The following is a 57,671-nucleotide window of genomic DNA, read 5'->3' on the forward strand; positions in this document are numbered from 1 at the left end:
CTATCGATAATAATCGCGCAGAGCGCGCAATTAAGCCGCTGGTCATTGGCAGGAAAAACTCTTATGACCTTTTTCAAGTTTTTCGACAAAACCTCTCTCTCCTCTGTGAGACGAGGCATGCTTTCAACATTAGAATTGCCTGAAAGTGAATTAGCAATAACTTGGGTTATACATACTCTTATTCGGGGATCTTTAGCCCCAACATGGTTTTCGTAATGAGTTTACCTCTATCTGGCTGCTAGTATCTAACCAAGTGGTCGACTTAAATTCTTGACGAGGATTACTCACCTGAGCTTCTTCACTTCCAAGCAAATTTTAAACTCTCTGATTTCGAGTGGTGACAGCAATGTCCCACATGAATCCAAGTAACTCTCTCGCAACAGCAGTAATTGCTATTTGTGACTTTTTCCCTTTAGCTACCAAGCTTCGGTAACGGAAGCATAATCGCTGCTGAGCTTTCCAGGAGATATCTTTGGCTTCTTGGCAAACACTATCTGGTCGATTCGCAGTTAACCAGCTACCGACCTTAGCATTGTTTCTATATGCCCATGCTGCCTCATACAAAAGTCGTCTTAACTCAACATTTCCAGCTTTAGTGATCCCTGCTTTACGAGTCACACTACCACTTGAGTGTTCACCAGGTATTAGGCCAAGGAATGCCATTATTTGTTTCGGATTACTAAATCGGGAGAAATCACCCACTTCAGCCACTACGGAGATTGCAATCGTACGTCCGACACCTTTTAGAGCTTGCAGTTGATTAACCAAGTTATAAAGTGACCAGTTAGGAAGTAACCTATCAATTTCTTGGTCTAATTGCTCAATACGGTTTTCTATTTGCTCCAAGCTTTGTCGATAGTGCTCATAAGCTATTTGTTGAGAAGCTAAGGGGAAAGATTGGTTGGCTAGCCATACTCGATGGCGGACAGTCCACATTTTCTTTTCATACTTTTTACCCGTTCTCAGAAGAATACTTTGGATTCGCTGCTTGGCAACTTTAGTATCTTTCTTTGCACAGCTTCTGGCTCTCACAAGATCTCGCATAGCTTCATGTGTCAGGTCGGGTACCCAGATATCAACTAACTCACCCGCTCTTAACAACCTCGCTAAAGCGACGGCATCTCGATGATCATTTTTGATCTTGTTGGTTGATATCTTAGGTATTCTAGAAGGAGCCACAACTGTACACTCTATGTTCATGCTAAGTAACAATCGATATAGACCGTAGCCTGTTGGGCCCGCTTCGTAGCAGACAAGGATCGTACCGTGAAGCTTGATTAGCTTCTTCATTAGACGAATAACGGCATCTTTTGCTGAAGAAATATTCCCATAAAATCGAACTTCTCCCTGCCGCTCTGGACTTGCAATCGCAACAGCAATTGTGTCCTTGTGCACATCAAGTCCAATATAAGCAGAATAGTTGACGGATTCCATATTGATGACCTCCAAAAACGCACCAGTAGGTAAGTCTAAGTATATAAGGTCATACCATCTGGCTCTTCTCGACCAACCCTAATGGCGCCGAAGCGAGCGCAATGCTTTATAGCATTGTCGAGACCGCAAAAGCCAATGGGCTTATCCTCTACGATTACATGGTCAAGTGCATGAAGGAGCTAGCGAAAGCTGAGCCAGATATCGATGCGCTCCTACCTTGGAACTTCAAACATTAGTAATATCGCCCTGTAGGTTCATGGGGCGTTTACCGTCAAAAAGCCTTTTCGGCTTGAGGAAATTTGGCGGATCAGAACCAGATTAGAAATTGAAAATAATTTGATGCAGCTTGCGTTGCTCAACTTAGCTATTGATAGCAAACTTAGAGCAAGTGATTTGCTCGTTCTCAGAGTTTGCGATGTATCTTCGCAAGATAGGATATTTAACCGCGTTAAGCATATCCAGCGCAAAACAGATATTGAAGTTCAATTTGAGATAACGACAAGAACTCAACAGAGTCTAATGAAATGGATTTTGATGGCTTCGCTACATGACAGCAATTTTATTTTCCCAAGCCAAAGGCGAAAGCAACAACCGAATAGCTATTCGTACTATCGATACTTAGTGAGGAGATGGGCTTCTAATCTGGGGTTGGATCCTAACTTGTATGGCACTCACTCGATGAGGCGAACAAAAGCGACGTTAGTCTACGCAAAAACGAAAAATATCCGAGCGGTGCAGCTACTACTTGGTCATACCAAGGTAGATAATACAATCCGCTATCTTGGGGTTGAATTAGAAGATGCATTGTTGCTTTCAGAAGGTACTGAGTGTTAATCGAAAAGGAACCTAAATACTTAGGTGTTTCAATTGCTATTACGCTGAAAGTTGTTACCCATTCACCGCTACACTTGATTATTTTCAATACGTTAAGTGCAAATACTACTAATCTGTCCAAGGTTTAGAGGACCTTGAACAGATTAGGTATACACAAGCTTAAATTAAACGTTGGAACGCGCGTTTTTCTTCTTTGATTTATAGGCTTTCATTGAAATTTTTAAAGCAAGCTGTTTTTGTTTAATTGAAATGAGTTGTCTAGTTACGACCTTATGGTGTAACTCTGTGATAAAGTTTTTTCCCAAGGCGTAAGGCGGTCAAACCTCAATAAAATAGTGTCATTGAGTACATTGAACAACTCGTATTGGCTTTTATCCATTCGACTGCTAAGCATTCAATTAGAGCACTTAGCTAGAGAAATGACGTTAAGGCTTTCTACTTTCTCATTTTTTCCTAAGGTAATGATTCGATAAGAGATCCCACTCTCTAATAGTGGTCTTATTTCGATGTTGTCACAAAAACTAACGGCGACTTTTTCTACTAAGCGGTCCATATTCAAAGTTTTCTTTTTTATGAAAACAAGAGTGACACTATTGCCCTCTGACTGAGCATTTACGAGTGTGATTGAGCCTAACTCTTGTGGAAGTTGGCTTGAAATAACTGTCGCTCTATAATCGGCAAGTCCATTAGATTTTATTGGGCTTATCTGACAACCGTTAAGCATGACACTGACGAAGAGAATTACAGTTGTTCGTAGCATTATGCGCTCCTTCTTCCTTTCTTCTCCCTTTAGGTGCCTTAAAATATTTATGGATATAACGTGAAGACATAGAAGATAAGAGCGCACTGTAATCTAAACTGAATGTGACTTTTTCCCCTACAAGTAGTGGTTTCTGTGAGGATTCAAGGACAAGGTGATCGCTAGTTGAAGACATGATCTTAATCCCATTCGGAGCCTTAAGCCCGCCGACACAAACATCTTGGCGGCCTAATGCCAGAATAGCTTGCGATACCTCCCCTCTATCTTGAAGGTTTTCTTTTTCACCAAAAGCATTTAACCCCCGACTTCCCCAAGGCAAAGCCGGTTTAATTTTGGATTCAATCACTTCAGCGGTCAAAGAAATCGCATCTGTATGTAAGCCTTTGATATTTTCGTGCTCTAAAGGCTCACAGCCTAAAAAAATTGCTTCTCCTATACGAAGGTGATTGACTCGAGTTAAGCCTGTTCTCTGAAGAGCCCAGTTAACTGAAGCAGAATTACCCCCTGAAATAATTTCTAGATTGATCCCAAATGTAGCTTCAATTCCATCGGCAAGATCAGAAAGAATATTCATATTTTTATCATCTGGAGCGACACCATACCGACAAGCTAAATTCGTACCAATTCCTTTTATCGTGATGTTTGGTAAAGAAATAATCTCACGGATAAAATCAATCACGCGATTAGGCATCACACCTTCTCTGAGATCGCCAAGCTCAACCATAATAATAATATCGTGACGGCAATTTTGTTGTTCCGCTGCATGTGAAAGCCTCTGAATCACTTCAACTTCAGAGTTTAAACTCATATCACTGTATTTTATTACGCTCGCCACTTGACTGAGCATGGGTGTACGTATCAGCATTTTGGGGATAGAAATGCCAGATTCAGTCATCTTTTGAAGATTTTCGATTCTTGAATCGGCTAACATTGGTGCGCCAGCATCAATAAGAACTTGTGCGATGATAGGGTGGCCGAGGAAGGCTTTTGTTACAGGCGTAACGGATATATTTTTCAGTGAGAGCTGAGAAATCAGGAACTGAGCGTTATGATGAACTTTCCCACAATCGATGTCTAACCTAGGGTAGTTCACCCTTTTTCGGCCAGTTTACTTGCTATTATAGGAAAGGCTGACGTTACGATGTGCAGTAGATGTTCAACAGGCTGTGACAAGACATCAGTAACCGGTAAACCAAATTCGGTAGTGTAAGTGTCTATCGCACAACGTGTTTCATCCAACGACATATCTTCATGATTCAGTGTTAGTCCAATAACATTGGTATTAGAAAACGTTTCGATAAGATTGATTTCTGAGGCAATCGAAGGCATTGAGCAATCAGGAAAATCACTACGATATAAACGTTTAGGGGCATGTTGCAGTATCACACCCGTTGGACAACTGCCACGTAAGATAAAAGCGCTGGTTGAAAACGCAGGGTGACTCAAGGCTCCTTGCCCTTCAATAATAATCAGATCCGGATTTTCTTTTTCATAGGCCTGTACAATGACAGATTCCAACTCACCGGCACAAAATTGTGAAGGAACAGCATCGAGTGCAACGCAGTATTGTGCGCCCTGCATAATGCCTGTTTGACCAGTGGCAATCAGAACGACGTTAAGGCCTTTTTTAGTCAGTTCATTCGCCAATATTGTTGCTGTTGTTCGTTTTCCTAGCGCGCAATCCGTCCCCATTACAGCAATTCTCGGGCATTTAACGTTGTGTATTTTCCCGCTAAACGTTTTCAGTTCGCCTTTATTTTTGGGTTTGCGAGTATCGAATATTCGAACGTTATTCTTTAAGCTGGCTTCTAAAAATAGAGGATCATCGGTTAGGAATTCATGTAAGCCATTTACGATGTTCATTCCTAGTGACATGGCATTTAAAATGATGCTTTTATCTAAGTCAGATAAAAAGCCACTTGATGGCGCAATGCCAAAAATGAAGTAATCAGGAATGCTTTCTGCGTGAATGATAGCTTCTTCAGCATTAGCAAGGATCGGTATTCCATTGGCTTTGTTATCAAGAACTTCACCAGCATCTAAGCCAGCAGACTCACTATCAATAACCGATAGAATACGATAGCTTAACGAATGTCTCACTAACCCATTAGCGGTTTTACCATCAATTTTACCAAAATTACCTTCGCAATATACAATCGCCGAAGGGATTACAGGTTTTACTTTTTGAGCAAGTGGTAACCAAGGTGCGAAATGGGGTACGTCGTTGTTGATTTCTACATTTTCAATTCTAGTGAGTTTGAAGATGTTTCTTAACTTTTGGGTTGAAATGGACATAATTAAAGCCTGCGGTGAGGCTTAGGAGGGCAACTAAGGAGTGCCGAGATGCGAGTTCGGAAAAGAAAAGAAGTCCCCACTAAGCGGTAGGGATAACAACCAAGGTAACACACTCACCAGACTTTTGTTGGTTATTATTAATACGCTTTCTAAGTCTATCACTTTCAGGCTTCACCCATACTAACGTGACTGATTAGAGATCTAAGACTCATTGTTCAACGTCGCCGTATCAACCTCTCAGCTTTAAGGTTTCAAGATACTTTTTCTAATATCAGTTAAGTGAATTAGAGTTTTGAGTTTAACGCGTTTTTGTCCAGAGGCTTGATAGACCTGAAGTTTTACTCATGGCACTTTTCTAAAAAGTGCCAGCTAGCTCAGATCTGCCCCAAACCTTACGACGGGTTGACCGTATACTTCTGCTTAGCGTCATTTGACTGACTTTTTCTCATGCCAGTAGAATGTCTAGCTTTTTCAGGCCTTGCCTATACCTCAATATTAGACTTAACGAAGGTGAACTATCTGGCTCTAGTTCATCAAGAATTTAAAATGATAGAGAAATTAAAGACCTAGCGGTAACCCCTAGGTCTCAACGGACAATAAACAGTGTTTAGATTGATTTGGAGATCAAGTCAGCTTTCAGTAGCCCACCTTTAGTCAATAATTTAGGTGAAAAATTGGGGTTTCTACGCTGTTTAAATGCGGCTAGAATTTTCTGTAATCCCTCAGCTTCTAGTAAAGAAATGTTTATCTCTGTATCCATATCAGCTGCATCAACAAAGTCATCAGAAAATGCAGGTGCAACAATAAGTACTTGAGCGACCCGATGCCCGTTGGCTTCACAGCGCTTAACATATGCTTTAACTTGTCTAGACGTTGAAGAGTATTTGGAAAATTGTCCATTCTTAAATGACTTTGCTTCACCAACGATAACATCATCATTTTCTAACGAAATGATGATGTCAGCCTTGTCTTTAGCTGTGTTGATATCTTTTCTCAAATCCTCATCAACAGTCATGCCTAGTTGCTCTAGAATCGAACGAGTCGCCTCCTCAAATTTCACACCGATATCTGCTTCTTTGATATCAATACCTGCTGATTGAAGTCCTTGAAGGTCACGACAGGCCAAAAGATGATAGTTTTCGATGAGTCGATCATTGGCACTGGCAAAGCTCTCGATAATTTGGCTTCTAGGGTTGCCACGTCGAGGCAAATTCATATCATTGCGGATAGTCTTAATCTCATCATTACTATAGAGATAAAGGATATCCAATGGTGTGATACTTAGTGCTTTGAGGCGTTCAGGGTCGAGCGTCTCTTTGTTCTCAATTTCGAAGTCTGCTCGAATCCTATCTTCAACATTTAATTCGTTTTGAGACAGTGCTTCGAGTAGTTCTTTATAGCCACTTACACTAAGTACGTTAAACTCTTCTTCTTCTGAGGACCTTAGGTGTTCAATTAAAACATCAATGCGGTCTTGTAGCCTTGTCCCTATTCTTGAAATATCGAGGTCCATATCTTCAATGAGTTGCTTGATTCGTTCTTTTCTCTGATTTTGAGTGGCATCTTCAGCGTGAAGATCTGTCATTAAAATACTTCTGATTGATAAGCCAGAGTGCGAAATTGTGGTTATTTTGTCTTGTCTTTCAATGCCACGAATTTTGTAGCCGTGGTTTTTGAGTATATTGGAAAGATCAGCATCAGAAAGTGACCTTAGAATGCGAAGGACATATTTATCATGCAGCTCTTTGCCAAGAACGTCATGAAGAGATTCGATAACTTCATCGGCAATCATAATTTCAGAGCGACGGCGGTTGATAAGGATGACACCGTTTTCTCGAAGGTACTCTAATGCACTTTCAATACCTAGTTCTGGAATTGGGTCGACAGAGTGTTCAATCGCATGAATTTCCTCTCTTGAAAGCGCTAGACGTTCAGCTAAGACATTTAAGATGCTTCGTTCATCTTCAGATATCTTTGCGGTGCGATTAGACCTTAAATCGTTGTTAAATGCTGTTTTCATGCACTCACGGTATATATCTAGGCGATTCAATCGCTCAAAGTCGCTTGAGTCATTTTCTTCAATCTCTTTGATGAGGCTTTGGCTTAGCTCATCAATTTCGGTATATTCTTTGGCATAAAGATTTTCAATCCAAGGAATGGTAGCAATGCAATTCCCATCTCTGACTAGGATATTGATAAGTAAAGACACTTGAGGTCCGCCGATAGCGATTTGTTCTTTTAGGTGCTTTTGGAAAAGAGTCTGAATTAGACTAAATAATTGCGTGATTTCATTGCCTGATGCTGCTTTAAGTTGGCCATCGATTTTCTCGAGTTGTTTGGTTAAATCAGAATCTCCTTTGCTGTCTTGGCATAGCTTATCGATGCAATTTACAAACTTTGATCGCTCGACTTGATTTGTGTGGTTAAGAACCAAATTTAACTTCATGAGAATGTCCTACTGAAATACGTAAAGTAATCGGTGAATGATAACTCCGCGTTTTTATTAGGTATATTAATCAATATCAATCTGTTAACTATGTCACTGGTTTGATATAAGAAACAGGTAAATCTCCAAAGCAACTTACACAATCAATACTGAACTGTAAGAAAAGCGCTATTAAGCTGTCCAGATATGTGCCAATACGATCAACGTGAACATGACAGCTAGAACGTTTGTGCCCCATTGTGACTTTTGCATCCAAACTTATGTCTCGATGATTTGGTAACTTTGATATACAAATAGTAATGAATGGCAAAAGGCAGACCTGCCCCAGCTAGTTCACTGACAGCGGGCGCGTCGAATGTTTGACGCACTGGCTGAGACATTGTTTGACTAGTGGACTTGCCGAGTAGGCTTGTTTTGGTTTTCGTGTGTACGGTTTTTGAAGATAAAAGCAGAGAGCTTTAACACGCCATAACACAAAAAGGCGGGCACCATGGTCAGCACAGTAAGCTTAGCAAATGAGACGCCGAAAACCGCTAACCCAGATAGGTTTCGTTTTCCTTCTTCGAGTGCAAGCTCGGTTGCTTCACTATTTATTGTTTCTGCCCAAGTTGATAGCTCTAGGGTCCACATTACTGCACAGATGATAAGCGAGATGATTAAGACAATAGCAGAGCGCTGTTTCCAACGATAAACGAGATATTTCATTATACACCTGCCTTAGTGTTGTGTTTCTGTCTCATTTTTCTGCTCACACCTTTTATCCACTGCCAGTGCAGAGCGAGATGGATACCAAGCATTGGCATCACTAGGTTTCCTAGGTCATGATGTAGCTTGGACCAAACAGGCAGTATCTCTACTGGCATACCGAGCCGAGGTAGCAAAGCTTCGGAAACTAAGAAGCCGCTGAGTGTTGCCATCAGCATGACCAAGTAGAACAAAGCATCCCAAACCGCATTGAATCGATCTTTAGCAGATTGCTTGTGGATGAAATTTTTTGGAAGAGATACCATCCAGTCCCAATGCAGTAGTAAGTGGATAATCAAAGGAATAATAAACAAAAGGCTCAGCCATTCGTGAGCCGCTACACCTGTTGCTTTGGGGATACAGACTAAGATAAAGCCGACCAGCAGTAGAATGTCCATGACATACTGAGTCTTTACCAAACTGTCTTTCCATGTACGGGTTTGCATAATCAATTGCCTGATAGGTTGTTAAGCCATAAAAAATTCATGTTTATAAACTATCAAGTTGGCATCTTGATTCAATTGATTTTACAGTCATTTACAGTTAGAAATGCCGCGCGTCTTGATAGCACGGCATTTGTGATCGGCTCCAGATAGATTGAGCATCAAGTTAAGCGACTTTTCATGCCTTAAGAATCGGGCTTTTTACCAGTTTATATCATGGGATTGATGATTTTGAACCCTAATCACTTAAATTACACACTGAGAGGTAGCCTCTCAGTGTTAAGCCAATTCTCAGTAAAATCAAACATGTTCAGAGTTGTTATTTCTCTGTGTGATAGGCTTTTGAGACAGCAAAGCTGTCTTCAAACCAGTTCCAACTCTTTACTTTCCCATCGACGACTTGAACGCGCACAGCCCAACTAAATTTTCCAGTGTCAGCGCCAGTGTTGTTTGCGATAGCACTCATGGTCCCCATAAAGACGGCTTGATCACCGTTGGCAAAACTATAATCTGTAGTCCAGCTCGTTGTTTTTAATCCAGCACCAAAGCGAGGCAAGAAGGTATTTAAAACTGTTTCTTTAGACTCCCAGTTACCAATCCAAGGAATAGAACCATCTCCTTCATTATGCCAAACAAAATCGTCAGCCATTAGAGTACTTAACTGTTCCATATCCCCAGATCCAGCAGCCCACAGAAAAGCTTGGGCAACCTCTAGGGTTTTTGCAGATTGTTCTGCCTTAGATTTATCCATGTCTGTTGCGTAACTTGCTTGAATTACTGCGAATAAGCTGAAATAAATCACCAAAAATGTTTTTAACATCTCGTCTCTCCGTTTAGTTGAATGTAGGGCGAAGCAAACGGCTTCTCTTTTGACACCTCTGTAAAATTAGTATCCAAATAGGGATTACTCAATAGTATTGAGTTTGATGGCACTGTGGTAGCTAAGGGAATTATGGATCTAGGCTTTGCAATAAAGCTGATCAGTCAAATGTTAAGAGCACAACCCATCCTAAATGATTTCTTGTTTAGAAGTGTGCCGACGGGGCATGTGATTTGAACTAGCGGGACTGGACCGCCCAGTAAGCGACTTTAAGATACCTAAAGTTATCCGTATTTTCCTAATTTAAGTGATTACTCTAAGAAGGTTATGTCCAATAACGTGTTACAAGTCAACGTATGCATAAAAATCACCCTAATCTCTTGCGAAGTATAACCTTAGCACTTAGCCTGTATGTATATACAGTTTAAGTGAGCCGTTATGCTTTGCATTAAATCCACATCTGATTTTGAGATAGAAAGCGTCAAATACCCTAACTTCCCTTTGCTAACTTGGGAGACTGATAATTCAGATCTAGGGATTGAATCAGGAATGCTTTGTGTAGAGGCGTTGCAGTTCTTGGTATATGAGTGCTTAAAACGAGGCCGAGTGAATAGTGAGAACACTTGGTGGACGTATGGCAATCACCTAGCTCAATTCCTGACATTCTGTGAGCAGAACAGTTTGGATTGGCGAGACATTTCAGAAAGCAGCGAAGATGAAATGTTAGTTAGTGCTTATCGTGACCTTTGTGTTGGTGAGTTTGGCATGTCGGTAAATTCAACCAATCAGCATTTAAGAACGATAGTGCGTTTCTATTCTTATGGCGTCGGTAAGTGGTTTAAGTCATTACCTTACTCTCTAGAATCCGTTTCAGTGAATAAAGGCCAGCAGTTTTTGGCTCATACAGTAAGAAATGGTGGTAAGAAATACAGCTCTGATTTGATGATGAAAACCTTTGAGAAGAAAGCTCAGTTTTTATCGGTAATTGAAGTGCGAGAGCTTTTATCTGCGATTGAAAATCCAACCTTAAAGCTGATGGTTCGCTTATGTCTACAGACAGGAATTAGACGAAAAGAACTGTTGCTGTTTCCCTTACATGTAATAAGAAAGCCTACTGGAAACAGAGCTTACTATGAGGTCAACATTTCACGAACCAAAGGTGAGAAAGAGCGCAAGATACACATCCCGACACGATTGATGGAGGGCTTGTGGCATTATGTAAATGAGGCTCGTTTTCAGAAGCAGCAAGAGTCAGGAGTGGTATCAGATTGCTTGTTTTTAACGTCTGATGGTCAAGAGTGGACTTCTCAAGGCTCTGCTTTTGGTAAGGCTCTCAAGTCGCTTAATTTACCCTTTCACGTATCACTGTCACATGCTAAGGCATACTTACGCAACGCACATGCTGAAAGGAATGTTAGAGCATAAAAGCAGTAAGTTTGAACCCTTGATTGTAGTGGTCAACTGATATTGGCCACGTTCCTAGAGTTTAACCAGAACAATCGTTCTGATTCATTGGGAGTCAAACCACCGTTGTATTGGTGCGGGCGGAGTTGGCAATAATACCCAATAATGTATCGAGTAATTTCTTGTTGTGCCTCTGCAAAGCTCCGATAACCTACTGTAGGTATCCATTCCGTCTTCAAGCTTCTAAAGAAGCGTTCCATTGGTGCATTATCCCAGCAATTTCCTCGTCGAGATAAGCTTTGCTTGATCTGAAAGCGCCACAGTAATTGCCGATAACTTCGGCTTGTATAATGACTGCCTTGATCGCTGTGAAACATGACGCCCTGTGGTTTACCACGAGACTCATAAGCCATGGCAAGAGCCTTACGAGTTAATCGACTATCGGGCGATAATGACATTGCCCAACCAATCGTTTTTCTAGCGAACAGGTCTAAAACTACGGCTAAGTACATCCAACGATAGCCAGTCCAAACATAAGTAACGTCACCAACCCAAACTCTGTTTGGCTCCGTAACTGCAAACTGGCGGCCTAAGAGGTTTGGGATCTCAATATGTTCTTGTGATGCTTTACGATACCTGTGTTTTGGCACTTGGCAGCTCACTAGACCAAGGGCTTTCATGAACTTCGTTGCTCTGTAGCGACTCAGGTTAGTTCCCTGACTCGTTATTATGTCAGCAATGGTTCTCGCTCCCGCAGAACCGTTGCTTGCGGCATGTGCCTCGCTAACTAAACTACGGAGCTTTGCTGTTTCGGCATCAATTTCTACTGGACGTTTTCGCCAGTAGTTATAACTGCTTCGATGAACATTGAACACTTCACATAATATTTTTACGCTGTGGCTCTGCTTGAGTTTCTTGATTATCAAGAATTGTTCAGTGAGTCCGACATCAACAGAGCCGTGGCTTTTTTTAATATTTCATTATGCTCTTCAAGGCGAGCTAACTTCTTTTTTAATTCACGTATTTCAATTTGCTCAGGCGTCATCGGCGATGCTTTAGGTGCTTTCCCCTGACGTTCCTCTTTTAGTTGGCGAACCCACTTATCCATCGTGGACTTCCCAACATTCATAGCTTGAGCAGCCTCTGTCACAGAGTGGTTCTGATCTAGAACCAGTTGTGCCGCTTCTAATTTGAATTCAGCGCTAAATAGTCTTCTTGTACGTTTTGTCATAGTGTCACCTGTTAACTTATGAGGTGATGATATCACCTCTAACTAAGTGACCAAATTCAGCGTACCACTACAGATGTACCTACAAGCTCGGCTTGGACATTCGAGTATCACAACCACGATGAAATATTTGCACTTGGTTAATGATTTAGTCGATGACCTGTCAATTGAGTATCAGCAACAAATTGATGCGATTGTGTAGGTGAAGCATGGCGAAACACCGAAAAAATCTGACAGTTAACAAAGATAAACTCAAGAAAACATCTGTAGTTGAACAAACAATTGACGCAACTCAGAGCCAAGAGATTATCCGTCCAATCAACCCTGTTGTGAACTATCCCAATATTGGCTCAAAAGGTGGTAATGGTTCTAACGTTAATTTTTCTCGTTTCTATGGCAAAGGTTATGACGACATAACAAATCGAGTGTACTACACCGCAAAAGCTCTGCTGAAAAACACCGATGCCCTTAGCGAGGAAACTCAAAAAAGTTATTTTAAAAATGGTTTTTACCATTTCGCTGAATACCTTAAATTATTTAGGCATTCAGCGGGTGAGGACTTAACACAAGCAGATATTACGCCAGAGTTGTTCGAGCAGTATTTGCTGCACCTTAAAGGTTGTGAGTTAGGGTATAACACCCAAAAAGGTTACTACACTCATCTCAAGTCAATGCTGATACATATGAAAGACAAGGGCTATTGGTCAGTCATTGGTGATATCAACCTAAACAGTGATTTCTTTCCTAAGAACCCATTTCCAAATTCAAGCAAACGAGTGAAGGGTGAGAAACCACTTACTCCCCATGAAAAAAGGCAGGTGGTGGTTGCGCTAAAACAAGCGATTAAGCCGATTTATCAAAAGACCGAACCATTGACAGGTTATGAATTAGTGGTTTGCTTATTAGCTGTGGCAATCCAAACGGGCATCAATACATCTCCACTTCTCAATATGACTACCGACTCATTGAGTGACCACCCACTTAAAGATTGCCGCAAGCTGTTAACCGTATTCAAAAAAAGAGGCAGCTCAACGCAATTGCACAATTTGCGAAAATCAGAGGAACTTGAAGTGGTGCAAGGGATAAAGCTTGATGTGGCTTATCTTATTGAGGCTATCATTGAACGCAATACCCAAGAGAGAAAGTCTATCGACACAGACTTGGTATTTGTCTATGAGCCTATAATAGCTCGCAAAGGTGCAGAGAGAGGTGCGGCCACCTCTCTATCAGAGAGGCTGCTTCAATATAACATCAAAAATTTCATCAAAGAGTACGACCTAAGAGATGAAGATGGTCGCACGATAAAACTTAATGTAAGCCGTTTTCGCAAGACGTTTATTAATGACATCTACGAGCTAAGTGGTGAGAGTTTGCTGATTGCCGCGCAGCAAGCCAAACACAACGGGACGGGAACGCTTGACCATTATTTACAAGCCCCTGAGCAATCAAAGCGTAATTTAGGCTTGATGGGCGAGATACGAGTTAAAGAGCTAACGAGTACAGAGTCAAGCGTCCCTGTAGGGCATTGTAAAGACCCTAAAAATGGTGATAAAGCACCGAAAAATGGCACATTCTGTAATGACTTTTTAGGTTGCTTCCGTTGTAAGAGCTTCGTTATTACAGGTGATGATTTGTATAAACTCTTTAGTTTTTATTGGGCAATTATTCGCAACCGTGATGAGTTTGGTCGCAAAGACTGGAAGCGTCATTTAAAGAATGTTCTAAGAATCGTGGATGAAGAAGTTATCCCTGAATTTGCAAAGCTTGATCAGTTGCAGCGTGTAGAGGCTGAAAAAGAGCGAGCAAGAACCAATCCACATCCGTACTGGCAAAATCTTGATATGTTAAAGGTGACGCAATGAGTTCAATTGAGTTAATACTCTCGCAAGCTGAGTTTGCGATTCAGCAATGCCCAAAGCCAAGCACCAGTGCGCTTGAGCAAGTCATTGGTGGCTCTCTAACGGGTATCGTGACCTACATTAAACTCGCCAATGGTGAATACCAAACGCTATCTCGATTTGAGGAAGATGTATGGGTGTTTCCTGCTAGTAAAGGTACGAAAGCAACTATAGCAAGTGCATTAAACCTTACTTTTTCCACCATTTCGGACACTCAAATGAAACGCATGGCAAAGTGGGTAATCTGGAGTAAAATGAAAAAGGGTTTAGCGCTTGGCTCTTTGGGAAAAATACTGGCCAAGTTGAAAATTTATTTTCAGTGGGTTTTAAGGTCAGATACTACAGCGACACATGGGCTTACGGCTTTTACCTCAAATGCCTACGTTAGGCACGTAAACACTCTGCTCTCAAAACGAAAAGGCGAAACTAAACCACTGACAGCAATCACTAAAGTGGATAGATTTCGCATTCTAGAAGACCTTTATTACCACTGCAAAGAGTTTGATTTTGTCAAAGAGCATCCCTGGTCTGAATCAAGCGCTAATGAGCAAGCTGGGTATGTTGGTGAAGTGTATCGGGAAGCCATTATCAAAGGCAAGACCCCCATTATTCCAGATAAAGTGCTAATTCCGCTGTGTCAGCTTACTAAATCATGCCTAGATAGAGCTGATGAAATTCTGGCATCATCAAAAAAGAAAGAAACATTACTACTGCGAGATAGCTGTATCTTCTGGCTGCTACTCACAACGGGTATGCGTATCCATGAAATATTAGGCATTAAGCGTGATGCGTATCGCTCTGAAACGAAAGATGACACCACTTACTACTACATCGAAACTGTCTCTGAGAAAACACATACTGGGTTAGCTGAGTGGATTGCGCCAAAGATAGCCACTGAAGCGATTGATATTCTTGGTCGTTTTAGTGCTTCACTTCAAGAGCAGCTTGAGTGTGATTTACTAAAAGCGAAAGCAAGCAATGACCATGTGGAAGTACATCGACTTGAGGAAATCTCAGACCACATTTGTCTATCGAAAAACCTCGGAAAAGGAAACGCAATTTACCTATTGTCAGGGGTGGCCATAACTAACACTAGGTTGCCAAACTTATGTAAACAGATAGCGAATGATTGGAACCTATCAGCGCACCAATTCAGACGTACCTTTGCTAATTATGCGGTTCATTCTGAATTAGGCGACTTGAGAGCATTGAAAGACCACTTTAAACATTGGTCTATTACCATGACCGCTTTGTATGCCTTTAATGATGATTTTGATGCGGAATTGTTTGAAGAAATGCTCCGAGAGAAATATCTGGTTGAAGAAGAAATTAAGCAAGATTGGTTTGAACTAGATGTGCCTATCACGGGTGGTGATATAGCTCAAAACATCAAGAAAGTCCGTGAGGATAAAGAGTTAATCAAATTTTTTGGCTCTCTTAGTGCTATGGCAGAGGCATACTCTAGCTCCATACCAATTCGCTCAACAGGTATTGGGTGGTGTACCAATGATGATGAGTGTAAGTGTGGTAAGCCTGATAGCTGTGAAAGTGGCATTGTAGATAAGCGACACCTGCCTTATTGGGAGGGAATGCTAGTGCAGCAAATGAAACTGATGCAATTAGATGATATTGGTGAAGCTGGTAGAGCGGCGGTCAAAAAAGGCATGAAGCGCTGTGAAAAGGTTCTGGCGGCATTGGGGATTGATGTTGAAGCTATGAAGCAAGAGATTAACGAAAGAGAGCATATCGAGGTGATAAATGTCTAACCAGAAAGAAAAAGCGACACACAAAGCGGTTCGACTTGCCATTATTCGTATCGAAAAGGGTCGCCCTAATGTTGTCTCTTATAAACGCAAAATGAGTGTCGCTGCTGTTGCCGAAGAAGCTGGCGTAAGTCGAGCATTGATTCACCGTGATTGCCCTGACCTATTAGAACGCATTAAAGGCGGTGTAAATAAGGGCATTCGACAGCAACGTGATGCAAAACAAACTGAACTTAATGAATACAAAGACCGCAATCGAGAGCTGCGGTCTGAGGTGGCGGAATTAAAAGCTATGCTCGCTAAAGTTCAATCACAAAATGCTACGTTAATACGAAAAAACATGGCGCTGAGTAATGCTCATGCGGATAATAGCAATGTAACGCAATTAATATATAGCTAATTATCTGAATTTAAAGGCAATAAATTAAAATTAAGGTTGTTTTTGAGATGGTTAAAAGCATCCAAAAGTGCAACCTTAAAGAAGGTTATATAAAACAGAAGGTTAGCTACAGTTACATGTAACAAACTATTTATAATTATTGTTCGCTGACACTTTTGTCATGGTAGAAAACCTTTTTCTTATCTCATGTTGATTTCTTTTGTATACATCAATGACCAATTCTATGAAGGAAAATGAAAATAAAAGAGTTGTTCAAGTTAGGAAACTGAAAATGCCAAGGGTAAAGTGTCTTTTTAGAAAAAAAAGGCCCCGCTCCAATGCAGGGCAACTTTTATTATTGTTAAGTCGAAGCCTATCCCCAGGTTATCCGACTTTTCACCACACGTAACTGTCACCACACAGCACGCCAAAGAAGACTGAGGCAATCTGCTTAGGTGTGCTGTGTGACGGTTGCTACACGCGATGAGGGATCAGTGAAAAATACATTTTCAATAAATTCAGTCGAGGACTGGTATGATCAACGGGACATATCACCCGACTAATAAGGGAACTACCGGATAGTGGCAGAGAACTTAGAAGATTTTGAGAACTGAAGTAATTATAATAATGGTGTGTGGTTTTGTATAGTTTATATGCAAACCGGCTGGCTTAACTTTGAACTTGGTGGAGCCGCTGGTGGTTGGCTTGTGGCACAATAACGACAGGCTATAGCAATATAGTGACTAGCTTGTGGCACTATAAGTAAAAAAAACCCCCGAAGAACGGGGGAGTATGTGTGGTGATTTCGTAGTTATGCCTTACTACTTATAGTTAGTCTGCTCCACTCCCTCCTTGGAGTGACTTTGCAGGGCCATACGAGTAAATACCTCCACACCAATATACGATGCTTCCTATTTACTAACTGCCTGCCTATTAGTTTGGTTTACCAGTTGGCTATACTGAAGGTTCACTTCTTCGATCATCTGTTGACGACTGATTAGGCCCCCAAACTTTTTTTCACCAATATAAAAAGTTGGAGTTCCAGTAAGTTTCAGATCTCTAAAAAGTGTATTATTTTTATTTAAAATAGCACTTACTTGTGACGAATTCGCAGTCTTTTTGATAAGCGTACTGTCTAGCCCCATCAGTTCAGCAAGCTCGTATGCCTTCTGTGGGATGGACTGCTGCATTGAAAGAAGCTCTTTGTGGAATGCTGGATACGCATTGGGAGAGATCTGATTTACAGCAATGGCTATCTTTGCTAATTCAGTGGAATTAGCACCTAAAATGGACACATCTTTATACACGAATCGGATGCGTTTGTCTTTACCTAAAAGGGGAGCCAACTCCGTTGCACCCCTTTTACATACTCCACATGCGTAGTCAAAAAACTCCACCACAGTGATCTCTCCAGCTTCATTAAGAACCGGCGTATCTTCATCATAATACAAAGATTTTGAAAACATTTGTTTATGCTTCATTGTTTGGTATGTCCTCACGGATTCCACTCCTGCGATTAAGAGTTCAGGGTTTGATTGGAACGCTTTCATAAGCATCGAGTTGAATTGTTGTTGTGACATTTCAACTTCAGAAGCTGATGCGGTAGCTGCAGAACCAATTGCCAAAATTGTAAATAAAGTCGTCGCTGTCTTCTTGAACAAAGGTGCCATCATTAGATTCCTCGATTTGAGTGGTCGTAACATAGTGCTCGATGAACAACGTTATGTTTTCAATTAAGAGAACTTTTTTTCGAGATAGATTGAAACGGGGGGAGAAAATTGACGCGATGATCGGGGAAAACCATAATGAGTTTACCCACCCCAGTTATGAAAAAATGTATGGAGCGTTACTATGGACCCGATCAGTAGAATGAATTCCCTCATCACAGAAAGCTTTAATTCTGTAAAAGAATCGCAATCAGAAGTGCTTGAAACATTGGCCACTACAACAAGGAAGGTGTTCAAAGAAATTACTCAAACAACACCGAATTGGAGGCAGAAGCTTTCAGAAATTGCCAATGATGCAACTTGCGCCAATTATGTTGGCCACGTTGTCTCTAACAAACACACTCCAGCAGAGCTACTTCAGTCACAGGCAACTGACGACTTTGTTCTTAACGAATTACAAGTGACAGCGTTCGTGGTTTACGAAATGGTGGAACGAGGTTGCCCTGAGCCGACTCAGCTCAAAGATCTGAATACTGCTATCCAGAACGTAACGCTGAAGTCATTAAACAGTTTACGCAAGTTACTACGCCGCCATAACTATGATATCGACTATCTTTCAGATCGTGTACAAGAGGCTGCCTTGGAAACGATTCGTGCTGCACGCTGCTATAAGCATACGGGTATAGCGAGCTTTGATACTTACGCGAGCGCTCGCGTTAAGACCGTTGTATCAAGAAAAGAGCTCCACCATACACTGATGGTGAAAGTATCAGACCGGGACATTTCAGGCGCTTATTCAAAAGCAATTGAAATTAATTCCGAGAAAACCAACAACAAGCTGACCCCAGGTTCCAGTGCATCATCGTACTTACCCAAACCATTGTATGACTTTGATCAAGGTTCGAACGACAATCGATATGGGGTAACTAGTGGATGTAACGACAATGTGGTGTCGGATTTGACGCATCTTAAGTTGAGACAGCACTTGATTGCCCAGTTAAAGACCCTCAATGCGAACGAGAAAATTGTGATCATGAATGAGATGGGATTAGTAGCCGGTACATTGAATCGAAACGACTTGGTTGAATCTCTCGGTTTCTCCTCGTCTCGATATACCCAAGTTAAGACAAGCGCCTTACAAAAGCTAGGCGCACATAAGTCACTTTCTAAGTCATGGGAACGTGCGCTTGCTTAGTTGATGAACTCAATTCCACTCCCATTGGGACTGTTGTTTGGCAGAGTATCGTTAGTTTCGGTATTCTGCTTTTTGTTGTCGGTCCTTTGGTATTGATCAGCAATAGGTGACGCAGCTGGTGGTGCGCTTTGCGTGTAATTGAAGGAATCTTTAATTTGAGCGTATTTTCCAATGAAGGTTGTTTTTGCAGAGCCTATAGCTGATTTACGAGCTTTGCTAATAATCAAATGAGCGACACCAGGTTCATTTTGAGGATCATACATTTCCGGTCGATAAATAAAGCAGATGATATCCGCATCTTGCTCTAGCGAACCTGACTCTCGTAAGTCGGAATTCACTGGGCGTTTATCAGCACGCTTCTCGATATCGCGAGACAATTGGGATAGTGCTATAACAGGTACTTGTAACTCTTTCCCCAACGCTTTGAGCTGTCGTGATATTTCTGAGACTTCTAAGTTTCTATTATCAGTTTTGTATTTTTCACTGGTTAGCAACTGAATGTAGTCCACACCAATACCAGAAATCTTTCCATTATGCTGCCGATAAAAGCGACGTGCGCGACGACACAACTCCTCGACGGTCATTGAACCGTCATCCATCTCAATATTGTAATCACCGGATCTACCTAGCGCAGATGAACAATCAGCCCATTGAGTATCACTCATGCTGGCGTTTCGAATATTACTCAGTGGTACGCTTGCCAAGTTAGATAGCAAATTCTCTCCAATCGATTCAGAGCTCATTTCAAGGGAGAAAAATAAGAATGGTGCATCGTTTTGATAACTTGAGTTTTTGATAACGTTCAGGAGTAAGGTGGTTTTGCCATGAGATGGACGGCCTGCAAGGATGATGAAATCTGCAGGTCGGAATCCACCAAGTGCTTCAAAGCATGCAAAGCCCGACTTAAATGCATTAAATTCCCCTTTGCTTCTGCGCTCCATGTTGTCCAGCGTTGCAGCAAAGGCATCTTTCAATGAAATTGGGCCTTGCTCATTGTCCTTTTCCACTTCGTCATAAGACTCAACAACAGAATGCATCGAACCTATGATTTCATCGGTCGTCTTGTTTGACGAACATTGTGTTAATAGCTTTTGAAGCTCCACCTGAAGTGTTCGTTTGTTGTTAGTGTCGTTGATTTGCGAAACATAGTCAGAAAGAGCATTTATGTTTGCTGGTTGCGCTAGTGACTCCATGGCAACTGTAGTAATCGCGTCGACTCCCTCTTGCCCATACTCAGCGTATACACGCGCTTTAATCGTGTTTAAATCGATTGATTGTTTATCTTCATGCAATTTGAAGCAGGTATCGATGAGAACCCGTGTCGCTGTATCACTGACAACGTTAGTTTCTAGGTCGAGTTCGTCAATAACGCCATCATGGGAGAGGATGAGGTTAATCACAGGGTGGTATAAATTAAACTTTAACATGGTAATGCCCATCGGATACTAGGACATAGTTGATACAACTTTTGAGAGTGAATTTAGAGAATTGAGTGGGGGAGGTGGTAGGGAAACCCAAAAAGTTAACAACGGAGTGGGTTCAATCGCAACAATCAAACGATTGGATTTTTGGGTTTCCCAAATTACTAAAGCGAGGCGTCGATGCCTCCCTCATAATCAAATTCGACGGACTCTGTGGGAGAGCTAATCCATGCGTCGATGATGTTATTGCGTCGTGTCGTGTGGTATTTGCCTGACGGAAGTTTTTGCATAAATCCATCGGTGACCTGGTTGATGTCCAACGAGTAGCCCAGCTTCGAAATCTCGCCATGAAGTTTAAACATCACGTTATCCGAGATGTAGTGATAAGCGGTACTGCGCGAGATGTTGGCGTAGGTTCGATAGAGCTCTTCACATGGTTCCATTTTGAACTCATCTTCCAAAAGACTTGAGCTGCATTGAGAAAATAACAAGTTTACTCGTGCATCTAAGTAATCGGTGCGGCTGGGTGTGAGCATATACACGGCCAAACACGCGAAGGCGACAATTAAGCACGCAGCGGTTCTGACAGGGACACACTTAGTATTCATTTCCATAACGTTTTCCAGTTCCATTCATCTAGACAACCCAATATCAGAAATATGGCATAGACAGTCATGCCGAAATGAAATTAGTGGAACGATTTTTAGTGTTTCCCCCGTTTTGAATAGAAAACAGTGACCTCCTCTCGTTTAAGACGATGCCTAATGATGTGATGGAATCGAGTTCCTTTGTCAAATAAGGGGCTTAAATGGACTCGCTAATTCGTAAACCCAAGTGATTAGACGTGTATAACTGACCGTCAGAGTCTAAATCTTTTTTGACTTGGGGATTTTTTAATGAAAGTCATCGAGAATAACACCCTGCGCGAGTGTGTAGTCTGTAAACAACCCACACTAACAATGGTAGAAAATGGACACCAGGCAAAACGATACTCTTTATGTGAGAAGCACCACTCACAAATTGAGTACGTGAGAGTTATACAAGTAATACAGCAATCTAAATTCAAGCGAGATGGAAAAACTCGAAAAAATGTCAAAATTGTAGATCCAAGAAAGAGCTTGGTTCGCTTTGATTTTTATTTTCGAGAATTAGCAGTGGAAGATTGTGGTAATTATATCTGGCTAGGCGCTAAAAATGGGCCATCTGTACAGGCTGTTCATGTGTACCCTGACAAAAGTGATGTTACCGACTACTTACTGGCAAACCCACCTTTTAACGCAAAAGGAATCCAGTACCGAACAATACGCAAGATAAACGTATGGGATCGAGGGGATAGAAACGAAATCCACTTATCCAACATACCAGAACATCACTACACGAAGAAAGGCATGTCTCTCAACGATGCATACGCACTACTTGTGAAACGTAAGACTGTAGTAATTCAGAAAGTTGGAGCAAAAAAAGTAGTGACCAAATCAGCGTAATAGAATTGAACGGAGAAGCTAAATGGATTGGTTTGAACGATTAAGCTTGGATTGGTTTGAACGATTAAGCTACGGGCCACAGGTTGATGATCTTGTGGTCAGCTTTTTTAATGGATGGGTTACTTGGGTGCATGGCCTTAGTCTGAATCAGCGTTTGGCTTTTGCTATGTCAACTATAGTGGCTCTCTTTGTCGTTAATTGGCTGTTTAAAATGATATTTCGTATTTTTGTAACCGTTAGGCGATGGCTGCGTAGAAGGTGTATCCCCAAAAAAATCAACCTTCATCTAGATAGGGAGCAAGATCAGCACATAGAGACGGATAAGCTTTTATTGGGCGGCTTTCGTGGTCTATTAGTGACGCTCTTATTTATTGGGATAGTAGGAGGTGTAGGTGTCAAAATAATGAAGAGTGATAGTATCAATGACAAGCCTGATATCGGTACAGGTGTTTTGCACCGCGACATTGTTAAGCATTATGACCAAAACACATTAACTGTCGAGCAAATAGAAAAGTGCTTGGCTATAAGGCACTATCAAGACCAAAATCAGTCGCAAGCATTCGATTTACGCGCTCAGTTAGAAGAAAGGAAGCTCTACATCCAAAGCATAGATCACCCTACAAACTCAGATGTTCAAGCTTACAACGTCCTAATTGAACAATACCAAATTCTTGCTGAGAAGCTTGATGCGGTAAGCCTTGAATGGAACAGTATCTGTGCTAATAAGCGTTACTATTTAGAAGATTATAATCATAGCCAATTCACAAATACCGATACCGTAGATATGTAAGCCACTTAAGAGGCAAAGCTTTGTGTCGAGTCTCAATGCTTAAAGCTAAGAAATGCGCCTTCGCTAGTCGAAACAGCAAGGTAGGATTGCACTTTCTCGGGTAATTTCCTCATCAACAATTTCCGCTCAACGAATGAAGAATAAAGATGAAGAGAAAAGGTGTATCACCACAGGAACATACTTAGTCAGCACTTATGAAAAGCGTGTTTGCACTGACTTTCAATCATTGGCCACGAAAAGGAGAATCACCATGTTTTTCTTGCCAGATATCCATGACACCAAATTAGATACTGTTGCTTTATCAAACGCGAGTAGATGCAGCATTGTTGCTGAAGTCGCAGGAGAGAAGTATGTCCCGAGAGACTTTCTTAACTTACTTGTGGTTGGCGAGGGGGGCAAAATCGGCAGTAAAGTAAAAAATACTAACGATTCCTATGACTTGGGTCCCGCTCAGGTGAATACAATCCATTCCAAATACATCTTACGAAACTACCCTAATAAGTCTTGGGTAGATGTTGCCACTGACCCTGTTCTCAATATCCGTATCAGTGCAGATATATTCAAAGGATGCCTTACCTACGCTAAGGGTCATGTTTGGGAAGCCGTCGGTTGCTATAACTCAAAGACAGTCAACATCAAGACCAATTATCTAATCAGAACAATGAAAACTTGGGATTACATTCTGAAACGACCATCATTGAACTGCTCGGAGTATTGGTATCAGGATTAGAGCTAACTTCGACTCCCCAAATATCAAATAGCAGCTCAAATTCCCCTCGCTATTTAGCAAAATCGACTTCTACCACAAGTAATATGGGGTTCTCATGTTTATAGGAATTCATTATGTCGATACGTATAAATCGAAAGACACTGACCCTATGTGGCGTACTCGTACTGTCTGGTGTTCTGGTTCTAAAGTTCTCTTCTGTTTTCTTCGATGATTCTCATGCCTATGTTGGCCAGTGGAGCTCTGTATCGTCAGACGGCGCTGCAGAATTCAACGTCGGAGCTGACTACATTGAGGCGTTTGGGAAACGATTACCCGTTGACGTGATTGTTAATGATGACGGCTCTGTTTTGGCTCAGTCTCCAAACCAAAACTTTAGAATAACCAAAACCACCAGCGGTGTTGAGTTAACTGTTACACGTAGGTACATCGAAGAACCGGTCGAGAAGGTTTATGAGCTGACTCTAAAGCAGTAAGCGTTCGTAAAGACGTTCTAAATCAACTTCATATTACTGAGAGCCATCGTAACTAAATGATAGTGCTCAGACGTGTATAACTACTGCATTATTGAATCAGAATGAAACGCGAGAATGCTGGATATAAAGTACATCAAAGACACATTTAAAGTTCCTGTTTGGCAAGTGTTGTTGCGGTTACCTGAATCGTTTGTGGACACGAGACAAGTGGTGTCTGACTTTTCCTATCTTACGGACAGTGACTGTGTGGTTATTCAAGGGACAGTGACTTCTATTTCTGAATCATACAATCGAACGACTGTCATTAATGGCAGCATTGTTGACTCCCGAAACGTCGCTCAACGTTTTTCTCATTTTGCCAAATTAGACAGTGAATACGGCCAACAATTGGCAAGTCGACTTAATGATCGAGGTTATTACTTGTGCAAAGTGAAACAAGTCGGAACCGCGCTGTTTATCAACCACCCGCAGCCATTGAATGAAAAATTCATTGGTAAAATCACTCCGGTCTATAAAGTCAAAAGTAAGCAACTCAAAGGGTTGAAGTATGCTGAGTTTTTGGAGCAGCATATTGATGAACTGATCCCATTGACGGCAAGAAAGATACGAGAAGAATTAGCGAAATTAAATCTAAGCAACGGGAAAATTAGACGGTTGTTAGAAGCGCACTCGCTGTGTTTAGAAGAGGTTTTGAGATTTGTGCATTTCCCAAATTCATTGGAAGAAAGTGAACAATGCAACGCTATACTACAAAGAATAGCAGCTACTTTGTTGTTCTCAGAAGTGGAAGGCGAACCAAATTTAACTCACCCATTTCAGCTCGACAAAGACGATACCTATTTCAATGATGTCGTCCCGTTTCAACTGACGGATGAACAATTGGATGCCGTGAGCGGTATCAAAGCCGCGATTAACAACAGAGCCCCACGAAGTGTCTTATTCGGGGATGTGGGGACGGGGAAAACCGTCATTGGCGCGATACTGACACGTCATGTTGTTGATGCTGGTGGTTGTGTCGTCATTATGGTTCCCAACCTAATATTAGGAGCCCAAATCTATAAAGAGATCGACAACTGCTGGCCAGATATTGGCATCGAGTTTTTATTGTCTGAGAGTGAGCATGACAACTTCGTAGGTAAAGGCTATCGATGCATCAACGAGATGACAGAAGACACCCGTGTCGTGATTGGTACGACGGCTTTGCTCCATCATCACAACAATATGCCTATCGACCTACTGTGGATCGACGAAGAGCAAAAAATGGGGCTTGAACAAAAAGAATCCACATTAATAACTCATGGCCGGACACATCTGTTGTTGTCGAGTGCGACGTGCATTCCTAGAACGCAAGCGATGATGAGTTTTGGCATGCTGCCGTACTTCAAATTAACCAAGTACCACACACCTAGAGAAGTGATCACTACCCGTTACGAGCATACCCAAATCGATGAGGTTATCTGTCGAGTTGAAGAACGCATCAATCGTGGTGACAAGGTGTTAATCATTAGCACCATGAAAGGTGAATCCAAAGCTCAAGCTGTTTCACACAGAGCCAGTGCTGAACAACTCTTTGATGACTGGAAAGCGATGTATGGTGACATCGTTAAATTGTCCCATGGTGGGTTGTCTAAACAAGACAATGAGACTGCCATAAATGCAATGAAGTCGGGTGAGGGGAAAATATTGATTGCGACCACATTGATTGAGGTTGGGATCACAATACCAAAACTGAACTATGTCGTTGTGCTGAACCCTGAAAATCTTGGTGTGGTTACGCTGCACCAGATCCGAGGTCGCGTAGCGCGGGAAGGAGGTATCGGGCATTGTGACCTACTGCCTACTACCCAACTCAAAACGCCATCCATAGACCGACTGGATTTGTTGGTCAATCACTCTGATGGGTTCAGTTTGGCAGAGGCTGACTTGCAATTACGGGGTATGGGGGACTTAAAGAATGGCAACAATCAGTCAGGAACGTCGAAATGCATCTTGGTCGACCAACAATTATCGCTTGGTCTGCTAACCGATACCTTAGAAAGACTGACAGGAAAGGGATCAGAAACCTAAACGAATTAATTTCTGAAACTGACATCACGCTCAATAAATGACAGTCAGGCATGAGCAATTTACGGAGAGCACCATTATGCTAATTAAATACAAAAATTATTCTGATCTGGATGATTCTACTTTAGAGCATATGGATAAATTGAAGTACTCTGATTTATTCCATCAATTGAAAATTCAATTTGAAACAATGTGCGGATCTACTTACAGTTTCGGGGATATTTTCAATACACAAATTAATCAAACTGAGATTGTAGAACATAACTGGATGGTTTCAATACCAATTCAAAACCAACTATTCACTCTTGATAGTGTAAGAGAGTCGATACCGGAAAGCGAGAAAGGGATTAATGTACGTTGTTTTCTTGACCCGAATCTCTATGAGCTCATTTTCTTTGTCGACCCTAGAAACCCAAAAGAATTGATCGGGTTTTGCAGCTTAAGTAAGTTTGAACATAACGATGATGGGTACTATTCGATTAGAGTCGTTTTGGAAATGGTCTACGTTAAGCCCAAGTATAGAAATGGCATTCGAGGTCAGATAATGGCCTATGAAACGGGTCGCTTGATATCTAGGCAAAAAGTGTTTGATGAATTTAACAACGAATATCGATATGTGGACGTCGAAGTTGCTGGTCAAGGAACTAACGCAGGAGGTCGAGCATGTTTAGAGCGGTTTTACCTCGGAATCAATTTCCACCTCGGCGGCATAAGTATTGAAGATAAAGATGGTTGTGACATTGAAATACCATCTAACGTTATTTTGTGCGATGAATATTAGCGATTTGTTCTTGCTTTAATACAAGCTCTAAAGGCGGAGTTAAACAACACTATACCTTGCGATAGTTAGTTGTGGGAAAGTGAACCTCATCCCCTGATTATCGTTAATTTAAATACCTTTTCTGATGTAACACTTCACCTTTGTCACCAATAAAATTCAATTAAGCCGTGAAATAAGGCTCACTAATTTAAATTATGCAGATCTAAGTTTGGCAAACTCTTGGTACTAACTAGGAGTGTTGCTATGAAATGGTCAAACAAAATTCAAGGTATGTTGGGCTTAGGGTTGCTTGCCAGCCTTCAAGTCGCAGCTGAACCCCCAACGCAAGATTTCCTCAATGCCGACATCAATGTGGTTTCAAGTTATGAAATTGAAACCGACAAGCTAATTATGATGGAGCTGGATACCGGTGAAATGTTACTGGCCACCGGTGATGGAAAATTTCTTATCAAGGGCGGTTCATTATTCTCAACCGTTCACACCAAATTCGTAAACTCCCCACAAGAGCTTTACGCGGCATCCCATGTCGACTTGAAGAAAATGAAAATCAACCCAGAAGAAGATTTTGCGGGGTTTAACTTAAACCCATTAGCCAAAGTTTTTGGTGGGACCCTCTTTATTGCACCAACGGGTTGTAAGCATTGCGGTGACTTCGTAGAGATCCTTGAGAAGCAGCACCCTGATAAAAGATTCCGCATAGCAATCGTGCCTGTCTTCGATGATAAGGAGTATGAAAATACGTTGTTAGCCCAATGTTCCGATGATCCGGACAAAGCGCTGCACGCCTTATATGAAGGCACTTGGTCTGAAGCTAAATACCCCCGCCCACCAAATAGCCAGTGTAAAGAAGCCATTACCAAAGTGAATTCAACTTACGCGTCTCTACAGATAATGAGTCCGGGCCGTGTTGGGCTTCCTGCATTTTTCAACAACAAAACATCTTCCATTATCGGGCTGCCAACGAGTAAGGCTCAACTCACGTCCATTATCGTAGAAGGAATCGACCTATGATTAAACAATCCATATTTATCTCATTTGCGCTGCTTACTTTAGCCGGTTGTTCTGTCGTAGGCGAAGAAGAGGGCGTGTGTCCAGGCGCGAAAAGTGGTGTAGCGTGTGCGTCCGTCCGAGAAGTTTATGAGCTAACCAATGTCTATAACAATGCTGAAGACTATGCGAAGGCGACAGGTGACGAACGTGTCATGGTCACAGACGAAGATGGCGAAACCATCACAGGGAAAGAATACAAAGAAAAATACGGAACGGACATTGAGGCTGACTCAGCATCAGTGAATGAAACCCAACAACACGCAAACTTTTCTCAAGCTCCAGCGTTAGCTTCACCCGAAGCGGCATATCAGCATTTACTTCTTCCGGCTCCAGAACCCCTAGCCATGCGAAAGCCTGCCGATATTGTTCGTACATTGGTGCGTCCATATACAGACAAAGAAACCTTACAGATCCCTGGTTATGGATTCATCGAAGCAACACAGCGAACTTGGGTCGTCGATAGAAGCGCTAAGACCAATGATTCTCAATACGTCAACTTCCATGTCAGAAAGGAAAGCCAAGAGCAAAACTACGATGTGAATGATGATGGTCAGATTGGCGTCGAGTCACGCAATGCAAGACCGGCTATCAGCGACTCTGAGTTAAGAGAGAATGCGAGAAGTAATGCGAACTCGCTAATCGATCAACTGCGTCAATAAGGGGGCATATATCATGGGTGCGATTTCACGATTTTTTAAGCAATTCGAAAACTCCAAATTTGGCGATCTTCTCCCTGTCTTGGACTACAACCGAAAGCACAAATATTTCGAGCTCGAAGACAGTTACATTGGCTTAATGTACAAGATTGAAACGGTGCCAGCCGTTAACGATGAGTTACAGGAGCTATTAGAACAAATCTATAAGGCCGATTGGCCGGAAGACACGTTTATTCAGGTCTTGTTTTGGGCGAATGATAATTTAAGCCCTTTCACCAATAGCTTTTCTATGTACCACGGAGGTCGACAAACAGGTGAGGCAAACGACAGACTGAATTCGATTTCAAAGGGGCTGATTAACCACTTCCAGCAATCATCACAATCAGGGTTTGGTGATAGCGACTGTCGAGCTCGCATGTTTGATTGTTACTTCGTAGTGAAGGTTCCAATCAAAGGCAACTTTGGCGTGCCTACCAAAAAGGAACTTAAACACTTCAATAATCTACGTACTGATACAGAAGAGTCATTGAACAAGGTCGGCTTGTTCTGTACCCCGATGGATCAGTGGGGCTGGCTACACTTCATGCAAAGGCTCATGAACAGAAAGGACTCGTCAACTTGGCGCAAAGGAGACGTTAATAAAAACGAAGCCTACATGCCCCGAGATCAAGTTCAGGAGCAGGGCGGTAAAATCGAGTTTACCGATTCGAAGGTCATCATTGATGAGCGGCCTATATCGATGCTTACTCCCAAAGAATACCCAAAAACACTGGGCTTTGGTGACATGCTGAATGTCTTTAGTGATTGGCGATATGGGCATTCTACAGCATGGTCGAACTTCATGATTGTATTGAATGTCCATTACCCTAACTCTAAAAAAGAAGAGGGTAAGATTAAGCGTCGCCGTAAATACATGACAATGCAGGCAAACAACAAATTAGTAAATTGGAATGATACTGTTCGTTGGCAGCGAGCTGACTTTGATGAAGCTTTTACCAAAATTGAGCAAAAGAAGTCGAAGATGGTGAATGCGTATCTTCAGTTTATGATTTTTGGTGATGATGAGGAGCATTTAGAGACGGAGATTGCACGCTTCAAGAAAGTAGCTTCAACCCCTGCAGGATTCGAATTGGAAGAAGACAAGTACATGACTCCACCTATGTTCCTGCATTCATTACCTTTCGCACCAGACCCTGTGACTCGCAAAAGATTAGACCGCTATAACTTAGTACCGTCTGATGTCTGCGCGTTCATGAGCCCGATAATTTCCAGTTCATCTGGCAACTCACCAAGTAAACCTGTGATCCCCTTTGTAACCAGAGACATGTCGATGTTTGGGTTTAATCCTTTTGAAACCGATGGCTCAATGAACGGTATCGTTGTCGCGGAGTCGGGCTCGGGCAAGTCGGTTCTCGTCCAATACATTGTGACGTGCATATTGGGGTCAGGCAAGATGCCAAGCCAGCATCTATGGAACATGATGAATTTACCCAAGTCAGAAATCGATAAGCTGATGAAGACCGCTCAACATATTGCTGAAGCCAAGCGCGATGGTGGTATGGCAATGATTATCGATGTGGGTCGAAGCTACTACCGTTTGTGTGAAGCGTTGAATGGTCAATTTATCAGTTTCGGTCAAGATATGAAGTTCTCACTCAACCCTTTCCCGTCCATTGTTGAGTTCAGTGGTAAGGAAGGGCAGGCTGGTATGATTTTGGAAATGCTGTCGGTGATGGCAGAGCCCAATGGTACGCTCACGACGTTGCAGAAGCGTGGTATGACGACCATTTTGAAATTGATGTGGGATAAGCATGGTCGCGACTCAAGTGTCACGATCTTCGCTGATATGTGTTCTGCGAGCTCTCGTCAAGAGCTGAATGACATTGGTGAACAGTTAAAACCATTCCGTGAAGGCGAAATGTTTGGCGATATGTTTACGGTCAATAAGCCGCCCCCAACGCTGGACAACCCATTCATTGTCTGTGAATTAGAAGAGCTGAAGTCGCAACCGGAATTGCAGGTAATTGCCTTAATGCAGATCATCAACCTGTGTTACCAACATTTCTTCTTGGGTGATGCTCAAGCCGGTTCTCAGCGTCGTTCGAAAGCCTTCATTGTGGATGAGTGTTGGGAGTTCCTTCAAGAAAAGCAAGGGTCCACAGGTGCTAACCCAGTATCATCGTTCCTTGAGAGTGCCTTTAGGCGTTTTAGGAAGGTGGATGCTAGTGCTTGGATTATCACCCAATTGTTGAGTGACTTGTATGGTTCATCTGTAGGTAAAGCCATAGCCGCCAACTGTGTATATCGTTGCTTCCTGTATCAGAAATCAGACACGATTAATCAAGTTAAAAATGACAAGCTGGTGGCATTGTCAGACCAAGAATTCGAAATTCTCAAATCGATTAGGACCCGTAAAAATAGGTACTCAGAAATCTTCTTCCAAATTGGTGATGACATCAAAGAGGTTGTGCGTTTTTACGCGCCTCCTGCAATGCTGCTGATGTACTCCACGGACCCGAAAGACAAAATGGAATTAGCGGCTCTGATGGAACGGGGGTACACCCAAGACCAAGCCATCGATAAAATTTTAGAGACGCGTCGGGTCGAGTCATTTGCGACTGACATGGATGACTTGGAAAATGAAGACGAAGAACAAGTCGAAAACGCCGCATAACAATGTCCTTTCTTTGAAAGAAAATAAGTTATGCAAATGATCTCCCAAATAGGCAAGCAGGCTCCAAAACCTGCTTGTCAATTTAAAGTCCAAATTACCTTCCTTGTTTGAAAAACTTATTTCTACCGCTCCTTACAATGAAAATCACACCCCAACAATGGTCACTATGCAATGAAAATTCTAACTATGGTTTTAAGCACTTTGGTCTTCATGAGTTCAGCTATGGCTAACACCAGTGACGACATAATCAGTCGTTACAAAGAAGCGTGTGGAACGGAGTGTGGGGACACCATCGCCTATTTGTCACGCTATGCTTCCGCCCAATGTAACATTCCTTATGATTCAGTCGTAGAAACGTCTGTGGAGCTTACTGGGCTTCAATTTGTGGCGATCTCCATTGCAGTCCAACACCCACTTGCTCACTCATTGCAAAATTATGCTTTGAAGAGTCTTGATTGTTCGGACTTACATAAGTGGTCTAAGTCCATCGAAGACTATTCGTTCGTGCTAGAGGCAAACAACGGACTCCAAGGCTCCAATGTCTCAAGTAGCAATTAGAATGAGTGAGGTTATGGATGTTGAGTACTAACCAATGTAATGAAAAATCAGGCAAAAACGTGAAGGTGACATGGCTTCTGGTGTGTGGACTTGTGGCCTTAATCACTATTGTTACCGTGATGATGTGGACAACGAGAGCGAATCGATTCAGTGATTACACGATGATGGAAAAATCATCACGCGAGTATATTTTAAACCTGTATGCAATGGACAACTCAACACTAGATTCAAAGGCGATTCAGTGGCCTGATTTTGCTGTCGCTCATGGTGGGGTGCAGTCAGTGAATTTGGTAACAAAAGTTTGTAAGTCTGAGGCGTCAAATGCCACCTGCTTTTTTGCGTATCAAACTTCCTTTAAAGACCAAAGCCATACCATGACATATGGAGTCAGGGCGACAAATGATGAAAGTGAACCGCTGAATATTGAATTGCTCAATGCAACTGGGGGGCGGTTGTTGCTTTCCATGCCAGATCCCTTTGTGAATAGTCCTGTGGTGGAGGTATTGGAATGAAGACGCTAAATTTTCTTGTTGGATACATCTCTCTTCAATTGGGGATAATTGTCTTTTTGACAAACCCATTGAATAGCATGTCACTCACAATAATTTGCTTTTTACTGGTGGCGGTATGCTACTGTCTTGTCTCCCCGTTTATCAAATGTCGTCTACAAGAACTCATGCATTTTGATAAATTTGTCTTTGAGATTTATCAGTCAAATCGACGTCATCCATTGTCTGAAAAGTTTGGAACGGAAATATCTAAACACCTGTCTAAAAATGCACAATCTTCTTCTGATAAAAAGAAAGACATCGGCGCATATGTAGCCACGGACTTATACTTGTCCTTATTCACGTTCGGTATCGCGGTCGCGCCAGGTTTATTAATCCATATATTTTTACCATAAGTCTTCATTCTCATTCAGCCCCTTCATAGTCGTGAAGGGGTAACAATCCAAATCCCTCCTTTACAATGAATGCCGCGAGAAAAACTTTAATCTTCAAAAATAGGCTTGTTAATTTCAAAAATTGCTCTCGACCTTATTTAACCTATCCCAATGAAATTGCGTTTGGAGTTGAAGAGCACTATGAACAAGTTAATCAAAATTCTTATTAGTTGTTCACTAACAGTTATAGGGACTGCTGCTGTTGCGAAATCAGTGTACATCATCGGTTCCATAACGAGTGTGCCGCCAAAAGTAGAGTTTACTTACCCTGATGAAATCTATCGTGGCGTGAAAGAGTATTCAGCCTTAGCTAAAGAAGCCGCAGCATCTGGTTGTAGATTAGAAACAGTGCGAGAAGAAGCGTATACGTCTGACAGTAGCAATCTAAAGTGTTTCTTCGAATGGACAGGTGATACCGACCCGAGCTGGAATGCGAATGGATTAGCGCTCGATGGTCGACCTACCGCAGCTGCAGGAGAGCATTACCGTTCATATCGCATTTCTTACTTCAATGGTATTGAGAAAGAACGCATCACATTGATTGAAGACAGCGTGGCCTACACTATCCTTGAACCCGTTCCGCCTGTGATTGTAAATGTCACCACGGACACTACTTCAGCTCAATATCAAGGCTTGAGCTTCATTACGCACGATAAGAATGAAAAACTTCGCAAAATTACTGTTGAGGTCGAGCCTCGTCCATTTGATCAGGTGGTGGCCTTAACTCAGTTTGGTGAATCGTGTGAGGTGCCTGAAGGCCAAGATTCATGCGTGGTCGCCATTTCTGCCTTTCATCTATCTGGTGACGATTCACTGACAGGGCAACTTACCACAGCATTAAAAGTCTCGGATAAATACGATGTCGTATCAGCCCCGAACAGTCAGATCCAATACGCGTGGGATTACAGACCGCCCGTTATTGAGCAGTATGCTGTCAAAGCTGTCGGAGATACCACTAGCAATGATATTTCGATTGATGTTGGTGGAGAAACGGTGGTTGTCCAAAACAATGAAGCTGTAGTCGTTCTCAGTTCGCCGCACAGTACCGATACAGCAAATAAGTGGTGGTTACCATCCAAGGTTAGTTTGAGCTTTGAAGAGCATACAGATCATGTCGGTGTATCCGATTTTGTTACGCTAGAGGGTAGGGATATAGGCGATTTATTCAGAAATGAATACGTTACCTATACCGAGAAGACAGTAGACAGCTTTGGTATCCCTCAACAGATTGGCAACAAGTTTGTCTATCGAATTCCGCTCAGTTCAGTGGTAGATGGATTTTATCAAGGCAACATAAAAGCCTTAGATAGATTTGCAAACATAGGTGACAAGGAAGTGACTGCAATGCAGTTAGACCGTTTACCTCCTGAGATTCGTCTGTACAACAATGACACGCTGTTTAGTACTGGTGATGAAATCAACTTCATGGAGCATATGATTTTCACCGTGCAAGATGAAACCAGTATTGAGAATGAAATCACTGATATTTTGCTTGATGGCGTACCCGTTGAGCATATTGGTGAATTCAAGATGGCTCGTGCGATCAAAATGGAAACCCCATGGGAGTCTAATACCGTTCATAAAGTCATTGTGCGTGGTAAGGACGGGAACAACAACGTAGTTCAAAGAGAGTATTCCATTTCATTCTTACCTTTAGACTTCGAATACGACAACATCAGTGACCGCAAAGTGGCACTTGTGCAGAACCAAGACATCACATTCGCACAAACGAAAGGTCGAGCTTGTAGAATGTTCAAGTCAGAGCATGAGGCGGTACAAGGGATCAAAAACCCGACTCAAATGACTTGTTCCGTGAACTGGACAGTCATCCCTCAAGGTTTGGAAGAAGCATGGGATACTGCGAGCCCTGAGCTGATTGGTGTATTTGAAAATACGGGTCCTGCGACAGTGGAAGCTGAGATTTATATCCATGACTCTGAAGGCCGAAAAAACTTAATCAAAGTCGACGATACAAGCCTAATCGTTCATACCCCAGATACTCCAGAGATCATCTTCGACGACGACGGTATGTTTGAAGATGGCATATATGCGGTTGAGATGGGGCAATCTAGAATCGGGAGATATCGAGTTAAATCAGCGGCGTCGCCTATTTACATTACGCTCCTTAAAAATGGTGAAACCTTAGAAAGCCAATACATCAAACAGTCCAACCGATACACCGAGCACACTATCACTAAGGTAATCACAGACAGAAACAGTGCAAACCACCGAGATTTGTGGCAGATGGATGATTATGCCGTTCAAGTTCATTACGCCCGTTTACCAGAACAAGTAGTTGAGAGTGCGGTGAAGACTTATGCGGTTCCTTCTACACGAGCAAGGCTCAAGGTTGAGCAAACTTCTCGTGAAACGTCCACCGTTGACACATTCAAGGTTAAATCGAAATTTGGGCTGTATAGTAGTTTTTACCGAGATGTCGTATACAAATCTGAAGAGCTTGGTGATTGGTCTGTTCGAATTGCTGTCATGGACAAAGAGAAGAACCTACATGGCCTGACGGATTGGCAAGATATGAACGAATCAGGTGTGAATGACTTTGATGTAAACTTCTCATCAGATGACATCGGTGACCTTCGATTCTATGCACAAGCGAAACTAAAATCGCCAAATGAAAATTATGTTTCAATGGTTCGCTCTCAACGCGGGACATTGAAAATCATGAAAGGAACGGCAATCGAAGGTGAACTGCGTACACTGCGTATAACGGGTTCTGTACCGATGAATGCGGCAATTCAATATCAACATCTTACCCGTGATGACAAAGACGCCTCTGGTGAAGTGTCATGGTACATATCGGAAGACAATGGCAGTACGTGGAATCTATATGGAGAACCTGGTAAGCGCTTTTCTTTCAGTACCGCAGTAGAAGGTATTTGGTTGGTGAAAGGTCATGTTCCAAATCGCTTCACAGGGGAGATAGCAGAAACGGACGTCGTACAAATCATGGCGTACCGAGTGCCACAAACTGAACTAGTTGGGGCAGCAAACCTGATCACCGGTATGACAAGAACGTACACGCTTCTTGATCAAGGTGAAGAGGCGGATGCCGGTAATATGCTTATTAAATGGTCTATTGATGGTGGAGTCACGTTCACTGAAGGCGGTAGTACACTCGAATACACTGCAACAGGTGAAGGCAGCAACAAGATTATCGCAAAAGCGGCGTATCTTGGTTATGAAACCGATGAACACAGCTGGGCAACAGAATACCGCTCAGTACGTTCTCAGCGAGCGAAACCTGTTCGAGTAAGAGTGAAAGGGGATACTGATGTTGAAACCACCGATACGTTAACTTTGGTTGGAGATGTCGATACACCGTATTCCAATATGGACTCCGAACTTGAAATTGAATGGGTAAGACCAGACGGAACCATTGTTGATTCGAATGTTGTGGACTTTACTCCAACGAATGATGATTTGGACCGAGCTGACTTTCATACATTCACACTGCGTGCGTGGGTTAAAGATGCCAAGGCGTTAACGTATGCGGAATTCGATCATAAGGTTCGTGTATGGGAGTATCAGTTCCCACAATTCGACGTGGCGTATAAACAGCGTGTGCTCGTTGCACCTTCAGTGATTGAGATCTGGTTACGACGTCCAATTGGTGCGAATTTACGCGAGTACTATTTGTATGAGTGGAACGGACAAGGCCGACTGGAGTTGACGAAAGATTACGGACATCGAGCGCGATTTACCGCAAAACAACCGGGTATATACCCAATTTCGGTTACGGTAGAAGATGATCGCGGTAACTACGACACCTTTACTGAATATGTGGAGGTATTGGAACCTGAGCCGATCACTGTGGATTTAACTGCACGGTATAGTAACAGTTATCAACGTTCGCCACTTGATGTTAATGTCCGTCCGACAATTCGAGGTGGTCACCCATCAGACCGAGTGGCAGACTATCAATGGTATGTCGATGGTGAGTTACAACCTGAGTTAGAGAAGTCATCAGCAAATATTGAGAACCTATTAACGGGTGACCATGAATTGAAATTGAAAATTCTCACTAACTACGGTCAAGAAGCGGAAGCGATCATTCCAATTGAAGTGGTGCCAAACCAACCACCGACGTGCTCTATCGATTACCGTATGTACTCGAAGACCGCCCGTATCGAAGCAAAATGTAAAGACTTAGATGGTAAAATGGTCAAATACGATTGGACAGTTGGTGATAACGAGCGTCGCAATATCGGTAAACGGATTTCAGAGTTAAGACAACCGGGCGAATCAGAGTTAGTGACGGTTGTTGGTTATGATGATTCTGGGGATACCGCCACAGCGCAAATGGTCGTGCGTTGGTAAGACTATGACCTCGATATAAGAACGTCCTTGTGTCGTTATTGGTGCATTTAGACTCTTCAGTTTAGATGCACCTTTTTTATTGGATGGGTATAGCCAGGTTGTCCACGTTTTCATTGAATGAAATGCAGTACAAGCACTGAACTGTCGCCCCATCCAAGTCATCTTCATCAAACAAACTGTCATCAGACAACCATTCGTTTTGCATCGCTTCTGTTATCTCTTTGGCCATAAACACAGCGAGAGTGGCGTTAGGGTATTCCGAAGCAAGGTAAGCCTTAATATGATGCTCTAGCATAGGTTCAATGGAGTGAAGCCATAGGGATTCATTACTTGAATGAGCCATAGTTATAGCAAGTCGAGCTTGAGTCATTGCAGACGGGCAGCGATAGGCTTGTAAATTCAGTTCCATAATCTCTCTCCTTAGCGTTTATTCCAAAGGCTAAATTTCATCACACGGGTAGATACCACAGACTTTGCACAGACGTCGGCCCATCAGTTTCTCTGAACCTTTTTGCATTCTGTATTTCGGCTCTTTAGCATTGTCTAACTGTAGCTTTTGCACAACGCCTGCTTGAGTCCACCAGCTGTCTTTCATGTTGAGTAACGGAAGTGCTTTTAAGCGCTCTAGAGCAGTCCAGTCTGGTGCCGTACCATTAGACATACCTTCTTCGATGATGGAGCGACAAACCCACGCGCATCCGTAGAAATAAATAGCTTTGCTATACATAGGGTCATTCTCAGGATCGCTTTCACCAATTGGCATAGCGTTTAGTACGCTCGTAAGCGCAGGCTTGAGCATGTTGAACAACTGATCTGCCATTTCAGGGTTCTTGGTGAGTAATGCATTTATTTTCGCAGCTGTGGAAGCACTGGCAATGTTTAAGAAATCTTGAAGCTGCTTTAAGATGAAAAGTTGGCCGTTGGTGAGTTTTCCACTTACCGAGATCAGGTCCCATAAGGTGAATTGGTTTACTTCTAAATCCAGAAATCGACGTAATAACCGGCTGTAAGGTTTGCTGCTGTCGAAGTAGAGGTTTTGACTCGTTGTTGGTTTTCTCTGATTGTAGTGATAATCACTGAATAGTTGCTTTATTTGCTCTGTCACTGGCTCCAGTGTGTCGGTATCTGAGACAAGGAATTTCACGCTCAGGGTTTGCGTTGCAAGCTCAGGCATTTCGGTCAATAAAACTTGAAATAGCTCATTGCGGTTTTGACCGTCTGCGATATGCCGATCACAGTCGGCAGGGATCACGGCTTTAATCATCTTACGGTTACCTACAATGATTTCTTCTTCATCCTTAAGGTGGCTTAAACAAATCGCCAGTCCGGGCAATACGGTATTATCGCGGGTTCGAAAGTAGTCTTGGAGCGGTTCGCTGCGTGACTTTTCGAGATCACGTTGACGTTTTAAGTGGGCAGGTATCTTGTCTGAACCTTCTTCATTTTTGAAATGGTCGGCTAACTCTTTGGTCAACAGAATGCCTTCGAGCGTACGAAAGCCATACTTGTTGATCCCTTCTTCACCGACAAAGAACACCACTTCTAGGTCCTTGCCATTGAGCGCATGATTGGGTGTGTATGGTACTTTGAAATCTGTCTTCGCGTTCATAATGTTGTCCTCACTGGATTTATTTTCAGTCTATGTAGAACAACTATCCCTGTGTATAAAATGAAAGAAAAAACTCCCATAAAACGGGGGGATAAACTTTCATTATTATCTATGCACGTTATAGTTAAGGTATTCAAGATGACTTAGGGAATCGGACATGACTTTATTAGTATCGACAGCACAAGACGCATTAAGCAGTCAATTGTATGCCCTGCATATGGGGATTATTGATCGCTTCAATGACACGGTGAGAGAAACGCGTAGCCTGATCGAAGCTGATGAGAAGTATATTTGTCATGAAGGCTTAAGTATGGGGAAAGACAGCACATTGGTCGCACTGTGCTTGATTGAAGCTTACAAACAGAGCATTGCGGAAGGAAAAATCGAACCCTCACGTCCACTGATGATAAGCACCGTTAATCCTGGTGCAGAAGCATTGCCTATGCAGATGTACAGCGAGTATGCGGCTCCGTTCTTGAAAGCCTATGCGAAGGAGTGTGGCATTAACCTTTTCTATGATGGTGTGGCTCCTGACTTTCATGAAGAGTACGCCAATCGTTACTTGTCGGCACAAAAAGTGATTCAGAATGCGTCTATGTCCGGCGACTGCACTGTAATTTTGAAGCTGATCCCTTCCGAGAAGTACATTAAAACCATGTTGAATCGATTTGAAGGTATGGAAGGCATGGAGCAGTACGCGTCATCACCGGTTATCTCTTTTTCGGGCTCACGCGTAAAAGATGAAAGCACTCGTCGTACTCGTAATATGAAGAAGCAGGGTACTGCAAACAAGACCATCGATGCACTCAAGGCGGAGCTGGTGGAACAAACTGATGTCAGTAAATTCCAACTGTACCAGTACGCACCTATCCGCGATTGGTTAACGGATGAAGTCTTCACGGCCTTAGAGTTAGCCGGAAAGAAGCCTTTGACGAAGAACCTCCCTGGTATTCAAAATGCTATTCCTGCATTCATGCCCGACTTTGCTTTGTTGTTGGCCATCTATGGAAATGCCGCGCAAGAAGCATGTGAGATTTCAGTCGGACAAAAACATGGTGCTGGGTGTTCAGGTAAAGCTCGATATGGGTGCTTGATCTGTACTCAAGTTGGCAGCATTGATAAAACTCAAACAAGTTTGGCTAAACAAGACCGATGGAATATCCTCGGTCAAGAGGAAGCCTTACGTTTGCGTGATTACATGTTCCGCTTATCTGCGAACATGAGAGCTCGTGCTCTACATGCCAAAGGATATGACAGTGTAGGCTATGGCAGAATTGCGCTTCAACCCAACGTCTTAAAGCCGCGCTACTTGGAGAAGTTAGTCAGACTTTTTGCCCAATTATCAATTCTTTCACAGCAAAGGGCTGCAGAATTTCGTCAACTTGTGGCCGAAGGCAAAGAGCACACACATCCCGGCATCATAGAAATCCAAAATGATGTGACATTGAACGCGAAAGCGAGACGCGGCTATTTGGCCATGTATAAAGCCCAAGCGGTGAAAGCACAAATCAACCTCTTTTCTGAACGACACGCTGTATACCTAAGCTACCGATGGGGCATTGACGGTATAGCAAGCCTTCCGTTTAGACCACTTGCTATCTGGCGTGATCTTCACTTAAGACCTGAGTCATGGATTCCGTTTCCGAAAACCAATGCAGAGTGGGAAGCGGAAACGGGGAAGACCATCAAGTTAGTTGACCCGCAATATCCTCTCCCTGAAGCAGTAATGATGCCTGTGTTCAAAAAAGAGGAACCGAACCATTATGTGGCCAACCACCGTGCGCTGCTGTCGTATTGGCGACGTCCGATTGATACCTCGGATATCACTAACGAAGCAGGCTTCAACAACTGCACGCTTGAACTCAAACCCGAACACAGCACAACAGTCAAAGTGGAAATGTCGGTTTCACATTCATTCAATGACACGCAAGTTGACGATGGCCAGTATCAGGTGAGTGCAAACATCAAAGGTGAAGTGCATCTGGTCGATATCGGGTCTGTTACCTTTGGTACGCCCGAAATGGGGAAGGTACGCATTGACGGAAAATTGGTATCGAAGTCTTTTGAGTCAGAGTATCTATCTACCGCCTTCACTGAGCTGGCCACTAATCGCATCAACAATGTAATGGAAGCGATCTCCGATAAATTAGTCCACCGTGAATTCGTAAGCTTACTATCTGCCCAGCAATTTGTATCAAAAGCCCTCGCTTCTGAGTTTCCTTCAAAGAAACCGACTTTACTTACTCAGGCTATCCCGTATTTAAAGAGTGCCGTGCTAGGTGTGGCGTATAACGAGAAACCGAGAAAGGTGTCAGCCAAAGCCCATTTCACAAAGCGAGTAGTACGAACTCAAAATGGTAAGCTTACGAAATCGAATACCCGCGTTAAATTCTATCCATTGTCAGTAGATTCGCGCTTACATCTTGCCCATGCCAATAAGTTAAATGGCCTTAACGTTGACTTTGGGTATGCATATGAAAAAGAAGTCAGTGTTCAAACTGAACTCATTAACTGCCATGGAGAGCTGGTGGATGGTGCAAAAATCGCCGTCACCGAACAGTCTATAGAGATGTTTAAGAGACTTGGCGGGTTTGAGAAGACGTTGGAGATACATGATTCACATTTAAATCGTGCGCTCCGTCATCGTGAGCCGGTAAGAAAGTTCATATCAACGTGTCCCGCTGAGATGCTTAATTCGATGGGCGGGGTGGTGGTGTCACCATCGTATATTGCCAAGTACCGTGAACTGCTCAAGCGCACTCAATTGTTCGCAGAAATTGGAGCTTTGGACTATCAATCAATGTCTGTTGAGGAAATCCAAAAACAGCCTTGGGCTATTACCATGAAGCAACACAGGATGGATAAAGTGGGTGTACTTCGTGTTGTGCGTGAACTAAGAAATAAGCAAAGGAAGCAGGTAAAGGCGGCTTTGCATGCGGGAACGCCACATCAAGAGTCACTGCTTCAGGTTCAACAGTTGTTTAATCTTGCTCACCAATATGTGGAAGAAGGGTTTGATACGTTATCTACATCGATATTTAACGTCCAGTTTAATACTCACGAGATTAGTCACACTCAAAGGGCAGCGGCATACAAAGCATGGTTACTGCTCAATCAAGATGCGCTGTCTTCATTTAATGAATTGCAACGCATGGCGCTGACCCCATCGCAAAGGAACCATCTTTGTGTGGATGCGTCTTTTCTAACACGCCTTGCTACTGTTACAGAAAAAGCAATGAGCGAACTGAGTAAAACTGCCATAGGAGTTGTTCAAAAGTGGCAGCCGATGGTTCAAGCGGTTCAGTCAATACGCGATAAAATTGAAATCGCAGAGAAGTCAGGTGTAGACGAAACACAAAACCGCGATCATCACCTTGAGATGTATAAACTAGCGATTACTCAATATCATCCACAGTCAGCTGGTGCGTTATTTGAACCGTCAGCGTCTCACCTACGACCTAATCTAACGAATCTCAAGTTGATGCTAGAAAAGCAGCTTGAGAAAATGCACAATGCAACCGAGTGGTATACTGACTTAGCACATAGCATTTCAGTTGAGAGCGCGACCTTGAAGAGCAAAGCGGTGTCTAAAGTCGATCTCTCAACCCGTCTTACCTATTGTGCAAACTTATCAACCGCTCCTACAAACAAGCCTGTAGCACCGTCACTCGAAGTGCCAGTCATTGTGAATGATAATCTGGTGTTGGAGAGAGTGTTGGAGACTAAGCCAACAGCCAAGCCGGTCAAGCGGGCTGCAAAGAAATCGAACGCTCTAGAAAGCATGCTTGCTTACCAATCGAAACAAGAGGTTCTGGGACATGTCTAGCTATCAAATGGAAAATGATATCGCCTTGGTAGCGAACGTCGGTCATATTTCGATTTCACGCCTCAAAAATTGGTGTAAGACTGCCCCAGAAAAAGCGATGTTGTTTGATACCGCTTGTTCCGCAATCTTATTCCAACCGGAAACGTATGAAGCCGTCCAACAACAAGCGATCAGTTTATCAATCTCTAATCACCACGAAATTCACCGTCTTTTAGGTATTCCCAATAAGGTTGAGCGTCTAAGTGGGTTTGCTGTGCCTGTGAATACGCTAAGACGCTGGATGACGGACAATCCTCATACCTATATAGCCGCAGTTATCGGCATACAGCAATTGATCATTCGCCAGCATTGCGATGCCACTGTCTCCCAAAAACTGTACAAAAAAATTGGTTTATCTTTTTCAGAGCAGTGCAGTCTCTTCGTGGCCAATGCTGACGCAGTTGGTAAGCTGATTAAGGGATTGAAACTATAACGACATCGTTTAAATAGATTTAGCGCCCATTTAATGGCGAGGTTCCATCGCTATTTTGGAAACTTTTATGTGCCACCAGCCACTCAAACGAATTTACAAAACACTCACAGAAATTCAGAGACATTGAAGAAGGTTAACGGTAAAGTGTGATCCTAATCACACTTATTGTATAATGTTAGACTTGCTTTAAGACGATATCCCTTTGATTTTCCCTAAACTATCCCTAGAACCGCTCTGAATCGCTTCCTAAAGCGTAATGATGGTTTGGGTTAAATCTGCGATGTCATTATTGCAATTGTTGCACTAAACGCTACCTGCGCAACATATGGGCATGAGTGGTGTGATATTAATCATTATGGGCTGATTGTTAGCAATATTGAATGGTTGTAATCTGGCTTTGGACATGGATAATTCCCGTCCCGTGAAATGAGCTAGGTTTATCACCTCTCTATAATTACTCCTATAATGTTTTTGAGGTCACAATGAAGAAGAGGCTAATTATGAGTGCAAGTATTCTTGCTGCGCTCGGTGGCAATGCCAGTACGTCAATAGGCGATACTGTTGCTAAAGCTATGGATCTTCGTCTAGAGGCAATTGAGTGTAAAGATAACCAACGCCAAGTTTCGGCTGAAAGCTTAGAAATGGCTGTGTCTATTATTGCAAAACTCAACACTCAAACTAAACAGCTTAGAGAAGTTTACAGTGAGATTGAGCAATCAGATGTACCTGAGAGCTATTTTGATAAAGTAACTATCGATGAGCTGGTGGTCGCAGACGGTTATATCCGTGGTTTTGAGATGATTCTTAAAGCGCAACACGAAAGCCTAAGTCGTCGTGCAACGGCGTATGAGCAACCAGCGGTTGAAACAGCAAAACAAATTCGTAAGGCTACAGCGAAGCTACGCCGTGCCGTTGGTGATTTAATGTCGATCGAACGCCAACTCCAAGTGGCTTCGATTGGTAAATATGAGACTAGCTTTGAGATGACTTCTGATAAAGTTGCAAAACTCAAAGCGGCGACACAAGCGACTGTCTCTAATTATCACTAGGGGAACGCATGAAAAACGTCACCCCATCCCCTCGATTTGAACAAGAAATCAAAGCACAAGGTTTCAATGACGTTGAAGCTTTGTGCAAAGATATCTCCCTTCACTTAAGTTACGACGATGATCTATCGGTTCAATATCTTGGCCGTGTTGCAAGTCTAGCCTATCCGACAGACGCTGAAGATGCAGGGTTGGGGCATATCCACTTGTGGGACCCGAGCAGTCCATGGTTTGACAGCGCCAAACAAGGCAAATGGAATCGAGCACGACGTCAATTCGATAGAACGAGTGACACTTGCATTGTGTATTCTAGTCATTGGGAAAATGAAGACGAAATCCTTTTACTTGGTGTAGCAAATCCTTGCCACACAGATAAGGCGAAAGGTAAATTCTCAAAGCTTTTTGATAACAATTTCATGGAATATTTTCTAGAGGAAGGGTTGAAGTTCAACGACCTGTAATCCCCCTGCCAGCTCAACATCAGCTGGCATTCATTCTATTTGGTATACCACCAATCCTTCGTGTTCATTGAACAACAAAGAGCGCCCCCTTGTTAGTTATACTTCGATTTTCAATTGTTTGTTGCGGTTCCTAGCTTTGAAATTAACCGTTTCAGAGATTTCAATAACGACCTCATCACAACGTTCATTGTGTAGTCTTGCTGGTGGAAATTTGATGGGCTTTCCTATGTTCTCAAGATACTGAAATGTATCATTTTTTATCTCAATCGCCTGTTCTGCAATAGAAGGTGAATGAACCACACCGTTACGTAGAATTTCTTCCGTTTCGCAAACCCCCAAATCAAAAGCCTCTATCAACATGCTTGCTGTTTCCCATGTTATTTCTCCGACTTCTGCCGCAGCAATCCAAGTCGAGTGATATCGAAGTATAGTTTTTTTCATATTGAGTAAAGTACTTGGTCAATCTTCCATACTGACAACGATGGAGATGGAATATATTCCTGTAGTACTGTCTGTCATTGTCGGAATTAATGTCTTTATGTTTATCCTAAAGTTTGAGCGTAAGCCTATAGACTCACAAACTACTGGGTCAAAGCCCGTTACCAGTACGACGACTGACACTGACTGATCTCGAAGCCCATCCGATTAAGTTAAACGTACAATACACCTTCTCTACCTCGAAAATGAATGGCGAGACTGACGGCGTTGGTCTTTCTTGTCATTCATTTAACCAAGCCTAGCGCGGTAGCCAATCTTCTCCCTTTACCTTCAGTTACGTAAAACAATCACTGAAAATCATGCCATTAATTGGAATTTCTATGTACCACAGAAGATAACATCGGTGAGATGGCCGATGCCTTTGTTTCGACCATAGACCGCATGGCTGACTTTGAAAGGTACAGAGAAAATGAAGACCACACTAAAGCTCTCCTTAATGACAATGATTTTAGGGCTAACGAATGTTCCAATCGCTTCGGCTGCGCTAGAACAAGTTTCATTTACCGATACGAGTGGCAACCCTAAAAGCGTCGATGGCCGTGAATTGAACATGGTCAACATAAGAGACACGCTGACCCTTAAGATTTCATCTGGTTTGGATAGAAAAATTCAGGTTCGACTGCAACATGGTTCAGGTCTAGTTGAAAGTCAGTTGACCGCTGTCATAAATATCCATGATCGACTGAACATAGACGGCAAGGATTTCTACGGTAAGGAAGTGGTTCTCAGCAAGGTGCCTCAAAACGAAGGGGAGTACACCGTTGTTGTGGAATACCTAGATTTATCCAATGCAGTCGTCTCAACGGAATCTTATACATTTGTGCAAGACACGATTAAGCCGGTGATCAGTGGGCAGTTCGTTCACATTCTCAATGCATATTATGGTCACATCGATAATTTTGGGAACACAGGGACAACGAAGCAGCTTGAAGTGAGTGACATTAGTGACAACAACGGCATCTCACGAGCCAGATATTGGGTTAAGCAACCAGATGGTTCCAAGAAATACAAAGACGTTGAATATAATCTAGAAAGAAAAACCGTGATTGTGGCGGGGTCTATCGCGGCCACCACTGGTGCGGGACTTGTCCCTGCGCCCGGATATTACCAATTTGGAATCGATGTTTATGATACATCAGGTAATGTAAGTACCCTTGCTCGATCGTCACATATGGACTTTACTTGCCCAGACACCAGCTCCAATAAGATTGAAGTACGTAACGCGCAATCTGGCGTTTGGGAATCGTACTACTCAGGTATGACGATATACAGCAACCCAGTCTCGATTAGATATGGCCGCTTACTCTCACAATTTGCTACTAATGACTCCCCTTATGGTTGGAAGAAACTCAATCATATGGTCAGCAACACAGACTCTACGTATGCGTATTACCAGCCGACCATTAACTACCCTCAAATGTACAGCTACTTCCATTTTTATACGGAATCGGGTCATTACTGTTCGACTTATCGATATCGTGATTTGAATTTCAACCTCGCTGCGGGGGTTGATATGGCACCGAAATTTACGGGGGTGTGGCACAAAACCAATTTATCAAGTGAGTGGATCACCAATGACAGACCGAAAACGAATGTTCCCTATACAATCAATGCCGTGCGAGTATTCGTTGAGCCACGTAGTTATCGACAAAAGCTCACCATAACCGCTGGCGGCTCATGCTACGTGAACCCCGGCGCGACATCATGCGACATCAGTACGAACTATATTTACGACACAGGGCGCGGTTATAGCCCATATTCTATCTATACCGCTAAAGAAGACGGCTCGATGAACATTCACGGCGGTTACTTATATACATATTGGGACTTCAATCCAATTGCCATTCGCTCTATTCATTATGATCGAGCCGCACAAAAAATTACGATGCAAACGTATGATGCCGATACTGTTTTTGATTGGCGGTCTTCCATGTGGCGATATAGCTCCATTTCGGCAACGGCCAACATTGGAGCCGGTCCACAAGACATCCCTGTCTCTCATACAAATCAGATCGACTTGCAGACATACGATTTCAGCTTCGATGTGTCTGCTCTAGATGTTGAAATGAATGTGCCTTTTGTATTTAAAGTCATTGACTCGTATGGCAACGAAACCAACCGCGTTGAAACGTTCACGATTGATACTGTGAAGCCCAAGATACAGGTTATGTATTCAGGCGAAGCATTACCCGAGGTGTTGAGTGATATACGTGATCTTGAAATCCATTTGGAAGATTTCAGTGAGGCTGTGCCGACTAGTGTACAACTGTTGGGATCTGATGCTGAAGAGAATGTCTATCTGGCGGTGCTATCTCATGGTGATGGGTTGTTTCGTGTAGCGAAGCCCAAAATATTCCCCACGAATTATGAGGAAGGAGAAAGGTACAAGCTAATTATTACCGCTGAAGATGAGCAGAAGAACGTACAAAACAAAGAAATATCCTTTGGATATGAGCCAGATAACCTGATTGTTGTTGAGGCACAACCTTACGTACCTGCAAACCAAGCTTTGTATGATGTTTCATCAAATGCACTGGCTCGAATTTACACCGAAGATCCACTTACAATGGAAGGTGGGCAACGTGCAACTGGTCCACAAACAGCGGAAATCAGTAACCGTAAGGATTCGGACTTCGCTATCTCGATTGTGGCGGATACGGGTATTGTGAATGTGTTACCAGGCGAAACCAAAGCGGTGATGGTAGATCTTGGGCCTGCAGGTGACCTCTTTGAAGTTGAAGTGTTTCCGTCTGAGCGAATGGAAGGTACGGCTCAATTTATGTTCTCTATACCGTCCCTCAGTACTATTTACTGACGATTAACAGGGCGAAGCGATTAGATATTCTCACGCGCCTTTACCGCCCCTGTTCATGCTTTGGTCATATTGGCGATTGTCGAGCTTACGTAAAGCAAGGAAACAAGTTGGTCCAACTAACTAAAGATCATACTCAGCATCAAATGTTGATCGATCAGAAGTTATATACGAAGGCCCAATTGAAAAACGCAACAGGGAAAAACCTAATCACAACAGCTATATCTCAAGTTGTACCAATGAAACCTGAGTTTTTTAGCTTTAAAGTTTCTGATTACGTTGATGACCTACAGAATTTAACTATTTATCTGATGAGTGATGGCGCACATGCGTACTGGGAGGAAACCCCTAGATTCTCACCGAACACCATGAAAAATGTCACAAAATTATCTAACAGCTTATTACGTCGTATTGAACGGAAAGGCGCAAAAGACGATTATACGCTCGTTGCATGTACATTTGCTATTAGTTAAATAATCAAAGGAGCGTAAAGCTCCTTTTTATTACGAACGTACTGCTCTGGACGCACCAGTACCTCAATCGATATACGCTGAACTGAGTTGCGGCAAATTAAACAGAAAATCGGCTTGCCCATTGTTGTTATCTGAAACCGGATAGACTTCAACATACAGGGGGTCACCATTACCTAAGTCGATAACGATTTCCTTCGTTTCTCCCGGTGCGACTTCAATCCAACCATTTTTAGTTTGAATTCGAATAGGGAAGTCCGAGGAGGCATTGTTAGTGATTTCGCCCTGCTGGTCACCCGTGGCCAACATACTGTTTTCGAGCGTGAGTGCTCGTTCAGTCAAGATGATCGCCATTGGTGTGCCATCTGATAAGTACAAGGGTGTGTTCGACTGCGAAGCCAAATAATCTATGGCGTTCATGACTATTAGGTTCTCAGGTTTGTAACTGAAACTCGTGATTTTCGAGTTTGAATTATTAAATTCGTCGGAAGCACTGACGGACAACGAGTAGATTTCATTTTCATCAAGCGTAGGGAACAGCTTAGGCAACTCAAGTTGATAGGTTTGGCTGTTAGCTGACTCGTCAAGAAGGGAGTAACCCAGTTGATAATCAATGTCATAACGTGACCCCTGTAAAGAGACTCTAATGTCATTGATGTTTGAGACGTCAGAAACGTTGAACGTCACCTTTCTCAAGTCGGTCACTTGTTCTGGTAAGGCACCTCCATCATAACCCATGATGATTGAGGGAGCGGTCTTGTCACTCACGTAAGTAACGGCATGTTTACGCGCATCTGGACCGTGCCGCTCTCGGGCATACACATACACCTCATGAGTACCTTCTGGTAACTCCGTTAAATCGTATTGACCTTCAAACGTTGTGCTATTGACCGTTGAGTTAAATCGCCCGACATTGAGTTTGTTGCCATTGGCATCTTGCAGTTCATATCTGTCCATGTAGATTCGGTTTTGATAACACGTATGGCATGGTAACTCGACTTGCACAGACAATATCTTCGTGTCTTCGTTAAAGGCAGTCTTCTCTATCGATGGGTAATATTTATCATTGTACGACCCAACAGGGTATGTAGGGTTACTTGATAAAGTCTGGTCTTCACTACGTACAGTGAAGCTACTGTGATAATAAGCCGATCCACCAGCTGTCATTGTCCAAGGTGAGCTTAGGATAACATCACATACATCTTGCCCTGCCGGAACCGAACATGAATGCCCTGCGTGATAGGCAATTTGAGGATAACTTCTAGCATTTACAAAAAGTCGTATGCGTTCGATCTGTACTGGCAGTTCATCATTGTACACACGTCGACTCCATGACCCCCAATCTTGTGTATCCGAATAATAGTATTGCCCATATCTCGGGACAGGAGTTTGTCGGGCGCTATCTGAGAGTGTTACACTATAAAGACTTGGCCCAGTCACATTCCGGTAATGCGCTTGGTTTCGCCATGATATACCGATGGCTCCAGCGGGTGAGGTATCGACAAAATATATAAACCCGTCACCTCTGTCTGTGTATACGGCGTTAGCTCCAGAAGCCCAGATTCCCCCTGCATTGTCGAAGCTCCCAGAATCATCGCGAAAATTCCAATCTGCTACACGGTATAAGACCGTTACGGGATTGGTATCTACCGACATGTCGCGCACATAAGGTTGAAACCCGGTTAATCCGCCAATTACATTGCTACTCCCTGGAACCAAGACACCAACAGCCTCTAGTGTGTCCGTTCGTAACGAGTCCCAATACACATCTTGATAGGCGGTATAGGTGACATTACCGGCCTTGTCCGAAATCTTTGTTCGCGTTTGGAATCGATCAATCGCATTACCAACTGGGAATAGAGTAGAGTTCGCTGAAAGGTTTATTTCAGCAGATAGTTTTGACTCAGTGTAGGCAAGGCTGTTCGATTTATATGGAATACGATTGTCTTCGGCGTCGAAGGTGAAGGTTTCCATCTCAATGTTATCAATGCCCGATGTATCGGAGACATTTTTGACTTCAACGATGGTTGAGGTATAGGAACCCATTTGAGCTGATAAATACCAGCTTCCGGCAGGCAGCATTGAGTTTACATAGCCGCCATACATGTATTTTACTGACATATCATCAGAGGCTGGTGGCGTGACATCCCTAATGATGTTCGTGGTTTCTGAATTAACCACCTCTCCATCTAGTGACAGCGTTTGCGCCTGAACGGTAAAACTGCCTTCTGAGGGAATAGAGACGTTAAGTAATGAACCGAAATACTCACTATTGAATGGAGACTGTGAATCATTGACCGTGATCACGCCACCCGTACTGTTGGTCACAGCAACGCCGTTCTGAAGAATATTGACTCGGATGCGACGATCTAATCCCGCACTAACATGAACCCCTAATTGGCCGACGTTATTAATTAACGTGGATTCGGCAGTGTTCGTTTTTACAAGCTTGGATATGCCGAGTGTATCGGTAAACTCGAAACCCTCGATTGCTGAATGCGCTAACCCAGAAGCGGTAAGACAAATTGAAAGAAAACATAATCGAAATTTCATACTTGACCTATTTAAATCAAACTGAATTAGATTGATGTTATCAAGAGTGACTTAACAGGAATTCAAATAAAGGAAGAAATTACGGTGATTGATTGACGATGGTGCTTTAAAAAAAAGAAAAGGGCTCGTAATGAGCCCATTCTCGCTCTTGAAACCCCTTCCAAGAGACTTGTGCTCGCAAGACCTCTCCTGCAAGACTTCAATCCAAGGATTGACCTTCTGGAACCCCTTCCAGTCGGATTTGTATGGAGGAACTAAGAATAAACTTATGTCATTCACTCGTTCAAAATTAGTATACACCAGAAAGATTGGTTGTTTAGCAAAAGAAACTTAATTAATAAGTAAAAATCGCCTCTCTATTTGAGAAAAGATGAAGACCGTCTAAATACAATGCTCTGAGTGTTATCAAAAAGGACGATACAATGAATAAATCCCGTTACCCCCTTTATGGTCTAATTGCGAGTGTCTTCATCATTGCAGGTTGTTCGAGCGAGCCGGAAAATGCTGCGTATTGTCCACCAATGAAAACTAATTATGGCGCCGTGCATGGACATGAAAATGAGAGTGAATATTTCAAGGCAGCAACACCACTGTCATTGAATGAATTCAATCGCAAGTCATACGAAGCGCCTATCATCGATGGTGAAGTTCATTTGACCGACCCTAAGCGTATATCCAGTCGATACGTATTGATGAGCCTCAATCATGGGAAGGAGTCCTTGTATGTCATCAGGCACGCCGCGATGGACTACTCAAGGTTAAGTGGGTACGACTATGCCTTCTTAGCCGAGCATAAAGACAACGCAACCGTAGTAACGAGTGGAGAAAAGGTGACAGTCATTGCGTCATCTGGACAACCCAACTCATTTCACTACATCGAAGCTCCCATTTACAAAGAAGGGTATGAAGGACGGCGCGAATGGAAAACTCAAACGTTTCCACATGGGGTGACAAATCAATTTGATGAACTGTATATCGACACGGCCATTTCCATAGATAACAAACCCTACGTTCTCGGTTTTACTAAAACAAAGACAAGTTCAGGTGAACGAATAGGCGTTGTGCTATTTGATTTGACAACTAAAGGGTCATACAAGCACACAAGGTTGCTTGAATATAAGGGGAAGAAAGAACTACCTGGGAACGCGATGTACGTGTATCAACATGATAACGTCGTGATGGTCAGCGTGTTTGATAAAACGTTTAAGATCACCCATTCAGACTCGTGAAGGTAAGTGACCGATTGTTATTACTACTTCCGCAGAAGCTCCAATGTGGAGCTTTTGTGCGTTTAGACAGTCGATATTATGCTTTATCTCTTATCTCCTTTCTGTTTTGTGAAATGTACATTCCACACATATTGGAAATTGAGTTCAGAACAGTATTGGAATCTATTCCCGGGAAATTTTTGCAGTAAATCTCTAGGGCCATTAATCCAATATGCATGCTTTGTGGCAGATTGACTGGTACGGCTCTGATCGGTTTGTCTTTCTGACCTACTTGAAAAAAGACTTTTGAACCTTGGTGCTCTACGCCAAAGAATTTCGATGATTTCTCACCTCCCACACCATGATTACCGAAATAAATCTTTTCGTAAAAGCCGAAACATACCCCGATGAACAATGGCAGTTCGATGTCTGTGAGTTGAATCGCGACCTTATCTTTCCAATTGAAAGAGCGGTCACCTGAATTATTACTAATGGCAGCTTCTAAACGAATGGTATAGAAAATATTTTGTTCGCCATTTTCATCAACAATACCCTGTTGGCTAGACTTTAATTTTTCGTCAGGCTTCACTTCCAAAGCAGCTTTACCGCCATGAACCTTATAACTATGAGCTCGTATTTGGCGCATTGAATTCGGATCAGGTTCTTGGTTATTTGCTTTAAATGGGTTCGGCTTTAGTCCTGCATTTTGCGGGTTATTCGCTGGTGGTGTAGCTTTAGAAAACGCTTGGTTGTTTTGAGGTTGCTCGGGGTGCGCCGATCTTTGTTGATTTACAGGGACCGAATGTAGATTCGCACTTGATGGCGCATTGTTGTTTTGTGGTTTCTGAATTGGTCGATTGCTAGGCGAAAATGTTTGAGTGTTCATAAAAGTAGTCCCGGAATGAAATTTCACAGGGTTATACAACTTACAGCTGACTATTTAGCCATTGGTGAACTTTGTTCTATGTATTTTTCGATATCCGATAGCAATTGTTTTGTATGGACGCATAAGCGGTAGTAAACGGTGGGAGACTCATCAGCATAAGGGCTTAAAAACATATCTGCTGTGTATCCGGTATGATGATAGTTAGCAGCTCGTATGCCTTCAGTCAGAATGCGAAGCGGGATGACAGGGTAAGGATCGATCAGCGTTTGATTAGCTTCTAAAGATGACTGTAAAGCTAACTCAGATTGGAACAGTGCTTTGTTTAATGCGTCTTTTAAGTTGACCAGAGCCTGATGGGTTGAGGCTGAGTCAATCAACGTTAAAGGGTCTGTGTTTTTCATACCATCGTGTCTTGGTAGATCCAATTTCATATATTAGCATTTCTATATGTATTGTAGTTATCATTCCCATAAATTTTAAACGCACAGCAAATAGATCAATTAGTCATCGATATTTGGCTGCCTATTTGGATTTTATGACTAAATAAAGTGTGAAGATTACGTATATCCAGTTTATCAATGTCTCGGTAACGGAAGCGTATGAACATTACACAGTACACATATATCAAAATATTCGGCACGCTCGTTGGCTTAGTGTTGGCCGTATTGTTACTTAGTGGTCGGTATCAGATTTCATTGGTCCCAACAGCATTGGGTTGTTTACCTATCAAGGCCGCAGTCATCGACTCTAAGAATCATTTCCCCAAGCGTGGGCAACTCATGTCCTTCCTGTCGCTTAACGCACAACCTTATTTCGCACATGGCACCAATTTCTTGAAAATAGCAGCTGGTGTTGCTGGCGATACCGTGACCTTTGACTTGGATGGAGTCACCGTGACCACCAAAGATGGGGAGGTCATTCGTTATGCGGCTGATGCTCGTCGAATGATTAATTATGCCCAAATCGACTTCGATACCCTCAATAAAACTTTCGTTGTCCCTGAAGGTCAATATTTCGCTCTTGGCACGCTACCTACCTCTTTTGATTCAAGATACTGGGGTTTAGTTGAACACTCTCAAATTATCGGAGTTGGCTATGCATTTCTCTAAGGCACACAACGTCTTGTTACTAACTTCATTCATTGCGACTTACGCGTTGGCTAACGGACAACTCACTCAAGAAGATCTGGACAATGTACAACGAAGTAACGACATCATATCCAACGCCCATGAAGTTGAAGGTACTCAAGCAGTTTTAGATGCAAGTAACTTGAACCCTAAAATGATGAAAGAACTGAAACAAATGGCGGATCACGCCAAGTTGTTGAACAGTACTATTTCTGACCAATCGGACTCTCTTATCGAATATCGCAAGGACGATACGCCAGATATCAATTTCAGAGCCCTTCAAGATGTTATCGATGATAACCAAACTCAGTATCAAGCCAATTCAATTGTCAATGAAGGACAACCAAAACCCTTAGCATTCGATCCCTCCACATTGACAATTGATAATCTCGATTCGATAAGCATTGAGCAGCCTAACCCTTCGTCTCCAAGTCAAAAAGTAGACAACAAATACGACGATGAAGAAGCGAACACTGTTTTTTGGATATTCGTGTCGAGTTCAATGCCTGATCACCAAATGAAAGAGGTGCTAGAGCTCGCTGCAGAGTGGGGAGGCCGTGTTGTGTTTAACGGCTTACGACCTGGCGACGTGGGCGTACCAGATATGATTAAAGGTTTGTGGCAATTAAAGGTCAAACTGGCTAATGCTCAAGATGACATACGCACGCATGCCGAGAACCCAGACAAACTGAAACGAATCAATAAAGCCGCTGTTTACATGGATCCAATGGCATTCGAGCGTTTCAACATTGAACAAGTTCCAACGATGGTTTATGAGCGCAAATTATCCGATAACACAAAACTCGTCGGGAAAGTGAAAGGTCTAATCAGCGCAAGCTACTTACAGAACGAGACGGAAAGCGCGGCAGCAAACCCTGATTATGACGGCTCCGAGGTATTCCTTGGTGAAATGGGGTCCATATTTCCTATCGCAGAAAAAAGCTTCATTGAAGAGTCAAAAAATAGAATGAGGGCCGTGGATTGGGAAACGGAACAAAAACAAGCAATAGCACGCCACTGGCATAACCGCAGTTTTCATACTCTTCCACCAGCCGCGAAAGACCGTGAGTTCGACTTTGACCCAACAGTAATAGCCACTGCTGATGTGAAAGCGGTGAATGGTCTTATTCTGGCCAAGAAAGGAGAGTTAATAAATCCCCTCAAGCCGCTTAAAAACCACGACATAGTACCTGCACATTTAACCATGTTTATCTTTGATGCGACCGACGAACAGGAAGTGGAGTTTGTAAAGTACATGTCTCTCAATGAATCTCGCGGGAAAGTGAAACTCATTTCTACACGTATCGACAAGGATAGGGGGTTTGACCACATATCTGAGTTAAATAAGAAGTTCACCTATGACGTGACCATCCTGACTAAAGAAGTCATCGATCGATTTGATTTGGAAGTGACCCCGACTCGGTTAATTAGTACCGATGAGGGTATGTTCCAGATAAATGAGTATTCAGCGCAAACAGTCACTCAGGTCAACCTACAAGTAGCTGACGGTGGCCAACCTACACCGTTCAATCAATCCAAAACAAACTAGTTAAGGAAAACACAACATGATTAAGAATCTCGTACTTATTGGTTTCGGCGTCGCTCTCGGTGTGTGGTTGGCTGATACACAGCCCAATCTAGCCAACTCTGTGAGGGACATTACTGAATCAAGCATTGATGCTGCAGATCAGCTAATGAAAGATAACCCAAACTTCTCGAATTCCGTGAACAACATTAAAGAACAAGGTATTGACGCTGCTGGTGTTGTGATAGAGCAAGTGAATAAGAACTAAAGGGAGGAACATATGATTAGGTTCTTTTTGATTGGTTTGATGTCCACAATGATAAGCATGGCGAGCTTATATTCTGTGGCTGCGGATAACGACAAAGCAGGCGACTTATGTCCCGATGCCAACATCTTGAGTACAGTCATCGACGGTATGTGTTGGAGCTGTTTACTTCCAATTCGACTAGCCGGTATTGGTGGGGACGCGCCTAAAGGTGCCGCTTCGAGCAAGCCTTTTTGCATGTGTGCTGATGAGCTAGGTGTCCCTGAATGGGGTATACCGCTCGGATTCTTCCAACCATCAAGGATCGTATCTTTTTCACCAACGCCATACTGCATGCCTTCATTCGGTGTTCGTTTGGCAGACGATAATACCCGTGCTGGACAAGGCCGAACAGAAACAGTGATTGACGATACAGAAACTTCTTTTTTTCACTATAAATATTGGGTTTACCCAGTAATGCAAATGATTGAAATGTTTGCCAATGCGGATTGTACCTATGATGGGGCGACAACATTGGATTTGGCGTACTTTTCCGAAGCCGACCCGTTGTATCAAGATGATTTGTTGGCGTTCGTGATGTTTCCGGAAACCGTTATCTTTTCGAACCCAATAGCGACGTCTATCTGTACAGCCGATTGCGCTCAAATACTGGCTGGTGGAGAGGTGGTTGAAAACTATTTTTGTGCTGGGTGTTCAGGGAACCTTTACCCAATGACTGGTAATAATCAGTACAGTGACGATCCGGTACGTGGCACTTCGTTGTTAACCACGCGTTTGATGGCCACTCTACACCGACGTGGGCAAGCACAGCTGACAATGGGTAATCATATGATTCAAGACAGTTGTGAACCGAACTACGCGCCAATGTTGCCAAAAACACAATATCGTTCATCCATGCTTTACCCAGTAAGAGAGGCGAGCTCGCAACCTAAAGGTGGGGGAGGATCTTCAATTCCACTATCAACAGGTTGTTGTCATAAACTCGGTGACAGCGTTCTTAAGTGGGGGAACGGGCGATTGGTCCCTGGTCGGGAAGCGTTCGTTTATCTTTTGTATTCTTGGAATGATTGCTGCTTAAGGTAACTTTAGAGAGCCACCCTAACGGGTGGTTTTTTGTATTCGTTTAACAAAAACTCAAAATGCCCTCGCTATTTGAAATTTTTTAAGTGTTACGGGATTAACCTGATCTTGTTTTGAGAAAAAGGCAGGGCGTTATGTTTAATCGAATACTGACTCACTTTAGCTTGTTCGCGTTTCTGGTTCAGATCTTTCATGTTTCTTTTATCGGTGTGCTGTATGCATCTACCTCAACGGTGACCTACGCACAGGATATGTCACTTGATGAGATATACGGAAACTTTCAAACACCTACTTACAGCGGTGGTAATGCTACTGTAGGTGGTAACTCGCTAGGCAACTCAGAATTGTTTGGATTGGATGTTGAGCGTGTTGGATCAGAAGGGCAATTCGACGCTTACCAAGCCTATCAAAATGAAAACAAACTCAGAGATTCAGGGCAAGGTGTCTCTGATAGATTTTCTAGCAACACAGTTGGCAGTGAGTCAGATTATGACGCTAAGGCATACAACACCTTAAAACTGAACTATAACGACAATTACCAAAAGCTAGAGTCCGATGACGCTA

Annotated in this window: 48 protein-coding genes and 2 pseudogenes (1 of these 50 running past the window's edge); 31 read left to right on the forward strand and 19 right to left on the reverse strand. The window is 42.8% G+C overall.

Annotated features, from left to right (window positions below; all coding sequences use genetic code 11):
* Positions 1-29 precede the first annotated feature (29 nt).
* The gene (locus AB4507_RS00005) at positions 30-143 is read left to right on the forward strand and encodes a hypothetical protein (RefSeq protein ID WP_372182037.1); all 114 of its coding nucleotides are present in this window, start codon (positions 30-32) and stop codon (positions 141-143) included.
* A 172-nt stretch (positions 144-315) separates the two neighbouring features.
* Here the strand turns inward: AB4507_RS00005 and AB4507_RS00010 are convergent, their stop codons facing one another.
* Positions 316-1,434: an IS110 family transposase gene (locus tag AB4507_RS00010; protein ID WP_017070419.1), complete on the reverse strand. Its 1,119-nt coding sequence runs from the start codon at positions 1,432-1,434 to the stop codon at positions 316-318.
* Between the two features lie 47 nt (positions 1,435-1,481).
* Between AB4507_RS00010 and AB4507_RS00015 the strand changes: the two are divergent.
* Positions 1,482-1,670: pseudogene (locus AB4507_RS00015) on the forward strand (transposase domain-containing protein); the annotation flags it as partial.
* A 61-nt stretch (positions 1,671-1,731) separates the two neighbouring features.
* Positions 1,732-2,268 carry a tyrosine-type recombinase/integrase gene (locus tag AB4507_RS00020; protein ID WP_372182038.1) on the forward strand — a complete coding sequence of 179 codons (537 nt, stop codon included), beginning with the start codon at positions 1,732-1,734 and terminating at the stop codon, positions 2,266-2,268.
* A 164-nt stretch (positions 2,269-2,432) separates the two neighbouring features.
* Here the strand turns inward: AB4507_RS00020 and AB4507_RS00025 are convergent.
* The 8 genes and pseudogenes from AB4507_RS00025 to AB4507_RS00060 all read right to left on the reverse strand — a co-directional run bounded on the left by AB4507_RS00025 (position 2,433) and on the right by AB4507_RS00060 (position 9,776).
* Positions 2,433-2,662: pseudogene (locus AB4507_RS00025) on the reverse strand (hypothetical protein).
* Positions 2,663-3,028: a type II secretion system pilot lipoprotein GspS-beta gene (gspS2, locus tag AB4507_RS00030; RefSeq protein WP_016796828.1), complete on the reverse strand. Its 366-nt coding sequence runs from the start codon at positions 3,026-3,028 to the stop codon at positions 2,663-2,665.
* Positions 2,985-4,121 carry an alanine/ornithine racemase family PLP-dependent enzyme gene (locus AB4507_RS00035; protein WP_372182031.1) on the reverse strand — a complete coding sequence of 379 codons (1,137 nt, stop codon included), beginning with the start codon at positions 4,119-4,121 and terminating at the stop codon, positions 2,985-2,987. Before AB4507_RS00035 ends, gspS2 begins: the two co-directional genes overlap by 44 nt.
* Positions 4,118-5,323, reverse strand: a complete 1,206-nt coding sequence (locus AB4507_RS00040; protein ID WP_016790224.1) for a DUF1611 domain-containing protein — start codon at positions 5,321-5,323, stop codon at positions 4,118-4,120. Before AB4507_RS00040 ends, AB4507_RS00035 begins: the two co-directional genes overlap by 4 nt.
* A 607-nt stretch (positions 5,324-5,930) precedes the next feature.
* Complete coding sequence (locus tag AB4507_RS00045; RefSeq protein WP_372070324.1) at positions 5,931-7,769, reverse strand: hypothetical protein; 1,839 nt, start codon at positions 7,767-7,769, stop codon at positions 5,931-5,933.
* Positions 7,770-8,156: 387 nt separating this feature from the next.
* Positions 8,157-8,474: a hypothetical protein gene (locus AB4507_RS00050; RefSeq protein ID WP_372157277.1), complete on the reverse strand. Its 318-nt coding sequence runs from the start codon at positions 8,472-8,474 to the stop codon at positions 8,157-8,159.
* Positions 8,474-8,959, reverse strand: a complete 486-nt coding sequence (locus tag AB4507_RS00055; RefSeq protein WP_371969230.1) for a DUF4405 domain-containing protein — start codon at positions 8,957-8,959, stop codon at positions 8,474-8,476. The genes AB4507_RS00050 and AB4507_RS00055 overlap by 1 nt, the downstream gene beginning before the upstream one ends.
* A 316-nt stretch (positions 8,960-9,275) precedes the next feature.
* Positions 9,276-9,776, reverse strand: a complete 501-nt coding sequence (locus AB4507_RS00060) for a nuclear transport factor 2 family protein (protein ID WP_130241165.1) — start codon at positions 9,774-9,776, stop codon at positions 9,276-9,278.
* 438 nt (positions 9,777-10,214) lie between these two features.
* On the opposite strand from AB4507_RS00060, the gene AB4507_RS00065 reads away from it, so the two are divergent.
* Positions 10,215-11,201, forward strand: coding sequence for a tyrosine-type recombinase/integrase (locus AB4507_RS00065; RefSeq protein ID WP_372157279.1), 987 nt, complete (start codon positions 10,215-10,217; stop codon positions 11,199-11,201).
* A gap of 32 nt (positions 11,202-11,233) precedes the next feature.
* On the opposite strand, the gene AB4507_RS00070 is transcribed toward AB4507_RS00065, so the two are convergent.
* Positions 11,234-12,411, reverse strand: a protein-coding gene (locus AB4507_RS00070; RefSeq protein WP_102420178.1) for an IS3 family transposase whose coding sequence is annotated in 2 segments (ribosomal slippage) — positions 11,234-12,153 and positions 12,153-12,411 — 1,179 coding nt in all. Because the reading frame shifts where the segments join, the coding sequence is not laid out codon by codon here.
* A gap of 422 nt (positions 12,412-12,833) precedes the next feature.
* Between AB4507_RS00070 and AB4507_RS00075 the strand changes: the two genes are divergently transcribed.
* From AB4507_RS00075 to AB4507_RS00085, 3 genes are read left to right on the forward strand one after another with little or no spacing between them, the layout of a single operon-like run.
* Positions 12,834-14,270 carry a phage integrase SAM-like domain-containing protein gene (locus tag AB4507_RS00075; protein WP_372182032.1) on the forward strand — a complete coding sequence of 479 codons (1,437 nt, stop codon included), beginning with the start codon at positions 12,834-12,836 and terminating at the stop codon, positions 14,268-14,270.
* Positions 14,267-16,072 carry a site-specific integrase gene (locus tag AB4507_RS00080; protein WP_372157283.1) on the forward strand — a complete coding sequence of 602 codons (1,806 nt, stop codon included), beginning with the start codon at positions 14,267-14,269 and terminating at the stop codon, positions 16,070-16,072. The genes AB4507_RS00075 and AB4507_RS00080 overlap by 4 nt, the downstream gene beginning before the upstream one ends.
* Positions 16,065-16,469 (forward strand): TetR family transcriptional regulator, encoded by a 405-nt coding sequence (locus AB4507_RS00085; protein ID WP_372128597.1) that lies wholly within the window; start codon positions 16,065-16,067, stop codon positions 16,467-16,469. The genes AB4507_RS00080 and AB4507_RS00085 overlap by 8 nt, the downstream gene beginning before the upstream one ends.
* 890 nt (positions 16,470-17,359) lie before the next feature.
* Here AB4507_RS00085 and AB4507_RS00090 read toward each other — a convergent pair.
* On the reverse strand, positions 17,360-18,121 hold the full coding sequence (locus AB4507_RS00090) for a DsbA family protein (RefSeq protein WP_372157285.1): 762 nt from the start codon (positions 18,119-18,121) through the stop codon (positions 17,360-17,362).
* A gap of 178 nt (positions 18,122-18,299) precedes the next feature.
* Between AB4507_RS00090 and AB4507_RS00095 the strand changes: the two genes are divergently transcribed.
* Positions 18,300-19,310 carry a hypothetical protein gene (locus tag AB4507_RS00095; RefSeq protein WP_372157287.1) on the forward strand — a complete coding sequence of 337 codons (1,011 nt, stop codon included), beginning with the start codon at positions 18,300-18,302 and terminating at the stop codon, positions 19,308-19,310.
* On the opposite strand, the gene AB4507_RS00100 is transcribed toward AB4507_RS00095, so the two are convergent.
* Together AB4507_RS00100 and AB4507_RS00105 are read right to left on the reverse strand one after the other, a co-directional pair.
* Positions 19,307-20,737: a replicative DNA helicase gene (locus tag AB4507_RS00100; RefSeq protein ID WP_372050572.1), complete on the reverse strand. Its 1,431-nt coding sequence runs from the start codon at positions 20,735-20,737 to the stop codon at positions 19,307-19,309. The genes AB4507_RS00095 and AB4507_RS00100 overlap by 4 nt on opposite strands.
* 158 nt (positions 20,738-20,895) lie before the next feature.
* Positions 20,896-21,267: a hypothetical protein gene (locus AB4507_RS00105; RefSeq protein ID WP_372157289.1), complete on the reverse strand. Its 372-nt coding sequence runs from the start codon at positions 21,265-21,267 to the stop codon at positions 20,896-20,898.
* A gap of 360 nt (positions 21,268-21,627) precedes the next feature.
* On the opposite strand from AB4507_RS00105, the gene AB4507_RS00110 reads away from it, so the two are divergent.
* From AB4507_RS00110 to AB4507_RS00160, 11 genes are all read left to right on the forward strand, one after another.
* Positions 21,628-22,215, forward strand: coding sequence for a hypothetical protein (locus tag AB4507_RS00110; RefSeq protein ID WP_086714975.1), 588 nt, complete (start codon positions 21,628-21,630; stop codon positions 22,213-22,215).
* A 22-nt stretch (positions 22,216-22,237) separates the two neighbouring features.
* Positions 22,238-23,005, forward strand: a complete 768-nt coding sequence (locus AB4507_RS00115; protein WP_372157291.1) for a hypothetical protein — start codon at positions 22,238-22,240, stop codon at positions 23,003-23,005.
* A 250-nt stretch (positions 23,006-23,255) separates the two neighbouring features.
* Entirely contained in the window at positions 23,256-23,735 is a 480-nt protein-coding gene (locus tag AB4507_RS00120) for a lytic transglycosylase domain-containing protein (protein ID WP_146493234.1), read from the forward strand.
* A 113-nt stretch (positions 23,736-23,848) separates the two neighbouring features.
* On the forward strand, positions 23,849-24,208 hold the full coding sequence (locus AB4507_RS00125) for a hypothetical protein (RefSeq protein ID WP_102305739.1): 360 nt from the start codon (positions 23,849-23,851) through the stop codon (positions 24,206-24,208).
* A 114-nt stretch (positions 24,209-24,322) separates the two neighbouring features.
* Complete coding sequence (locus tag AB4507_RS00130; RefSeq protein WP_136987035.1) at positions 24,323-26,275, forward strand: helicase-related protein; 1,953 nt, start codon at positions 24,323-24,325, stop codon at positions 26,273-26,275.
* Between the two features lie 76 nt (positions 26,276-26,351).
* Positions 26,352-27,053 carry a hypothetical protein gene (locus AB4507_RS00135; RefSeq protein ID WP_102305741.1) on the forward strand — a complete coding sequence of 234 codons (702 nt, stop codon included), beginning with the start codon at positions 26,352-26,354 and terminating at the stop codon, positions 27,051-27,053.
* A 243-nt stretch (positions 27,054-27,296) separates the two neighbouring features.
* Positions 27,297-28,064 carry a hypothetical protein gene (locus AB4507_RS00140; RefSeq protein WP_081230270.1) on the forward strand — a complete coding sequence of 256 codons (768 nt, stop codon included), beginning with the start codon at positions 27,297-27,299 and terminating at the stop codon, positions 28,062-28,064.
* Entirely contained in the window at positions 28,061-28,762 is a 702-nt protein-coding gene (locus AB4507_RS00145) for a TraV family lipoprotein (RefSeq protein WP_086714968.1), read from the forward strand. Before AB4507_RS00140 ends, AB4507_RS00145 begins: the two co-directional genes overlap by 4 nt.
* 13 nt (positions 28,763-28,775) lie before the next feature.
* On the forward strand, positions 28,776-31,433 hold the full coding sequence (locus AB4507_RS00150; protein WP_136987036.1) for a TraC family protein: 2,658 nt from the start codon (positions 28,776-28,778) through the stop codon (positions 31,431-31,433).
* Positions 31,434-32,008: 575 nt separating this feature from the next.
* Positions 32,009-32,503 (forward strand): hypothetical protein, encoded by a 495-nt coding sequence (locus tag AB4507_RS00155; protein ID WP_372157293.1) that lies wholly within the window; start codon positions 32,009-32,011, stop codon positions 32,501-32,503.
* A 572-nt stretch (positions 32,504-33,075) separates the two neighbouring features.
* A complete protein-coding gene (locus AB4507_RS00160) occupies positions 33,076-37,269 on the forward strand; it encodes a hypothetical protein (protein WP_372157295.1) in 4,194 nt (1,397 codons plus the stop codon).
* Between the two features lie 76 nt (positions 37,270-37,345).
* Here AB4507_RS00160 and AB4507_RS00165 read toward each other — a convergent pair whose 3' ends face one another.
* Both AB4507_RS00165 and AB4507_RS00170 read right to left on the reverse strand, forming a co-directional pair.
* Positions 37,346-37,678, reverse strand: a complete 333-nt coding sequence (locus AB4507_RS00165) for a hypothetical protein (RefSeq protein WP_081230277.1) — start codon at positions 37,676-37,678, stop codon at positions 37,346-37,348.
* A gap of 30 nt (positions 37,679-37,708) precedes the next feature.
* On the reverse strand, positions 37,709-38,878 hold the full coding sequence (locus AB4507_RS00170) for a DGQHR domain-containing protein (RefSeq protein ID WP_372157297.1): 1,170 nt from the start codon (positions 38,876-38,878) through the stop codon (positions 37,709-37,711).
* Positions 38,879-39,035: 157 nt separating this feature from the next.
* Here AB4507_RS00170 and AB4507_RS00175 point away from each other — a divergent pair, with 157 nt between their 5' ends.
* From AB4507_RS00175 to AB4507_RS00190, 4 genes are all read left to right on the forward strand, one after another.
* A complete protein-coding gene (locus AB4507_RS00175) occupies positions 39,036-42,704 on the forward strand; it encodes a hypothetical protein (protein ID WP_372157299.1) in 3,669 nt (1,222 codons plus the stop codon).
* A complete protein-coding gene (locus AB4507_RS00180) occupies positions 42,697-43,176 on the forward strand; it encodes a hypothetical protein (RefSeq protein ID WP_372128590.1) in 480 nt (159 codons plus the stop codon). Before AB4507_RS00175 ends, AB4507_RS00180 begins: the two co-directional genes overlap by 8 nt.
* A 500-nt stretch (positions 43,177-43,676) precedes the next feature.
* Positions 43,677-44,225, forward strand: a complete 549-nt coding sequence (locus AB4507_RS00185; protein WP_372157301.1) for a hypothetical protein — start codon at positions 43,677-43,679, stop codon at positions 44,223-44,225.
* Between the two features lie 8 nt (positions 44,226-44,233).
* Entirely contained in the window at positions 44,234-44,683 is a 450-nt protein-coding gene (locus tag AB4507_RS00190; protein ID WP_372042043.1) for a type II toxin-antitoxin system YafO family toxin, read from the forward strand.
* 96 nt (positions 44,684-44,779) lie between these two features.
* Here the strand turns inward: AB4507_RS00190 and AB4507_RS00195 are convergent, their stop codons facing one another.
* Positions 44,780-45,124: a hypothetical protein gene (locus AB4507_RS00195; protein ID WP_136987070.1), complete on the reverse strand. Its 345-nt coding sequence runs from the start codon at positions 45,122-45,124 to the stop codon at positions 44,780-44,782.
* Positions 45,125-45,590: 466 nt separating this feature from the next.
* On the opposite strand from AB4507_RS00195, the gene AB4507_RS00200 reads away from it, so the two are divergent.
* Together AB4507_RS00200 and AB4507_RS00205 are read left to right on the forward strand one after the other, a co-directional pair.
* On the forward strand, positions 45,591-47,996 hold the full coding sequence (locus AB4507_RS00200; RefSeq protein ID WP_372157303.1) for an Ig-like domain-containing protein: 2,406 nt from the start codon (positions 45,591-45,593) through the stop codon (positions 47,994-47,996).
* Positions 47,997-48,103: 107 nt separating this feature from the next.
* A complete protein-coding gene (locus tag AB4507_RS00205; RefSeq protein ID WP_372157305.1) occupies positions 48,104-48,466 on the forward strand; it encodes a hypothetical protein in 363 nt (120 codons plus the stop codon).
* A gap of 63 nt (positions 48,467-48,529) precedes the next feature.
* Here AB4507_RS00205 and AB4507_RS00210 read toward each other — a convergent pair whose 3' ends face one another.
* Positions 48,530-51,016, reverse strand: coding sequence for an Ig-like domain-containing protein (locus tag AB4507_RS00210; RefSeq protein ID WP_372157307.1), 2,487 nt, complete (start codon positions 51,014-51,016; stop codon positions 48,530-48,532).
* 422 nt (positions 51,017-51,438) lie between these two features.
* Here AB4507_RS00210 and AB4507_RS00215 point away from each other — a divergent pair, with 422 nt between their 5' ends.
* Positions 51,439-52,245 carry a hypothetical protein gene (locus tag AB4507_RS00215; RefSeq protein ID WP_372050663.1) on the forward strand — a complete coding sequence of 269 codons (807 nt, stop codon included), beginning with the start codon at positions 51,439-51,441 and terminating at the stop codon, positions 52,243-52,245.
* A gap of 76 nt (positions 52,246-52,321) precedes the next feature.
* Here AB4507_RS00215 and AB4507_RS00220 read toward each other — a convergent pair whose 3' ends face one another.
* Positions 52,322-53,110: a hypothetical protein gene (locus AB4507_RS00220; protein ID WP_372127959.1), complete on the reverse strand. Its 789-nt coding sequence runs from the start codon at positions 53,108-53,110 to the stop codon at positions 52,322-52,324.
* Between the two features lie 50 nt (positions 53,111-53,160).
* Entirely contained in the window at positions 53,161-53,511 is a 351-nt protein-coding gene (locus AB4507_RS00225; protein ID WP_261901432.1) for a hypothetical protein, read from the reverse strand.
* A gap of 198 nt (positions 53,512-53,709) precedes the next feature.
* Here AB4507_RS00225 and AB4507_RS00230 point away from each other — a divergent pair, with 198 nt between their 5' ends.
* The 5 genes from AB4507_RS00230 to traN all read left to right on the forward strand — a co-directional run.
* Positions 53,710-54,219, forward strand: a complete 510-nt coding sequence (locus tag AB4507_RS00230) for a S26 family signal peptidase (protein ID WP_086714935.1) — start codon at positions 53,710-53,712, stop codon at positions 54,217-54,219.
* Entirely contained in the window at positions 54,206-55,786 is a 1,581-nt protein-coding gene (locus AB4507_RS00235; protein ID WP_136987065.1) for a TrbC family F-type conjugative pilus assembly protein, read from the forward strand. Before AB4507_RS00230 ends, AB4507_RS00235 begins: the two co-directional genes overlap by 14 nt.
* Positions 55,787-55,802: 16 nt before the next feature.
* Positions 55,803-56,030, forward strand: a complete 228-nt coding sequence (locus AB4507_RS00240) for a hypothetical protein (RefSeq protein ID WP_081230308.1) — start codon at positions 55,803-55,805, stop codon at positions 56,028-56,030.
* A 12-nt stretch (positions 56,031-56,042) separates the two neighbouring features.
* Positions 56,043-57,110: a TraU family protein gene (locus AB4507_RS00245; protein ID WP_372127960.1), complete on the forward strand. Its 1,068-nt coding sequence runs from the start codon at positions 56,043-56,045 to the stop codon at positions 57,108-57,110.
* A gap of 131 nt (positions 57,111-57,241) precedes the next feature.
* Positions 57,242-57,671, forward strand: partial view of a conjugal transfer protein TraN gene (traN, locus tag AB4507_RS00250; RefSeq protein WP_372127962.1) — the 5' end (the start) only. It continues 2,543 nt past the right edge of the window; only the first 430 of its 2,973 coding nucleotides appear in the window; the start codon lies at positions 57,242-57,244; its stop codon lies off the right edge, out of view.

The sequence above is a fragment of the Vibrio sp. 10N.222.54.A3 genome (assembly GCF_041474095.1).
Lineage (GTDB): Bacteria > Pseudomonadota > Gammaproteobacteria > Enterobacterales > Vibrionaceae > Vibrio > Vibrio crassostreae_C.

Coding starts and splice junctions, on each gene's coding strand:
- AB4507_RS00240 (WP_081230308.1), top strand. CDS start 55,803: ATGATTAAGAATCTCGTACTTATTGGTTTCGGCGTCGCTCTCGGTGTG.
- AB4507_RS00230 (WP_086714935.1), top strand. CDS start 53,710: ATGAACATTACACAGTACACATATATCAAAATATTCGGCACGCTCGTT.
- AB4507_RS00010 (WP_017070419.1), bottom strand. CDS start 1,434: ATGGAATCCGTCAACTATTCTGCTTATATTGGACTTGATGTGCACAAG.
- AB4507_RS00175 (WP_372157299.1), top strand. CDS start 39,036: ATGACTTTATTAGTATCGACAGCACAAGACGCATTAAGCAGTCAATTG.
- AB4507_RS00170 (WP_372157297.1), bottom strand. CDS start 38,878: ATGAACGCGAAGACAGATTTCAAAGTACCATACACACCCAATCATGCG.
- AB4507_RS00140 (WP_081230270.1), top strand. CDS start 27,297: ATGAAATGGTCAAACAAAATTCAAGGTATGTTGGGCTTAGGGTTGCTT.
- AB4507_RS00220 (WP_372127959.1), bottom strand. CDS start 53,110: ATGAACACTCAAACATTTTCGCCTAGCAATCGACCAATTCAGAAACCA.
- AB4507_RS00100 (WP_372050572.1), bottom strand. CDS start 20,737: ATGTTAAAGTTTAATTTATACCACCCTGTGATTAACCTCATCCTCTCC.
- AB4507_RS00145 (WP_086714968.1), top strand. CDS start 28,061: ATGATTAAACAATCCATATTTATCTCATTTGCGCTGCTTACTTTAGCC.
- AB4507_RS00080 (WP_372157283.1), top strand. CDS start 14,267: ATGAGTTCAATTGAGTTAATACTCTCGCAAGCTGAGTTTGCGATTCAG.
- AB4507_RS00095 (WP_372157287.1), top strand. CDS start 18,300: ATGGACCCGATCAGTAGAATGAATTCCCTCATCACAGAAAGCTTTAAT.
- AB4507_RS00165 (WP_081230277.1), bottom strand. CDS start 37,678: ATGGAACTGAATTTACAAGCCTATCGCTGCCCGTCTGCAATGACTCAA.
- AB4507_RS00135 (WP_102305741.1), top strand. CDS start 26,352: ATGCTAATTAAATACAAAAATTATTCTGATCTGGATGATTCTACTTTA.
- AB4507_RS00160 (WP_372157295.1), top strand. CDS start 33,076: ATGAACAAGTTAATCAAAATTCTTATTAGTTGTTCACTAACAGTTATA.
- AB4507_RS00235 (WP_136987065.1), top strand. CDS start 54,206: ATGCATTTCTCTAAGGCACACAACGTCTTGTTACTAACTTCATTCATT.
- AB4507_RS00085 (WP_372128597.1), top strand. CDS start 16,065: ATGTCTAACCAGAAAGAAAAAGCGACACACAAAGCGGTTCGACTTGCC.
- AB4507_RS00200 (WP_372157303.1), top strand. CDS start 45,591: ATGAAGACCACACTAAAGCTCTCCTTAATGACAATGATTTTAGGGCTA.
- AB4507_RS00065 (WP_372157279.1), top strand. CDS start 10,215: ATGCTTTGCATTAAATCCACATCTGATTTTGAGATAGAAAGCGTCAAA.
- AB4507_RS00110 (WP_086714975.1), top strand. CDS start 21,628: ATGAAAGTCATCGAGAATAACACCCTGCGCGAGTGTGTAGTCTGTAAA.
- AB4507_RS00210 (WP_372157307.1), bottom strand. CDS start 51,016: ATGAAATTTCGATTATGTTTTCTTTCAATTTGTCTTACCGCTTCTGGG.
- AB4507_RS00130 (WP_136987035.1), top strand. CDS start 24,323: ATGCTGGATATAAAGTACATCAAAGACACATTTAAAGTTCCTGTTTGG.
- AB4507_RS00150 (WP_136987036.1), top strand. CDS start 28,776: ATGGGTGCGATTTCACGATTTTTTAAGCAATTCGAAAACTCCAAATTT.
- gspS2 (WP_016796828.1), bottom strand. CDS start 3,028: ATGCTACGAACAACTGTAATTCTCTTCGTCAGTGTCATGCTTAACGGT.
- AB4507_RS00125 (WP_102305739.1), top strand. CDS start 23,849: ATGTCGATACGTATAAATCGAAAGACACTGACCCTATGTGGCGTACTC.
- AB4507_RS00185 (WP_372157301.1), top strand. CDS start 43,677: ATGAGTGCAAGTATTCTTGCTGCGCTCGGTGGCAATGCCAGTACGTCA.
- AB4507_RS00180 (WP_372128590.1), top strand. CDS start 42,697: ATGTCTAGCTATCAAATGGAAAATGATATCGCCTTGGTAGCGAACGTC.
- AB4507_RS00060 (WP_130241165.1), bottom strand. CDS start 9,776: ATGTTAAAAACATTTTTGGTGATTTATTTCAGCTTATTCGCAGTAATT.
- AB4507_RS00225 (WP_261901432.1), bottom strand. CDS start 53,511: ATGAAAAACACAGACCCTTTAACGTTGATTGACTCAGCCTCAACCCAT.
- AB4507_RS00045 (WP_372070324.1), bottom strand. CDS start 7,769: ATGAAGTTAAATTTGGTTCTTAACCACACAAATCAAGTCGAGCGATCA.
- AB4507_RS00120 (WP_146493234.1), top strand. CDS start 23,256: ATGTTTTTCTTGCCAGATATCCATGACACCAAATTAGATACTGTTGCT.
- AB4507_RS00105 (WP_372157289.1), bottom strand. CDS start 21,267: ATGCTCACACCCAGCCGCACCGATTACTTAGATGCACGAGTAAACTTG.
- AB4507_RS00040 (WP_016790224.1), bottom strand. CDS start 5,323: ATGTCCATTTCAACCCAAAAGTTAAGAAACATCTTCAAACTCACTAGA.
- AB4507_RS00195 (WP_136987070.1), bottom strand. CDS start 45,124: ATGAAAAAAACTATACTTCGATATCACTCGACTTGGATTGCTGCGGCA.
- AB4507_RS00050 (WP_372157277.1), bottom strand. CDS start 8,474: ATGAAATATCTCGTTTATCGTTGGAAACAGCGCTCTGCTATTGTCTTA.
- AB4507_RS00090 (WP_372157285.1), bottom strand. CDS start 18,121: ATGATGGCACCTTTGTTCAAGAAGACAGCGACGACTTTATTTACAATT.
- AB4507_RS00190 (WP_372042043.1), top strand. CDS start 44,234: ATGAAAAACGTCACCCCATCCCCTCGATTTGAACAAGAAATCAAAGCA.
- AB4507_RS00155 (WP_372157293.1), top strand. CDS start 32,009: ATGTTGAGTACTAACCAATGTAATGAAAAATCAGGCAAAAACGTGAAG.
- AB4507_RS00215 (WP_372050663.1), top strand. CDS start 51,439: ATGAATAAATCCCGTTACCCCCTTTATGGTCTAATTGCGAGTGTCTTC.
- AB4507_RS00055 (WP_371969230.1), bottom strand. CDS start 8,959: ATGCAAACCCGTACATGGAAAGACAGTTTGGTAAAGACTCAGTATGTC.
- AB4507_RS00115 (WP_372157291.1), top strand. CDS start 22,238: ATGGATTGGTTTGAACGATTAAGCTTGGATTGGTTTGAACGATTAAGC.
- AB4507_RS00245 (WP_372127960.1), top strand. CDS start 56,043: ATGATTAGGTTCTTTTTGATTGGTTTGATGTCCACAATGATAAGCATG.